Genomic DNA, 49142 nt, shown 5'->3' with positions numbered 1-49142 from the left:
CTGATGCAGGGTGCGGCTCTCTGCGTTCTCCCTGCCTGCGTATCTAGGATCGTGCTGTGGCTGAGAAGGTGCATAAGATCCATTCCCTCCCCGACGACTCCGCCTGGGACACGGGGATCCCTCCTGTGGGCTCGGCCGAGCACCCGACTGCCGTACGCGGCCTCGACCGGGTGCTCGCGATCCAGCGCCCGCTCGTGCTGGCGCACATCCGCAGCATCCGCCTGCGCAACCCGCAGGCCACACCCGACCAGCTCGTGCGCATCCTCGAACGTCGCTATCTCGCCGCGGTGACCACCGGTGGCGCTGCCGTCGGCGCGACCGCGGTCGTCCCGGGGATCGGCACCGGGATCACCCTGGCGCTGTCCGGCGTGGAGACCATCGGGTTCGTCGAGTCGACCGCGCTGTTCGCCCAGTCTCTCGCCGAGGTCCACGGCATCGCGATCGAGAATCCCGATCGGGCGCGGGCGCTGGTGATGACGCTGATGCTCGGCAAGGAAGGTGTCGACCTGGTAGGCCAGCTCGCCAAGCAGGTCACCGGCCGCGGGGCGAGTCGTTCGTCCTACTGGGGCGAACTCGTGACCAAGTCGCTCCCGCGCGCAGCGGTGGGACCGGTCGTCGATCGGCTCAAGACGATGTTCGTCAAGCACTTCGCGGCGGCAGGCGGCGCGTCGTTCCTCGGCAAGGCGCTGCCGTTCGGCGTCGGGGCCGCCGTCGGCGGTGCGGGCAACCATCTGCTCGGCAGGCGCGTGCTCACGACGTCGCGCCGTGCGTTCGGTGTTGCTCCGGCCGTGCTTCCTGCTGAGCTCGAACCGGTCACAGGCGCCGAGAAGATCGAGACCAGGGTGCTGCGAGGCGCCCGCTACGCCGGGTCCGCCGTCGCCGGTGCTGCAGGCACTGTCGCGCGCGGGGCTGGGTGGGTGGGACACCGGGTCGGGGAACTCACTCACCTGAAGCGCAAGGAACTCGACGCAGGCGACTCGCACTCCACAGATTCCGGTTCCTGACGCTTCTCCCCCGTTCTTCTGGTCCGCCCTCCCGGGGCGCCTCGCACGTCGGATGCCGCTCCTACCGTGACGGTCATGTTGAGACCCGTCGATCCGAACGAGCTGCCCCCTCCGCCTGCATACCGCGTGCCGTGGCGGGTGATACGTGCAGACGCGTCGCATCCCGTCGTCATCAACGACGGGCGCGATGCAGCCGACTTCGTGCGGGTGTTCCGCGACAGCGGTGACGCGCCCGAGCGCACGCAGCTGTGGGGCCAAGTGCTGCCGTCCGAGGAGATCGAGCTGTGCCTGTGCGCATCCGGCACCGACGACGACGCCGTGGTCACGGTCGCCTGGTTCCGTCCCGCGGACGGGCTCGAGTACGTCTGGCGGTTCGTGGTGTGACGCTCACCGACCGGTCACTCGAGTTGCGCCTGAATGGTTCGGATGGTCGTGCCGAGGACGCCGGACGACAGCAGCCCGGCGCCGAGCGGTCCGGCGGTGTCCTCGCCGAGACGAGGAAGTCGCCGCAACGCGATCCTCGCGCGCTCGGACAGGCTCGCGAGCTGCCAGCGGATCTCGTCACCGATCGCATCCTGCCCTGCCCCCGCCGCGCCCGCCGCCTTCGCGGCGTAGGCTGCGGCGCCGAGCGCATGAGCCCCCATGTGGGCCACCCCCGATGCCTGCGCGGCGGCACGGGCGGCGGCCACCGCCGCTTCTCCGGTGACGGCGTGCGCGGCACGGCCCGCCACGAAACGCCGGCGGATCTCTTCAGCGGCGCTGAGCTCGCCACGGGCGAAGGCACGTGTGCGGGCGATCGCATCCCTCGGACGGGCATCGTCGGGCGCCTCCACCTCGAACAATGCCAGCACATGCTCCGCGCAGTCCGCCGCCCACAGGGCGACTGTTCGTCGGTCCGATTCCGACAGCGACTGCGGTGAGAGCCGGTCAGCCGGCACGACGGTCAGCTCTGATGTGCGCGGCACGATGCGCGTCGTGCAGGAGTTCCACGACCGCATCCGCGGTGAGCGGCCCCGGATTCACCACCGACACCCATCCGGCTGCGCCATAGAGCGGATGCGGGAAGAACACGTCGGCATCCGCGGGCGTCGCGTCGCGCACGACCAGCGTCGACGCGCGATCGCGTCCCACGTTGATGTTGACGCGGAACCGCCGTGGCGCGTCGAGATGCGAGCCGCCGTCGTCGGGATAGTCCTTCGTGACCACTGTCGCGGAGGGCTGCGTGCGCTCTGGCATGACGCCGTCCGGTGCGTAGTAGAAGAACGCGTCGCCCCACGACAGCTCGGGCATCGCGCCTCCGGGGTCCGGCGTCACGACGAGTGCACCGTCGAAGCGTCGAACGGTCTCCACAATCTGCTTCATCTGCATATCTCAATCCTGAGGTTCAAGCGCTTATGTGGACCTGGCAGCGATATGCAAGGGTTGTCGGGTGCAGAACCCTCAAGGCACGATCCTCACCACCGTCGAGGTGGCGCGCGATGTCGGTTACTCGACGCAGCAAGTGCGCGACCTCGAGCGCATGGGCGTCATCCCTCCGGCCGCTCGAGGATCGAACGGCTACCGCCGCTACCACCACGCCCACATCATCGCCCTGCACGCGTACCGCGCCCTGGCATCAGCCATCGGACCGGTGCAGGCCCGCCGGCTGATGCCGATGCTGCTGAGCTGCCCGATCGACGAGGCCGCCGAACACGTGGACGAGCTCCACGCCGGCATCGCCCGGGATCGCGCACGCGTGCGGGAGGCGCTGCGCGGTCTGGACGCGGTCGTGGCGGACGGCGCCGGCGTGTTCGAGGAACGCGACGCCATGACGATCGGCGAGCTGGCCGAGGCGCTCGGCGTCCGCAGCTCGGCGTTGCGGCACTGGGAGTCCGAAGGCCTCATCGAGCCGGATCGTGCAGACCGTTCACGGGCGCGGACGTATCGTGCACGCGCGATCACCGAGGCGAGGGTCGTGGCGGCTCTCCGCGCCGGCGGGTACCCGCTTCCGCCGATCGCTCGCGTGCTGGAGCAGCTGCGCACGCACGGGCTGACATCTGATGCCCGGGGTCTGCTTCACCGACGCCTCTCCGACCTGACCCGTCGCAGCCTCGCCCTGTTGGACGGGTCCGGGCATCTTCACCGCCTTCTCGTGTCGCTGTCGCCCGAACGACGATCGGCCTGATCCTCGCCGACGCGCCACTGATCGCGTCGCGACCGGCGGGTCTTGCCAAAGGATCTGCCGACCCGTTGTGGCGAGCATCCAACGTCCGCCCGCCCGCCGCCGCTAGTGTGGAATCCGTGACGGACACCCCTGACCTCTCCACGACCGCCGGCAAGATCGCCGACCTCCGCGCGCGCTACAGCGAAGCAGTGGTCGACGCCGAGAAGACGGCGAAGGAGAAGCAGCACGCCAAGGGCAAGATGACCGCCCGCGAGCGCATCGAACTGCTCGTCGATCCGGGCAGCTTCGTCGAGTTCGACGAGTACGTGCGCCACCGCACCACGGCGTTCGGCATGGACCGCAACCGCCCGTACGGCGACTCCGTCGTCACCGGCATCGGCACCATCCATGGCCGCACGGTCGCGGTCTACTCCCAGGACTTCACCACGTTCGGCGGCTCGCTCGGCGAGGTGTCGGGCGACAAGATCATCAAGATCATGGAGTACGCCCTGCAGGGCGGCATCCCCGTCATCGGCATCCTCGACTCCGGTGGCGCCCGCATCCAGGAGGGTGTGCTCGCCCTCAGCAAGTACGGCGAGATCTTCCGCCTGAACACCCGCTCGTCCGGCGTCATCCCGCAGATCTCGATCATCATGGGCCCGGCCGCCGGCGGCGCCGTGTACGGCCCTGCCCTCACCGACTTCGTCATCATGGTCGACAAGACCAGCCAGATGTTCGTCACCGGACCCGACGTCATCAAGACCGTCACCGGCGAGGACGTGGGCATGGAGGAGCTCGGCGGTGCGCTCACGCACAACACACGCTCCGGCGTCGCGCACTACCTCGCGGAGGACGAGGACGATGCGATCGACTACGCCCGCACCCTGCTCGGCTTCCTGCCGGACAACAACATGGCCGAGATCCCCGGGTACGAGAGCGACTTCGAGTGGGAGACCACGGATGCCGATCGCACGCTGAACACGATCATCCCCGACTCCGCCAACCAGCCCTACGACATCCACACAGTCATCGACCACGTCATCGACGACGACTTCCTCGAGGTGCAGCCGCTGTTCGCCCCGAACATCGTCATCGGCTTCGGCCGCGTAGAAGGACGCTCGGTCGGCATCATCGCCAACCAGCCGTCGCAGATGGCGGGAACGCTGAACATCGAAGCCGGCGAGAAGGCCAGTCGCTTCGTGCGCTTCTGCGACGCGTTCTCGATCCCGATCGTCACCCTCGTCGACGTGCCAGGATACCTGCCCGGCACCGACCAGGAGTGGACGGGTGTGATCCGTCGTGGCGCGAAGCTCATCTACGCCTACGCCGAGGCCACCGTGCCGCTGGTCACGGTCATCCTGCGCAAGGCCTACGGCGGCGCGTACATCGTGATGGGGTCCAAGCAGCTCGGCGCCGACGTCAATCTCGCATGGCCCACCGCTGAGATCGCCGTCATGGGTGGCCAGGGCGCCGTGAACATCCTGTACCGCGGCGAGATCAAGAGGGCCGAGGAGGCCGGCGAAGACGTCTCCGCCGTGCGTACCCGCCTCGCCAACGAGTACACCTACAGCGTCACGTCTCCTTTCCTCGCGGCAGAGCGCGGTGAGATCGACGGCATCATCGAACCGGCGAACACGCGCGTCTCGATCGCGAAGGCGCTGCGCTCGCTGCGCGGCAAGCGCAGCGAGCTCCCGCCGAAGAAGCACGGGAACATCCCGCTGTGACCGCGCCGGAACAGCCATCGGCCGACGTGCGGATCGTCCGCGGCACCGCCGACGAGGAAGAGCTCGCCGCCCTCGTCGCGGTGGTCAGCGATGCGTACAGCACGGAGCTGGCGGATGCTGTCGCCGCGGAGCCGCGCATATCGGCATGGCGGCGCACGCAGCGTCCACTGCGCACGCCACTGCGTCGCGACATCCCCTGGGGACGCTTCTCGGGCTAGGTGTCACGGGTCGCGTGAGCGGGCCGGATCCGTGTCCCCCAAAATACCTACAGACAACCTTCGCGCGTCACAGCAGAATTAGATCAACGCTTCGCGTTCGGTCGGTCTCTTTGCCCCAGGGTAGGCAGACGGTGATCGACCATCTGCGGTCAGTTTTCGGGTAACTGCATCGCACCTGGCGAGGGGCGGGCGGCTTCGCCGCCCCTCGCCCATCTCAACTCATTCGCCGCCACTGGCGCGCGCGGCATCCGTCGCCGGTTCTCGCGGGATCTCGTGCCACAACCCGACAGAATCCTCGTCGGAGGAGTCGCCGGAACCCGATCGGCCCACCACGGTCACCGCGGTCTGCGGGTCACGCGCGGCACGGATGATCACGCGACCGGCCTTGGCGCTGCGGAGCACGCGGGCGAGCTCGTCACGGATCTCCGTACGGCGATCCTCGTCGAGCTCGTCGAGGCCGCCTTCGTCGAACACGGTGACCGCGGCTCCGCGCAACCGCGCCTGCTGGATCGCATCGCGCACCGCATCGTTCAGAAGACTCGCGCCCCGCAGCTCGTCGCGCAGGCGCCCCTCGGCGAGCCGCGCCTCCAGTCGTTCCTCGTCCGTCAGCATGCCGCGCGCGGCGACCGTCCTGGTCAGGACCGGCCCCGCGACCGCTAGTGCGTACTTCACGCGGACGCGGCGCTCGCGCTGGCGCACGAGCTGAGTCGCGTGCCATGCCGAGACCGCCTGCTGGATGTCGGCCAGATGCTCGGTGTCGTGCACGGCACGATCCCAGAACAGCACCAGCAGCTGCGCCACCACCGTCCACATGATCGATCCGACGAGTCCCAGCTCCAGCGCGACGAAAGGACCGATGCACACGGCGGACGAGACCGTGAGCGCGGCGATCACCAACCAGCCCGCGATCGATCGACGCCGGACGATGCACACCACAGCGAGCAGGCCGAGCGCGCCGATGTACCAGGTCGCGAACGGGGCGGTCCGGTGCAGATGACTCAGCGATTCGCTGGCCATCACCGGGATCACCGCGGCGACGATGACGGCGACCGCACCCCACCACCGAGGCAGCTGGGGTCCTGACGGCGCCTCGAGCAGCACCGTCGTCACCACGACGACGAGATACAGCAGGATCGCCGCGACCATCAGCAGCGGGGCGGTCGGCTGCACCGTCCACCACACGGCGCGCGCCGCGAAGTACACGGCGAACCCGATCGCGAGCGATGTGGCGACGCTGCGGACGGAGCGGTTCATTCGCGCCTCCATCCCAGCACCACAGTGGTGCCATCGCCGTCGGAATCGATCGTGGCCGTGCCGGCGACACCGGCCATCCGGGCGACGATCGACGCGCGGATGCCGAGCCTGTCCTCGCCGATGGCGTCCATGTCGAATCCGCCCCCTGTGTCCATGACCGTGACCGTGAGGCCGTCGTCGCCGTAGCCCTCCACGACGAGATGCAGTCCGCGTCCGTGCGCGTGCGTGACCGCGTTCCCTATCGCCTGACGGGCGGCGAGGACCAGGGCGCGCGCGACACGGCCGGGGATGAGACCCGATCCCCCGCGCTCCTCGACGATCGCGTCCGCACCGAGTTCGGAGAGCGCACGCCGCAGCTCGATCACGATCTGCGCGGTGCCGACCGGCTCGTCGCTGCCCTCCTGCGCCACGGCCGCCTCGGTGTTCGCAAGCCGCGTCAGCGCCTCGCGCGCCATCGCCACGGCCAGATCGCGCGCGCGCTCGGTGTCGGCGCGTTCGGCGGCGATCAGCGCCGCGAGCACGCTGTCGTGCATGAGCGCCGCCATCGCGACGCGCTCCTCCTCGGCGGCCGCCGCTGCCGCGGCACCCGCATAGGACGCCACTGCACGCCCTCGGGCGTCGTCGACCCCCGCGGCGACCGACCGGAACATCCACCCCAGAGACAGGATGACGACTCCCAGGATCAGAGTGAACGAGACATCGAACGCGGTCTGCGTCCAGAACGAGCCGGTGAACTCCCCCTCGACGAGACGCACGTACCCGTAGACGACCGGAACGCACACGGCCCAGACCATCTGGATCCGCACCGGGAAGGCGAGCATGGCCGCCGCGACGCCGACGTTGACGAGGAAGAAGATCCAGGGCTGGTTGACGGAGCGATGATCGCTCGCGCCCACGGTGAGAGGCCAGCTGGCGAGCGCGACGAGATAGACGACGGCGAACGATCCCGAAGCCAGACGCACCCCGCGACCGATCACGCACGCGACGAGCATCGCGATCAGCGGAACGTAGACGATCACGAGCAGTGTGACGTGGATGGCGGAGGTCCCTGAGGCCATGGCGCCGATCGCCGCGAACATCGCCTGCGTCCCCAGCACGGCCGAGCCGATCGCCACGACCGTGGCGAGGATGCGCTCCATCCGCTTGCCGGTGAAGCGCTCGAAGGCCGTCTCCGCGGCGCCCAGCGATGGGATCCGGCTCCAGGCGTCCTTGAGGACGGTGTCAGCCGGCATTGGAGGCCCCGTCGGCCGCCACGATTCCGTCCTCCATCGCGCGGCGGAGCAGGTCGACCTTGGTCGGCGCGGGCCGACCGACCTCGACGTACTTCACGCGCACGCGGGTGATGTTCTCCTTGGCTGTCGAATAGGCGACTCCGAGGCGCTCCGCGACGACCTTCAGAGGGAGTCCGGCGGCGTACAGGCGGAGGACCTCGCGCTCGCGCACCGACAGCTGCGCGTCTGCGAACTCGCGATCGCCCTCCACCGCACTGGCCCATTCGACGTTGTTGAGCGCGTCGCCGCGTGCGACGGTGCGGATCGCGTCGAGCACGTCGTCCAGCGCGGAGGACTTGCTCACCACGCCTGCGGCACCCGCGGCGAGCGCCTCGCGCACGGCGGCCGGCCGGTCGGCGACGCTGTGGATCACGACGCTGGCACCGTCGGAGACCAGAGCCCTCACGTTCTCGGTGACCGTCGTGCCGTCGCCGAGAGTCAGATCGAGCACCACGACGTCGGCAGGGGCGGAGACCGTGGAGGCACGCCATGCCAGATAAGACCCGACGGTGCTGCCGGAGAAGACGACCGTCTGCTCGCCGTCGCGCTCGCACGCGAGCTCGAGCCCGAGGCGGACGGACTCGTGATCATCGATGAGGGCGACCCTGCTCATGGCTCCACCCTATCGATCTGCTGAGAGCTCACCGGCTGAGCAGCGCGATGACCTCGAAATGGTGCGAGTTCGGGAACAGGTCGTACCCCTGCAGCGACTCCACATTCCAGCCGAGACCGCGGAACGTGCCGAGGTCGCGGGCCAGAGCCACCGGATCGCACGCGACGTAGACGACCGCATCGGGGCTCAGCGCATGCACGCCCTCGACGACAGCGCGTCCGGCGCCGGCGCGCGGCGGGTCGAGCACGACGGCTCCGGTCCTGGTGTCGGACGGGAGGCCCTCCAGATAGCGATCGACCCGGGAGGTGACGGCGGCGACGTCGAACGGGTCGAGGTTGTGCTTCGCGTGCTCGGTGGCACGACTGCTCGATTCCACCGTCACGAGGTCGGTGGCTCCGAGCTCCGCCAGTGAGGCGGCGAACAGACCGACCCCACCGTACAGGTCGAGGTGGGTCTTGGCCGGGTCGACGCGTCCTTCGAGGACGGAGCGCACGGCGGTGTCGAGCGTGTCGGCCGCGCGGGCGTGCACCTGCCAGAAGCCGTCCACATCCACTCGGAACGTGCGCTCCCCCACCTGCTCCCTGATGACCTCGGACGGCTGGCGCCTGCCCCTCTCCGGGCGACGGATGACATGCACCTTGCCGTCCGAATCCTGGACCAGATCGATGCGACCGGGCTTCGCGTTCTTCAGCGAGAGCGCCTCGGCCGCGACGCGGCGTCTGGCGAGCGGGTGCGACTGCACCGGGATCACGCGATGGCTTCGCGCGGCGAACGGGCCGACCACACCGTCCGCGTCCACGTGCAGCGAGACGCGCGTGCGCCAGCCGGTGCCGTCGCCGTCGTCGATCGCCGCGATCTCCGGGGCTTCCAGGCCGGATCCCGCGAACTTGTCGAGCGCCTCGGTGAGCACCTGACGCTTGAGGGTGCGCTGATGCGCGAGGTCGATGTGGCCGAGATCCGCGCCGCCCGCGCGATCGGCGGGATCGCGTGAGATGTCGGCTTCCTTCCACACGTGCGGCCGACGATGAGGCGACTCCTCGAGCACCTCGAGCGTCTCCGCCCGCCAGAACGACGACTTCGCGCCGTCGGTCACGCGGGCGCGCACGCGCTCACCGGGAACGGCGTCCGAGACGAACACCACGCGACCTTCGTGACGGGCGATGAAGGTGCCACCGTGCGCGATACCGGTGATGTCGAGGTCGAGCGTCTGGCCCGCTGAAGAAGTCATCCCTCCAGGATACGGTGATGGACATGCGCGTATGCCTGGCCTCCACCTCTCCCGCCCGCCTCATGCTGCTGCGTCAGGTCGGTATCGAACCGCTCACGCTCGCCCCGCAGACGGATGAGGAGGCCGTGGCCGCCGAGGCGGCGGCCGAGCGGGGTGCGCCGCTGCCGTCGGCGGAGCTCGTACTGCTGCTCGCACGCGCCAAAGCGGCAGACGTCGCGCATCGGATCGCGGTGGAGCAACCGGACTTCGACGGACTCGTGATCGGCGGCGATTCGATGTTCGAACTCGACGGTCGCGTGTACGGCAAGCCCTACACTGCGCAGGAGGCGACGCGCCGCTGGCACGAGATGCGCGGTGCGACCGGAGTGCTCCACTCGGGGCATTCGGTGTTCCGCGTCTCCCCCGGCGCCGTTGCGCGTGAGGCCACCGCGATCGCGGAGGCATCCGTCACCTTCGCCGACGACATATCCGACGAGGAGATCGCGGCCTACGTCGCGACCGGTGAACCGCTGCACGTGGCGGGTGCCTTCACCATCGACAGCCTCGGCGGTGCGTTCATCACGCGCGTCGACGGCGACCCGTCCACGGTCGTCGGCATGTCCCTGTCGACCATCCGCCGACTGGCCGGTGAGCTCGGCGTGACCTGGACGGATCTGTGGTCGTAGGGATCCCGCCACGTTCTTGCGTGTTTCTTGTGGAGAGTCGTCAAAAGTATCGACGTCGATCTCGCTAGGCTGACATTCATGCCTGATATCGCCAAGGTCCTCATCGCGAACCGCGGCGAGATCGCCGTACGCATCATCCGCGCCGCCCGTGACTCGGGAATCGGCTCCGTCGCCGTCTACGCCGACCAGGATCGGGATGCTCTGCACACCCGCCTCGCGGACGAGGCGTACTCCCTCGACGGCGACACCAGCGCCACCACCTACCTCCAGATCGACAAGATCCTCTCCGTCGCGCGCCGCGCCGGCGCCGACGCCGTCCACCCCGGCTACGGCTTCCTGGCCGAGAACGCCGAATTCGCCCGCGCCGTGATCGGTGCGGGCATGATCTGGATCGGACCGTCGCCCGAGGCGATCGAAGCGCTCGGAGACAAGGTCACCGCGCGCCACGTCGCCGAGAAGGTCGGCGCCCCCCTCGCCCCCGGCACGCCGGGCCCGGTCGAGAGCGCGGACGAGGTCGTCGCCTTCGCGAAGGAGCACGGCCTGCCGATCGCCATCAAGGCCGCCTACGGCGGCGGTGGACGAGGCCTCAAGGTCGCGCGTGAGCTCGACGAGGTCGCCGAGCTCTTCGAATCGGCGACCCGTGAAGCGGTGGCCGCGTTCGGACGCGGCGAGTGCTTCGTGGAGAAGTACCTCGATAAGCCCCGCCACGTCGAGACGCAGTGCCTGGCGGATGCCGAGGGCAACGTCGTCGTCATCTCCACCCGCGACTGCTCGCTGCAGCGCCGCCACCAGAAGCTCGTCGAAGAGGCACCGGCGCCGTTCCTCACCGCGGAGCAGAACCGCCAGCTGTACGAGTCCTCCAAGGCGATCCTGCGCGAGGTCGGCTACGTCGGCGCCGGCACGTGCGAGTTCCTCATCGGTGCCGACGGCACCGTCTCCTTCCTCGAGGTGAACACGCGACTGCAGGTCGAGCACCCGGTCTCCGAGGAGGTCACCGGGATCGATCTGGTGCGCGAACAGTTCCGCATCGCCGCCGGCGGGACCATCGACTACGACGACCCGACGCCGAACGGTCACTCGTTCGAATTCCGCATCAACGGTGAAGACCCCGGTCGCGGCTTCCTCCCGCAGCCCGGTCCGATCCACGTGTTCAAGACCTTCGGCGGGCCGGGCATCCGCCTGGATTCCGGTGTCACGGCCGGCGATGCCGTCTCCGGCGCCTTCGACTCGCTGCTGGCGAAGATCATCGTCACGGGCCGGGACCGCGCCGAGGCGCTCGAGCGCGCCCGCCGTGCTCTCGACGAGTTCGAGGTCGCAGGCCTGCCGACCGTGCTCCCGTTCCACCGCAAGGTCGTGCGCGATGCCGCCTTCACCGCGGAGAACGGCACGTTCGGCATCTTCACGCGCTGGATCGAGACCGAGTTCGACAATGACATCCCGGCATGGGACGGCGAGCTGGATGCTCCGGCACCCGCCGAGAGCCGCCACACGGTGGTCGTCGAGGTCGCAGGCAAGCGCCTCGAGGTCAGCCTGCCCGATCGCGTGGCCGTCGCCTCAGGCGTCTCCGGCCGTCCGGCCGCCGTACCGCCGTCCAGGCGCAGCCACGCCACGTCGGTGTCGGCAGGCGCTTCGGGAGACGCCGTGAAGTCGCCCATGCAGGCCACTGTGGTCAAGATCGCCGTCGAGGAGGGCCAGCACGTCGTCAAGGGCGACCTGGTCGTCGTGCTCGAGGCGATGAAGATGGAGCAGCCCCTGCAGGCCCACAAGGACGGCGTGATCGGCGGCATCAACGCGACCGCCGGTGCGACCGTCTCTTCAGGACATCAGCTGCTGCTGATCTCCTAGCCGGGCGGAGCCGGCGTCAGCTGATGTTCACCAGGTGCATCGCGCGGCTGGCATCCGTGATGCTCGACGACAGCGACGGGTACGCCGCGAACACACGCGAGACCTGGTCGACCGTGAGGCGGCGTTCGACGGCGACGGCGATCGGGTAGATCAGCTCCGACGCCTTCGGCGCCACGATCACGCCGCCGATGACGGTGCCGGACCCCTTGCGGGCGATGATCTTCACGAAGCCGTCCTTGATGCCCATCATCTTCGCGCGCGGGTTCGCCGCGAGTGGCAGCTTGTAGACGAGTCCGTCGGCGACGCCGTCCTCGACGTCCTTCTCGCCCCAGCCGACCGTGGCGATCTCGGGAGCCGTGAAGATGTTCGAGGTGACCTTGATCTTCTCGAGCGGGATGACGATGTCGCCGAGCGCGTGGAACACCGCGGTGCGACCCTGCATGGACGCGACGGATGCGAGCGGCATGAAGTTCGTGCAGTCGCCGACGGCGTAGACGTTGGGCACCGACGCCCTGGCGACGCGGTTCACGCGCACGTGGCCGGACTCGGTGAGCTCGACACCAGCCTCCTCGAGACCGATGCCAGCGGTGTTCGGAACCGAGCCGACCGCCATCAGGCAGTGGCTGCCCTCGACGGTGCGCCCGTCGGAGAGCGTCACGAGCACGCCGTTCTCCGTGCGCTCGACCTTGTCGGCTCGCGACTTGGACAGCACGGTCATGCCGCCGCGCTTGAAGACCTTCTCCAGCACGCGGGCCGCGTCCTGGTCCTCGCCCGGCAGCACCTGGTCGCGACTGGAGATGAGCGTCACCTTGGCGCCGAGGTTCATGTAAGCCGAAGCGAACTCGGCGCCGGTGACGCCGGAGCCGACGACGATGAGGTGCTCGGGCAGCGCCTTCATGTCGTACAGCTGCGTCCAGGTGAGGATGCGCGTGCCGTCGGGCTTCGCGCTGTCGAGCTCTCGCGGCGATGCACCGACCGACACGATGATCGTGTCGGCCTCCACGCGATCGAAATCTGTTCCACCGGGGCCGGTGGCCACCACGATCGCGTTCGGGCCCTCGAGTCGTCCGTGACCGGACAGGATGCGCACCCCCGCCTCGAGCAGGGTCTCGCGCATGTCCTCCGACTGCTGCCCTGCCAGGGCGAGCAGCCGCTTGTTGACCGCGGCGAGGTTGATCGCGATCTCGGGCTTGAGCGGCTTGCCGCTCGCACCCTTCGCGTAGAACTGCACACCGAGGTCGCTGGCCTCCGAGATCGCGACCGCGGCATCGGCCGTCGCGATCAGGCTCTTCGAGGGCACGACGTCGGTGAGCACGGCCGAGCCTCCCACGCCGACGCGTTCGACGAGCGTCACCTCAGCGCCGAGCTGGGCTGCGGCGAGCGCCGCTTCGTAACCGCCGGGACCGCCGCCGAGGACGGCGACCCGCTGAGTGCGCTCGAAAGGAGTGGAAGACATGACCCCCATTCTTCCGCAATCCTGAGTGCGTTGCCGTCACCACTCTTAGAGTGGATCCATGACCGACATTCACGACAACCCTCTCGACGACCCGAACGCCGATCCGTTCCAGGTCGCAGCCCTCGCCGCCGCGGACATCGCGCGGCTCAGCGGCGTCGAGAAGCACGACATCGCCCTCACGCTCGGAAGCGGATGGGGCAAGGCCGCCGACCTGCTCGGGGAGACCATCGCGACGATCCCGGCCACCGAGGTCACCGGCTTCTCCAAGCCGGCTCTCGAGGGCCACGTCGGTACGCTGCGCAGCATCCGCACGCCCGGAGGCAGGCACGTGCTCGTCATCGGCGCGCGCACCCACTACTACGAGGACCACGGCGTCCGCCGTGTCGTGCACAGCGTCCGCACCGCGGCCGCCACGGGTGCGGCGATCATGGTGCTGACCAACGGCGCCGGCGGAATCCGCGAGACGTGGAGACCCGGCCAGCCAGTGCTCATCAGCGACCACATCAACCTCACAGCGGACTCTCCGCTGGAGGGAGCGAACTTCGTCGACCTGACCGACCTCTACTCGGCGCGGCTGCGCGAGATCGCACGCACGATCGACCCGTCGCTGGACGAGGGCGTGTACACGCAGTTCCGCGGACCCCACTACGAGACCCCCGCCGAAGTGCAGATGGCGAAGACCATCGGTGGCCACATCGTGGGCATGTCGACCGCGCTGGAGGCGATCGCCGCCCGCGAGGCGGGCATGGAGGTGCTGGGCTTCTCGTTGATCACGAACCTCGCCGCAGGCATCCAGAAGACACCGCTCAGCCACACCGAGGTCATCGAGGCCGGTCGTGAGGCCGAGCCCGTGATCTCGGCGCTGCTGGCCAGAGTGGTGGAGGCGCTGTGAGCGAGCAGGCCGAGGGTCGACTGGCACAGGCGCGCGCGTGGCTGCGGCAGGATCCGGATCCCGCGACCCGCGACGAACTGGCCGGCATCGTCACCAGGGCGGCATCCGGTGACGCCGCGGCGATCGCCGACCTGGACGACCGCTTCGGCGCCCGCCTCGCCTTCGGCACCGCCGGACTGCGCGGCGCGCTCGGCGCGGGAAGCAACCGGATGAACCGGGTGCTGATCGCCCAGGCCGCCGCCGGCTTCGCCGAATACCTGCGTGAGCACGTGCCCGGCACCCCGACCGTCGTGGTCGGATACGACGGTCGCCGCAACTCCCGGCAGTTCGCCCTCGATTCGGCCGAGCTGTTCGCGGGCGCCGGCCTTCGCACGATCCTCCTGCCGCGCCTGCTGCCGACGCCGGTGCTCGCGTTCGCCGTGCGTCATCTCGACGCGGATGCCGGCGTGATGGTCACCGCGAGCCACAATCCGCCGGATGACAACGGCTACAAGGTCTATCTCGGTGGTGCGAACGCCGGGTCGCAGATCGTGGCCCCCGCGGACGCCGAGATCGCCGCGCACATCCAGCGCGTCGCCGACCGCGCTGACGTGACGGCTCTGCCGCGTTCGGCGTCGTACGAGACGGCCGCGGAGGATGTCGTGTCCGCCTACATCCGCGAGACGGCTGCTGTCGCTCCTGCTCCGGAATCCGCGAAGGGCCTCAACTGGGTCTACACCGCGATGCACGGCGTGGGCTGGGAGACCTTCTCGCGCATTCTCCGCACCGCCGGCTACCCCCAGCCGAAGACGGTCGGCGAACAACTGCACCCCGATCCGACCTTCCGCACCGTGTCGTTCCCGAACCCGGAGGAGCCCGGTGCGATGGATCTCTCCTTCGCGACGGCCGGGCGCACGCGCGCCGACTTCATCATCGCCAACGACCCGGACGCGGATCGCCTGGCCGTCCCGATCCCCGATGAATCGGCGGACGGCGGATGGCGCCGGCTGAGCGGCAACGAGGTGGGCCTGCTGCTGGGCGCTCGCGCGGCACGTGCGGCGGAGGGCACGCCCGGCGCATCACTCGCGTGCTCGCTGGTCTCGTCGCCCGGCCTCGGGGCGATCGCCGCGCATCACGGGCTCGACTTCCACGAGACCCTCACCGGCTTCAAGTGGATCTCGCGCGCCCCGGGCATGGTGTTCGGATTCGAGGAGGCGCTCGGGTACCTGGTCAATCCGGAGACCGTGCGCGACAAGGACGGGATCTCCGCGGCGATCGCCGTGCTCGGTCTCGCCGCAGAGGCTCGCGAGCGCGGAGAGACCCTTGCGACCCTCGTCGCGCAGCTCGGCGAGACGTACGGCCACTTCGCCAGTGGCCAGGTGTCGATCCGCGTCGACGATCTGTCGATCATCGACGGGATCATGCTCGCGCTGCGCACGCTGCCGCCGAGCCGTATCGGGAGCACGGCGATCGATTCCGCCGAGGATCTCCTGCAGGCGGCGGAGGGGCAGCCGTCGGGAGACGTGCTGCGGTACCGCCTCGCCGACGGCTCGCGGGTGATCGTGCGGCCGAGCGGCACCGAGCCGAAGCTCAAGGTGTACATCGACGCACGGGCCGACTCGGCGGAGGACTCCAGACGCGCCGTCGCCGATCTCGAGGCCGGCGTGCGCGCACTGCTGGAGGAGCGCTCCTGATCAACGTCGTGCGATGACTCTCGCCCTTCTGTGCGTCGCGGCCGTCGTCGCGGCGGTGATCCAGCGTGTCACCGGTCTGGCGTTCATCCTCGTGCTGATCGGCCCTGCCGTGGTGGTGTACGGGCCGATCCAGGGTGTGACCGTCGCCGTGCTGCTCGCGATCATCGCCTCGGCGATCGCGCTTCCCTCAGCCTGGAATCAGTTGGACTGGCGACGCATCCTGTGGCTGCTCGGCGCCGGACTCGTGGCCGCACCGTTCGGCGCGCTGCTGACTCGGCTCCTGCCGGAGCCGGCTCTGCTGCTCATGATCGCGGGCATGGCGGCGCTGGCGCTGCTCGCGCACCGGCTGGGCGGCGTCGTCGCCGCCTCTCTGCGCGGCAGACGGGGTGCGCTGCTCGCCGGCGGGGTGGCCGGCTTCATGCATGCCTCCAGCGGTCTCTCCGGCCCCGCCCTCGCCGCGTTCGCGGTCGGGGACCGCTGGGATCAGCGGCGCTTCGCCGCCAGCGCCCAGGTGATCCTCCTCGGATACGGGCTCGTCTCGGTGCTTCTGAGAGGAATGCCCTCGATTCCGGTGACCGACCTGGCCGTTATCGGGGTCTGCACGGCGGCGGGAATCATCGGCGGTGCGCTTCTGACACGGGTCATCCCGCTCGCGCTCGCCAGATGGGCGATGCTGTCGTGCGCCTGGGCAGGAACGGTCGTCGTGTTCATCCGTGGGCTCCTCGCCCTCGCGGCGTGAGCCCGGCTAGCATCGCTGTATGCCCACCCGACACGTGATCATCAGCGCGCACAACGGTGTGCACGCCCGACCAGTCGCCGAGCTCGTGCGCTTGGCGCATTCCCACCGGGATCCGATCACTCTTCGGACGAAGGGCGGTGCGGAGGTCGATCTCAGCAGCGTGCTCGCCGTGATGGATCTCGCGCTGGCGCAGGGTGATGAGGTCACGCTGTCCACGTCGGAGTCATCGGCGGCGGCGGGAGTGCTGGATGCCATGACCGAAGTGCTCGTGCGCCACGACCGCTGAATCGATCACCCGTCGATCACGGCGACCAGCTCATCCAGGAACGCCTCGAACGTCGTGCCACGGCGCACGATGCGCTGCACGCTCTCACGTTCACTGAAGACCTCGACCAGCTGTTCGAACACCGTCTGGAACGCGGTGCGGTCGCTCTCGCTGAACGCCGCGAGTGCCACCACCTGCACGCGTCCCTCACCCCACGACACGGATCCGTCGGCGACTCCGATCGCGATCGCCGTGCGCTGCGCCGTCATCTGCAGGGCGTGCGGCACCGCCAGGGCATCGGTGAAGGCGGTCGACGACATCCGCTCCCTGACGATCGTGTTCTCGACGTAGTCACCGCCGATGAGTCCGGCGTCCACGAGCAGACCGCCGAGTCGACGGATGACGGCTTCCTCGCCCTCGTCCGGCAACGGCCGCACGAACGCATCGGCGACGAAGTAACGCGACAGCTCCGCGCGCAGCCGGTTCAGCCGTCGCGCACGGCGCATGCGTGCGGCTGCCTGCGACACGCGCTCCACATCGGCGTCGGTGAGGAACGGCTGGATGCGCACGTAGCGGTCGCCGGTCGCACCTGGCTCGATCGTGCTCAGCACCAGGTCGGTGTCGATGGCATCCCAGTCCGGATCGACGCTCGTGACGACGCTGGTCACCTCGACCGACGAGCCGAGTGAGCGATCGACGCTCGAGCGCAGCAGCTCGTGCAGTTCGTAGTAGCCGGGGCAGACGATCGTCGCGGTGAGGATGGATTCGGCCTTGCGGCTGCGCTCCAGGCGCCCGCCGATGTGCATCGCGATGTAGGCGATCTCGTCGTCGTGGATCGGTGCGCCCAGCCGGTCGTGCAGACCGCTGGCGATCGACACGGCGACCTCGAAGATCATCGGGTAGGAGGACTTCAGCGACCGTGTGAGCGGATTGCGCGTCCACGCCTGCTCCTCGGCGCGCCGCAGGAGATTCTGCACGTGCAGCGCGAGTCGCAGGATGAACGCCTCATCGACGAGGTCGACCTGATAGTCCGCCGCAGCCTGGACGATCTCGGCGCGCACAGCCGCCTCGACGAGCTGATCCACACCGCTGCGCGCCGCATCGTGCCCGATGCTCTGACCCGGCGCGATCGCCCTCGTCAGCACGAGGGTCGCGAGGTGCGCACTGTCGCCCTCTCCGAGCGCCACGCCGAAGTGCTCCTCGGCGAGCTGCGTGATCACGCCGCCCAGCTTCGGGATCTCCTCCGAGGCACCCGCCTGCGGGGTGTCGAGCGCACGCCCCGCCGAGACGCGATCGGCGGCGATCGCGATGTGCAGCAGCACGTCGGAGATCGCGAGCTCGTTGACGTAGTAGCCGAGCGCACCCAGCTCGCGCACCAGCGCGGTCTTGAACGGCGCCACGGCATGCGCGGCGACCGCGCTGCCGGTGAGCGCGCGGCGGATGCTCTCGGGATGGAAAGATCCGGCATCCATCTCGTCGTGCGCGAGCCGGCTCAGCAGCCGGCGCTGCGCGATCTCGGTCCCCTGCAGGCGGACGATCTCACGATCGCGTCCGAGCCGGAGATCGGTGCCGTCGAGCAGGCCGCGTACACGGGCGAGATCGGATTCCAGGGTGGCCTCGCTGACGTGCAGCCGATCGGCCGTGGCGTACACATCGATGCCGTCGGACTCGTCGAGCAGCATCCGCACGACGGTGTGCAGGCGATCGCGCGGTGCGGACTCCCCCGTCGCCCGCGCGCGCAGGGTCGCATGCGCGCCCGCACCGGCGCGGTATCCGGCAGGTCCGGACTCGACCGCGTCGCCGCCTGCTGCGCGGGCGTTGAGGGCGGCCACGTAGGAGCGGATGCTGCGCGGCGTCACACCGAACAGATCGGCGAGGCTCGCCGCCGTCGCCCACTCGTCCTGCCGGAGAAGGGTCTGCAGGAGCTGATCCTGACGCTGGCGCGACATGCTCCCATGATGCCAGCACCATCGCACAGCCGGGGCGCGGCGGAAGGTTCCGCAGGGGCGGAAAGGAACCTGGTGGCGCCGCTCACAGCCTCTTCCCAGAATGGAGGACAGGAAGAGGTGGCATCGATGAGGATCCTGGTGGTCTGCGGCGCTGGTGCGTCCAGCACATTCGTCGCACAGCGACTGCGGCGCGCGGCATCCGCCGCCGGGCTCGACTGGGACACCTCCGCCGGCACCGAGCAGACGATCTCCACCGCGTTCGCGGATCTCGTGCTCGTCGGTCCGCACCTCGCCGACCGGCTGGACGCCATCCGCTCCGCGTCGTCCGCGCCGGTGGCCGTACTGCCCGACGACGTCTTCGCCGACCACGACGGCATCCGCACGCTCGCCGCCGCCCGTGCATCGCTCCCCTCCTCGACGAACGAACCACCGTCCACCGCGAAAGGAACATCATGACCGAGATCTCACGCACCGTCCGCATCGGCTCCTCCCACGGGTTGCACGCGCGCCCGGCGAAGCTGTTCGCGCAGGCTGCCAAGGACTCCGGCATCTCCGTGACGATCGCCAAGGACTCCGGCAAGCCGGCCAACGCGGCGAGCATCCTCGGAGTCATCGCCCTGGCGGTCGAGTACGGCGACTACGTGACACTCACGGCCGACGGCGAAGGCGCAGAGGGTGTGCTCGACTCGCTCACCGAGCTGCTGACGACCGATCACGACCAGGAGGCGGCCGGATGACCGAGCTGCGCGGCGTCGGCGTGGGCCGCGGTATCGCCCAGGGGCCCGTCGTACGCATGGCGGAGCCGCTGCCCGCCCCCGAGAACACGCCGAGCACGGTCGGCACGGATGCCGAGCGCACCCGTGCCAGGGAAGCCGTCGCCGCGGTCGCGACCGAGCTGCAGCAGCGTGCGGACACCGCGGGCGGCGCGGCGCAGGAGGTGCTCGAGGCGCAGGCGATGATCGCCGAGGATCCGACCCTGCAGGATGAGGTGGATTCCCGCATCGATGACGGCGGCACGGCCGAGTGGGCCGTGCACGACGCCTTCGCGGGGTTCCGAGCCACTCTGGAGGCCGTCGGCGGCTATCTCGGCGAGCGCGCTGCGGATCTGGATGACATCGCACAGCGCGTGCTCGCCCACCTGCGCGGCGTGGATGCGCCCGGCGTGCCCGATCCGGGGCATCCGTTCGTGCTCGTCGCTCGCGATCTCGCCCCCGCCGACACGGCGCTGCTCAACCTCGAGCAGGTGCTCGCGCTGGTCACGACGGACGGTGGCCCCACCTCTCACACGGCGATCCTCGCGAGGGAGAAGGGCATCGTCGCGATCGTCGGTGCGACGGAGGCCGCGGCGCTGACCACGGGGACGACAGTGATCGTCGATGCCGCGGCAGGCACCGTCACGACCGACCCCACGACCGAACAGCTCGAACGCGCATCGCAGCGAGCAGCGGCGCTGGACGCCGCAGGGAGCGCCCCCCTCACGGCGGGCGCCCTCGCCGACGGCACCGCCGTCGCGCTGCTCGCGAACCTCGGCAAGCCGGCGGATGCGGCGGATGCCGTGGCGCGAGGAGCGGAGGGCGTCGGGCTGTTCCGCACCGAGTTCCTGTTCCTCTCCTCTGCCCAGGCCCCGACAGTGGCGGACCAGCGGAAGTCGTACCGCGAACTGCTCTCGGCGTTCCCCGGCAAGAAGGTCGTCGTGCGGATGCTGGATGCCGGTGCCGACAAGCCGCTGGCGTTCCTCAACGACGCGCATGAGGAGAATCCCGCACTGGGCCTGCGGGGCCTGCGGTCGCTGCGCGCCAGCGAGGACATCCTGCGCGAGCAGCTCACCGCCCTCGCCGAGGCCGACGCCGAGACGGACGCGGATCTGTGGGTCATGGCGCCCATGGTGGCCACCGTCGAGGAGACGAAGTACTTCACGGCGCTCGCCCGCGAGTACGGGGTGAAGACCGCGGGCGTCATGGTGGAGATCCCGGCCGCCGCGCTGCTGGCGGACCGGGTGCTCGCGCACACCGACTTCGCCTCCATCGGCACGAACGACCTCACCCAGTACACGATGGCCGCCGACCGCATGCTCGGCTCGGTCGCCGGCTTCCAGGATCCGTGGCACCCCGCAGTGCTGCGGCTGGTCGGAGAGGTGGGCGCGGCAGGCGCCCGCCTCGGCAAACCGGTCGGCGTCTGCGGCGAGGCCGCAGCGGACCCGCTGCTGGCGGCGGTGCTGGTCGGCCTCGGCGCCACCAGCCTGTCGATGGCATCGGCGGCCCTCGCCGATGTACGACTCGCGCTCTCCGAGCGCACCCTCGACGAGGCGAAGCACCTCGCCGAGGTGGCACTGGCGGCAGATGATGCCGCGAGCGCCCGCAATGCCGTGGCTGAAGCCGCCGCGGCCCTCCCTTCACACCAGAAAGAGACGACATCATGACGACGACGTCAACAGCGGCCCCGAAGCAGAACGGGCTCAGGGTGGGCGTGCAGCGACTGGGCACGTTCCTCTCGGGCATGATCATGCCGAACATCGCAGCCTTCATCGCCTGGGGCTTCATCACGATGCTGTTCATCCCCGCCGGGTTCTTCGGCGCCGACAGCCCGTTCGGATGGCACTGGGCTCCTGTCGCCGAGATCATCGGTGGAGGCGGCGACTCCGCGCTCATCAACTGGCCGGGGGCGATGACCGCGCTGACCGAGGGTGAGAACGGCACCTTCCAGGGCTACGTCGGCCTGGTCGGTGCGATGGTGACCTATCTGCTGCCCCTGCTGATCGCGAACACCGCCGGCCGTCTGGTCTACGCCGAGCGCGGTGGCGTCGTCGCGACGATCGCGACCATGGGCGTCATCGTCGGCACCAACATCCCGATGTTCCTCGGCGCGATGATCATGGGCCCGCTCGCAGCATGGATCACCAAGCAGATGGACCGCCTCTGGGACGGCAAGATCCGCCCCGGCTTCGAGATGCTGGTGAATAACTTCTCCGCAGGCATCCTGGGAATGATCCTCGCGATCGCCGGCTTCTTCGCATTCGGTCCCGTGATGCTCGGCATCAGCACCGTGCTCGGCGCAGCCGTCGACTGGCTCGTCTCGTTGCAGCTGCTGCCACTGGTGTCGATCATCGTCGAGCCGGCGAAGGTGCTGTTCCTGAACAACGCCATCAACCACGGTGTGTTCACCCCGCTCGGCATCGAGCAGGCCAGCGAGACCGGCAAGTCGATCCTGTTCCTCATCGAGGCGAACCCCGGCCCCGGCCTCGGGCTCCTGCTCGCGTTCACCTTCTTCGGCGTCGGCGCCGCGAAGGCATCGGCACCCGGTGCCGCGATCATCCAGTTCTTCGGTGGAATCCACGAGATCTACTTCCCGTACGCACTCAGCAAGCCGACCACGATCCTCGCTCTGATCGCCGGAGGCGCAGCAGGCGTCACCACCAACATGCTCCTCGGCGGCGGACTGGGCTTCCCCGCCGCTCCCGGAAGCATCATCGCCGTGACCGCGGCAGCGATCGGCGGCGGCATCTGGAACCTGGTGGTCGTGTACCTGTCGGTCATCATCGCCGCTGTCGTGACGTTCCTGATCACCGCGGTCATCCTGCGGGCCTCACGCAAGCGTGATCTGGCCGCCGAGGGCGACACGTTCGGCGCGGCGATCGCGCAGACCGAGGCGAACAAGGGCAAGAAGTCCGAGCACCTGTCCAACCTCGCCGCCTCCGCGGCCGCGGGTGGTGCCGGTGCGGCGGCGACCACCGCCGTGGCCACGACGCCGATCCAGAACATCGTGTTCGCGTGCGACGCCGGCATGGGCTCGTCCGCGATGGGTGCGAGCGTGCTGCGCAACAAGCTGAAGAAGGCGGGCATCGAAGACGTGAAGGTCACCAACCAGGCCATCGCGAACCTCGACGGCACCGCCGATCTGGTGATCACCCAGCAGCAGTTGACCGATCGCGCGAAGGGCAAGTCCCCGAATTCACTGCACGTCTCGGTCGACAACTTCATGAATGCGCCGCAGTATGAAGAGGTCGTCGAGATGGTCAAGTCTCAGAAGGAGGAAGAAGCATGAGCGTGCTTTCCATCGGTCAGGTCCGCATCCACCCCGGCTCCGCCACCCAGGAGGAAGCGCTGCAGGAGGCGACCGACATCCTGGTCGCCGCCGGCGCCGTCACCCCTGCCTACGTCGACGCCATGCGTCAGCGCGAGGAGACGGTGTCGACGTTCATGGGCAACGGACTCGCGATCCCGCACGGCACGAACGAGACGAAGGACGCCATCCTCGACTCCGGCCTCTCGGTCGTGCGGTACGACGGCGGAGTGGACTGGGCGGGAGAGAACGCCACGTTCGTGATCGGCATCGCGGGGCGCGGTGACGAGCACCTCGAGATCCTCTCCCAGATCGCGATCCTGTTCTCCGACGAGGACGACGTCGCGAAGCTCAACGCCGCTGCGACGCCCGACGAGCTGTACGCACTGCTTTCGGCGGTGAACGAAGGATGAAAGCCGTCCACTTCGGCGCCGGCAACATCGGGCGCGGCTTCGTGGGGATGCTGCTGCACGAGGGCGGCTATGAACTCGTCTTCTCCGACGTCGCCGGCGCCCTGGTGGACGCCATCAACGCCACGCAGTCATACACGGTCCACGAGGCTGGTCCGGGAGGCGTCGACCGGGTGGTCACCGGGTACCGCGCCCTGAACAGCGGCACGGACCCTGAAGCCGTCGCCGAAGAGGTCGCGACCGCCGACGTCGTCACGTGCGCCGTCGGTCCGACGGTGCTGCGCTTCATCGCGCCCGCGATCGTCGCCGGCCTCGGCCGTCGCTCCCCCGAACTCCCTCCGCTGACGATCATGGCGTGCGAGAACGCGATCGGCGCCACCGATCAGCTGCGCGCCGAGATCGAGAAGCTCGACGCGTCGGTGAGCGAGCGCGCCGTCTTCGCGAACACCGCCGTCGATCGCATCGTGCCGGCGCAGCCCGCAGGCGGCGGCGTGGACGTGACCGTGGAGCCGTACTTCGAGTGGGCGATCGAGTCGCGCCCGTTCGGCGGCGAACTGCCGAACATCCCCGGCGCGCACTTCGTCGATGATCTCGGCCCGTACATCGAGCGCAAGCTCTTCACCGTGAACACGGGTCATGCGGCGACCGCGTACTTCGGGGCGCAGGCCGGCCACGAGCGCATCTCGGACGCCCTCAGCGATCCGTCGATCGCCGCACGTGTGGGCGCGGCGCTGGAGGAGACCTCCGCGGTGCTCAGCGCCGTGCACGGGCTCGACCCGGCAGAGCTCGCCGAGTACCGCGCCACGATCCTCGAGCGCTTCCGCAACCCGGAACTGGTCGACACGGTTCAGCGCGTCGGGCGCCAGCCGCTGCGCAAGCTCTCCCGCAACGAGCGCTTCATAGGTCCTGCGGTCCAGGCGGCGGAACACGGGCTGTCGACGTCGGCACTCGTCGCCGCCGTCGGCGCCGCCATCGCCTTCGACGATGAGACGGACGAGCAGTCGGTGGAACTGCAGCGGATGCTGCGCACGGAGGACGCCGACGTGCTCACCGCCACCGTCACCGGGCTGGAGCCGGAGCATCCGCTCTTCGACGCCGTGCACGCGGTCTTCGCCGCGCGGCAGGAGGAGCTGCACACACTCTGACGACTTCCCGCACGACGGTGCCGCTACGATCGAGCCTGGGGGGCGACAGATCGAGCACAGCGTCGTGCGGGGAGCACCATGAGCAGATACGCCGTCATCGGCGCAGGACCGTCCGGCCTGGCTGTCGCGCGTGCACTGCGGATGCAGGGCATCGAGGTCGACGGCTTCGAGGCGTCGCACGACGTCGGCGGACTGTGGGACATCACCAACCCGCGCAGCACGGTGTACGAATCGGCGCACCTCATCTCCTCCCGCACGACGACCGAGTTCGCCGAGTTCCCGATGGCTTCGGACGTGGACTATCCGAGCCACCGCGTGCTGCGGGATTACTTCCGCTCCTACGCGGAGCGCTTCGGGCTCACTGGGCTTTTCCGCTTCGACACCAGCGTCACCCGGCTCGAACCGCGTGACGGCGGATGGGACCTCACGTGCATGGGGCCCGACGGTGTCGGAACGCACCGGTACTCGGGCGTCATCATCGCGACCGGCACTCTCGCCGAGCCGAACACGCCCGCCTTCGAGGGAGAGTTCGCCGGTGAGCTCATGCACACCAGCGCGTACAAGGACGCATCGCAGCTCGACGGCAAGCGGGTCCTCATCGTGGGTGCGGGCAACTCGGGGTGCGACATCGCCGTGGATGCCGTGCACCACGCCGCATCCGTCGAGATGAGCGTGCGTCGCGGCTACTACTTCGTGCCGCGCTACCTGTTCGGTCGTCCGAGCGCCACGCTCAACCAGGGCAGGCCGTTGCCCGCGCGCATCAAACAGGCCGTCGACTCGCGCGTGCTGAAGGCGTTCACCGGCGATCCGGTCCGTTTCGGATTCCCCGAACCCGACTACCGCATCTACGAGTCGCACCCGATCGTGAACACGATGGTGCTGAACCACCTCGGGCAGGGCGATCTGCACGTGCGCGCCGACGTCGACAGGTTCGACGGGCACACCGTACGTTTCCGCGACGGATCGAGCGGCGACTACGACCTCGTGCTGCTCGCGACGGGCTACCGACTGGACTATCCGTTCGTCGATCGGGAGCACCTGCAGTGGCGCGGCTCCTCGCCGAGGCTTTTCCTGAACATGTTCCCTGCGAGTTTCAACGGCCTGTACATGATGGGCATGATCGAGGCTTCCGGGATCGGATGGCAGGGCCGCTTCGAACAGGCGGAGCTGCTGGCGAGCTACCTCGCCGCCGCTGAGCGCGCACCCGAGAGCGCCGAGCGGTTCCGCGAGCGGGTGACCGGCAGCCCGTGGCCGGACGTCACCGGGGGCTACCGCTACCTCGGCCTCCCCCGGATGTCGTACTACGTGAACAACCACGCCTATCGGGCTGCGGTACGCCACGAGCGCGACGCACTGGAGCGGTCACGATGAGCTGCTCAGAGAACGATGCCGTCCAGCAGCGGATGCAGGTGCCTGCTGCCGAGGGCTCTCGAGGCCGCTGCCGCGCCGGATTCCAGGGCCTGCGGCAGCGCCGCCCCGGCCAGCCGTGTGGCCAGCACTCCGGCGAAGAACGCGTCGCCGGCGCCGTTGGTGTCGAGGACCTCGACCTTCACGGCATCCACGCGGTGCGTCTCGCCGTCGGCATCCACGGCCACCGCGCCCTCGGCGCCGAGCGTGCAGACCGCGAACGACGCCCCGGCGTCGACGCGTGATCGCAGGAACGCGACGGGATCGCTCAGCCTGTCGGCGTTGCAGAAGACCGCATCGGCCGCTTCGAGGAACGGGCGATGGAAATCCGCCTCACCGTCGTAGTCGTGCACGTCGACCCACACGGGTCTGCCGCTCGCCGTCGCGAAGGGCAGCAGCCGCAGCGGCTCCGCCGCGAGATCGAGCACGACGACCTCGGCATCCGTCATCGCTGCGCGCACGTCGTCGGGTACCGGCCCTGTCTGCGCGGAGACTCCGGACAGGTAGAGCGACACGCGCTCGCCCGCCGGCGTCATCAGGTTGAGGTGCCGCTCGGTCGTGGCGCTCGATCCCCACAGCACGTCGAGTCCGGCGGCGCTCAGCGCGGCGTCGATCTTGCGTCCGTGCTCGTCGTCGCCGATGAGCGCGTACAGCACGGCCGGCGTCGCGAGCGACGCGAGGCTCAGCGCCTTGCCCGCACTCGTCCCACCGACCGTCTCCCAGCTCGCCTCCGCGAACTGCATGTGCGGCGACGGCTCCGGCAGCCGATCCAGGACGACGATCGAGTTCCAGGAAGCAGGGCCGGCGATGAACACGGCGGGCGCGGGCATGATTGCGCCCGTCAGTCGTTCTGGAAGCCCTCGGCGATCATCTCGACGAGTTCCTCGCGCTCCTCGACGGGGAGGAACGCCGCCGACGCCGCGTTGAACTGGAACGCCTCGAGATCATCGAGGTCGTACCCGAAGGCGTCGACGAGCAGCGCGAGCTCGCGGGTCAACGAGGTGCGGCTCATGGTGCGATTGTCGACGTTCACCGTGACGGAGAATCCGAGCTGATACAGCAGATCGAACGGATGATCGGCGAGCTCGGTGCCCCAGGCCTCGATCGCACCGGTGTGCACGTTCGACGACGGCGACAGCTCGAGGGGGATCTCGCGGTCGCGCACCCACCGGGCGAGATCGCCGAAGCGCACCTGGACCTCATCGCCGTCGCGTTCGATCACGTCGAGATCGCTGACGATGCGCACGCCATGACCGAGGCGGAGGGCACGGCCGTCGAGCAGCGCGCTGCGGATCGATGCGAGACCGGCCGCCTCTCCCGCGTGCACGGTGACCGGGAAGAAGTTCTCGGCGAGCAGTTCGAACGCCTCACGATGATCGGAGGCGGGGTATCCGTCCTCCGGACCCGCGATGTCGAAGCCGACGACGCCGGCCTCGCGGTTGTCGAGCGCGAGCTCGGCGATCTCGAGGGATCGGTCGCTCTGGCGCATCGCACTGAGGATCTGACCGACGCGGATGCTGCGCCCAGAGCGATCCACGGCATCCTCGCCGTCCTCGATGCCCTGCTGCACCGCCTCGACGGCCTCGTCGAGAGACAGTCCCCCTGCGAGGTGCTGTTCGGGCGCCCATCGCACCTCGCCGTAGATCACGCCGTCGTCGGCGAGGTCCTCCACGAACTCGCGGGCGATGCGCGTGAGGTTCTCGGCGGTCTGCATGACGCCGACGGTGAGCTCGAACGTCTTCAGGTAGTCCACGAGCGATCCGGAGTCGCTCTGCGCGGCGAACCAGTCTCCGAGCGAGCGCGCATCGGTCGCGGGCAGCTGCAGCCCCGCGTCGGTAGCGAGCTCGACGATCGTCGACGGGCGCACGGCACCGTCGAGGTGGTCGTGCAACGAGATCTTCGGCAGCGAGCGCAGCGAGACTCCCTGCACCTTCTTGTCACCGTCGGCGGCGATCGACATGGGATGGTGTCCTCTCGGAATCGGCGCCTCGACAGACTCGGCGAAGGCGCCTCCAGCCTACGCGGTGATGCGCTCGCGGACGAGTGGCCCGATCTCGGGCGCGGTGTCTCCGATCGACCATGCGTCCTCGAGCGCCTCGAGGGCACGGGGGAAGCGTGCCGCATCCTCCGCGGAGAGCGTGAACAGCGCCTGACCTGCGGTCACGCGCTGTCCTGGCTTGACGTGCAGATCGATGCCGGCCGCGTGCACCACCTGGTCTTCGGCGCGAGCCCGCCCCGCACCCAGGCGCCACGCCGAGATGCCGAACGGCAGGGCGTCCATGCGCGTGACGACGCCGTCGGCGGCGGCCGTGACGACATGGCTCTCACGAGCGATCGGCAGCGGGGCATCCGGGTCGCCGTCCTGTGCGCGGATCATCGCCTTCCAGCTGTCCATGGCGCGGCCGTCGTCCAGCGCCGCCTCGACGTCGGCGTCCGGCTGACCGGCGAGGGCGAGCATCTCGCGCGCCAGCGCGACCGTCAGCTCGCGCACGTCTGCAGGTCCTCCCCCTGCGAGGATCTCCACGGACTCCCGCACCTCGTTGGCGTTGCCGATCGCGAGGCCGAGAGGCACGTTCATGTCGGTGAGAAGCGCCGTGGTGGCGACACCGGAATCGGTGCCGAGCGCGACCATGGTCTGCGCGAGCTCGCGAGCGCGGTCGATGTCCTGCATGAACGCGCCAGAGCCGAACTTGACGTCGAGGACGAGCGCATCCGTGCCCTCCGCGATCTTCTTCGACATGATGCTCGACGCGATGAGCGGGATCGCCTCGACGGTCCCAGTGACGTCACGCAGCGCGTAGAGCTTCTTGTCCGCCGGCGCGAGACCCGAGCCCGCCGCGCAGATCACGGCGCCGACGTCGCCCTGCATCTGCGCGAACATCTCCTCGTTGCTGAGCGCCGCGCGCCAGCCGGGTATCGACTCGAGCTTGTCGAGCGTGCCTCCGGTGTGCCCGAGGCCACGGCCGCTGAGCTGCGGGACTGCGACGCCGAAGCACGCCACCAGGGGTGCGAGCGGCAGGGTGATCTTGTCACCGACGCCACCGGTGGAGTGCTTGTCGACCGTGTTCTTGCCCAGGGATGCGAAGCTCATCCGCTCGCCCGATGCGATCATGGCGTCGGTGAGCACGCGGATCTCATCGCGCTGCATGCCGCGCTGGAACACCGCCATCGCGAACGAGGCCATCTGCGCGTCCGAGACGTAGCCGCGCGTGTACGCGTCGACCATCCAGCGCAGTGCCGGCTCAGGGACCTCGCCGCCGTCGCGCTTGGCGCGGATGACGTCGATAGCGTCGTACGGCTCCGGTGCGCTCATCGGACATCCTCCAGGTCGCGCGGACCGAACGCGTCGGGCAGCACCTCGTCGATCGTGCGGATGCCGGAGACGGTCTCCAGCAGCATCTCAGGCATGGAGTGCTCGAACAGCAGCTGACGGCAGCGGCCGCACGGCATGATCGTCTGCCCGTCGTTGTTGACGCACACGAACGCCACGAGCCGCCCGCCGCCTGACATGTGCAGGTCGCCGACCAGGGCGCACTCCGCGCACAGTCCGACGCCGTACGAGGCGTTCTCCACGTTGCATCCGGCCACGATCCGGCCGTCGTCCACGAGGGCCGCGGCCCCCACCTTGTAGCGCGAGTACGGCGCGTAGGCCTTGCGCATGGCGTCGGTGGCGACCTGACGCAGCTCGTCCCAGTCGATGTCAGTCATTGTTCCTCAGGTCTCGATGCTTCAGCTCTTGATGTACGGTTCGCCGGATGCCGCAGGTGGACGCGATCGGCCGACGAGCCCCGCGACGGCGAAGATGGTCACGACGTACGGCAGCATCAGCATGAACTGGCTGGGCACCGGCGATCCGATGACCGACAGCACGCCCTGCAGGTTGGTCGCGAAGCCGAACAGCAGCGCAGCCAGCGTGGCGCGCACCGGGTCCCACTTGCCGAAGATCACGGCGGCCAGGGCGATGTATCCCGCACCCGCCGTCATCTCGCGGCCGAACTGAGGGTTGGTGACCAGCGTGTAGAACGCGCCGCCCATGCCGGCGATGGCGCCGGCGAGCATCATGTTCCAGTAGCGAGTGGGGGCGACCTTGATGCCCACGGTGTCCGCGGCCTGCGGGTGCTCGCCCACGGCGCGAAGGCGCAGTCCCCACCGAGTGCGGTACAGCCCGAACCAGACCAGGAACACCGTGATGTACATCAGGTACACGATGATCGTCTGGCGGAAAAGCACCGGACCCAGCACCGGGATCTCACTGAGCAGCGGGATCGGGATCACCGGGAACAACGGCGGGGAGTTCAGCCTGGCGGGGTCGGCGCCCAGCACCTGGCGGTAGAGGAAGGTCGTCAGGCCCGCCACGAGCACGTTCAGCACGACACCGACGATGACCTGGTTGACGTAGTAGGTGATCGCGAACACCGCGAGCACGAGCGAGACCAGCACGCCGGCGACCATCGCGGCGATGAGGCCCGCCCACGGGCTCCCCGTGGCCGAGCCGACGAGTGCGGCCATGAAGGCTCCGGCCAGCAGCTGCGCCTCGATCGCGATGTTGACGACGCCGACCCGCTCGCCGATCACGCCGCCCAGCGCACCGAAGATCAGAGGCGTCGCGAGCGCGAGTGCACCGCCGAGAAGACCGATCATCGGGAGAGTGCCGCCCGCGGATGCCCAGGCGAGGAATCCGATGAGCAGCACGATCACGTAGACGACCGTGAGCCACAGCGGCAGTCGGCGCTGCGCGCGCGTCCACACCGCGGACAGCGCAGTGATCGCGGCGAGCACGACGACCGCGACCCACGCCGTGGCGTTGGCCGGCAGCACGAGCTCCGGCAGCTGGATGGCCGCGTCGGCGGAGCGTACGAGCCGGAAGGTGCTGTCGCCCTCGCGCGGCACGATCAGAGGCAGCAGCGCGAACAGCACCGTGAACAGCCCGAAGATGATCGGGGTCTTCCAGGAGGTGATGGTGACGCGACGCTGTTCGTCGCTGACCACAGCTTCAGCCGTGACGGTCATGCGGACACCTCCTCGGTGATCTGCGCCGCGTTCTTCTTCGGCTTCCTGGGTTTCGTCGGCTTCTTCCTCGCGCCGGGCTGCGGCAGTCCGAAGATCGCGCGCACCAGAGGCGGAGCAGCGATGAACAGCACGATCAGCGACTGGACGACGAGCACGATCTCGATCGGCACGTTCTCGGATGCCTGCATCGCGAACCCGCCGGCCTTGAACGCGCCGAACAGGATGCCCGCAGCCAGGATGCCCAGCGGCGTCGAGCGCCCCAGCAGGGCGACGGTGATCGCATCGAACCCGATGCCCGCGTCGATGTCACCGCCGAACCCGCTCGTGACGGTGCCGAGCATCTGGCTGACGCCGGCGATGCCGACGAGTCCTCCGGCGATCAGCATGACGTAGAAGTACATCCTGCCGACGCTGATGCCTGCCACCTTCGCGGCGCTGGGGTTCTCCCCCACCGCGCGGAATCGGAAGCCGAGGCTCGAACGCTCCAGCAGCCACCAGGTGAAGGCGACGGCGATCAGGGCGAGGATGAAACCGGCGTGCAGCTTGTACTGAGGGCCGAGGATGCCGGGCAGCACGGCGGAGTCCGCCATCGCCGCCGTCTTCGGGTTGTTCGACCCTGGCGCCTGCAGGATCCCCTGCGTCGCCAGCATCCACGCCAGCAGGTACACCGCGATGTGGTTGAGCATGATCGTCACGATCACCTCGTGCGCACCGGTGCGCGCCTTCAGGATGCCGGCGATACCGGCCCACACGCCTCCGGCGACGACACCCGCGGCGATGGCGACCAGCATGTGCAGCGGCCACGGGAGGTCCATGCTCGTGCCGACCCAGCCTGCGGCGGCGGCGGCCATCAGCATCTGGCCCTGGCCGCCGATGTTGAACAGACCGGCGCGGAAGGCGAGGCCGACGCCGAGTCCTGCGGCGATCAACGGCGTGGCGAACTTCAGGGTCTCGGTGAGCGGGCGGATGCCTGCGGCGAAGCCGTCGACGCGGAAGTTGTAGATCGCCCCCTGGAACAGGGCGACATAGGCGCCGGAGATCGAGCTCCACACCGCGGCGAGCATGTCGCCCGGCCGCGCGAAGAAGTACCCTGCGGTGCTCTGCACCTCTGGATCGGTGAAGGCGATCATGATCGAGCCGGCGATGAGCGCCAGGATGACCGACAGCACAGAGATCAGACCGTTGCCGGTGACGATGCGGCGGAAGGCGCCGTGCCACCGGGAGGGCTCTGGGTCCGCGACCTTGGAGTCGCTGCCGAAGTCCGCGGGGGCCGAGGGGATCGGCTTCAGCTCTGGGCCGGTCATGCGCTCGTCTCCTCGGTGTCGGCTGACGTCGCGGCGGCCACGGCCGTCGTGTCGGTCTCGATCATGCCCGCCATCATCAGGCCGAGCTGCTCGCGCGTGGTGTCGCCGGGAACGATGCCGACGACCTTGCCGCGGTACATCACCATGATGCGGTCGGCGAGCGCGGCCGCCTCGTCGAGCTCGGTCGAGATGACGATCACGGGGATGCCGGAGTCGCGGGTCTCGATGATGCGCTTGTGGATGAACTCGATCGAGCCCACGTCGACGCCGCGCGTCGGCTGCGCCGCGACGAACAATGAGAGCTCGCGGCTGAGTTCGCGGGCCAGCACGACCTTCTGCTGGTTTCCGCCGGACAGGCGTCCCGCCTGCTGCGCCGGTCCCTGCGTACGGATGTCGAACTCGGAGATCTTCTCGCGTGCGAACTCGTCCAGCGCGCCGAGCTGCAGCGTCCCCGCCTTGACGAAAGGGGCGCCGACAGAGCGGTCGAGCATGAGGTTCTCGGCGATCGAGAACTCCTTCACGAGACCGTCGACGCTGCGATCCTCGGGCACGAAGCCGACACCGTCGTCGAGGATGTCGCGCACGGAACGCCCGACCAGCTCCTCGCCGTTGAGCCGCACACTGCCCTCGACGCGTGGCTGCAGTCCGACGATGGCCTCGGTGACCTCGGTCTGGCCGTTGCCCTGCACACCGGCGATCACCAGCACCTCGCCACCGCGCACCGAGAACGAGACGTCGTCGACGAGCACCGTCCCGAGGGGATCGGTGACAGTGAGCTCTTTCACGACGAGCGACTCCTCGCCGAGCTTCGGGGCGTCCTTGTGCACCTTCAGCTCGACGGCACGGCCGACCATGAGGGAGGCGAGCTCTTCGTTGCTCGCCGTGGGCGACGCCTCGCCGACGACCTTGCCGAGACGGATGACGGTGATGCGGTCCGCGACCTCGCGGACCTCGCGCAGCTTGTGGGTGATGAAGACGATCGAGGTGCCGCCGTCCTGGAGCTGACGCATCGTCGCCATCAGCTCATCGGTCTCCTGCGGCGTGAGCACGGCGGTCGGCTCGTCGAACACGAGCACCTTGGCGTCGCGAGAGAGGGCCTTGATGATCTCCACCCGCTGCTGCACACCGACGGGGAGGTCTTCGACCACGGCATCCGGGTCGACCTGGAAGCCGAAGCGGTCGGAGATCTCGCGCACCATCGCGCGAGCGGCGGCGAGGTCGAGGCGTCCTCCGAAGGTCGTCTTCTCGTGGCCGAGCATGACGTTCTCGGCGACGGTGAACACGGGGATCAGCATGAAGTGCTGGTGCACCATGCCGATGCCGGCCGCCATCGCGTCGCCGGGTCCGGCGAAGTGCTGCTCGACGTCGTCCAGCAGGATCTCGCCCTCGTCGGCCTGGTAGAGGCCGTAGAGCACGTTCATCAGCGTCGACTTCCCGGCGCCGTTCTCCCCGAGGAGGCAGTGGATCTCCCCCGGTTCGATGGTGAGATCGATGTGGTCGTTGGCCGTCAGCGCGCCGAACCTCTTCGTGATGCCGCGCAGTTCTAGCTTCATGTGTCAGATCCTAATCAGCAAAGGTGCTTCGTCCCAGGTTCCTGTGGGAGCCCGGGCAACGGCGAGGGGGGGCCGGCGGGTCGCCGACCTCCCCCTGTGTCTCGTTACTCGATCAGCCGAGGTACGAGGTGACGGTGACCTCACCGTCGATGATCTGCTGCTGCAGGTCCTGGACAGCGGTCCACAGCTCGGGGTCGACCTTGTCCTCGAAGTTGTGCAGCTCGGCGATGCCGACGCCCTTGTTCTCGAGCGTTCCGACGTACGCCTCGGCGTCGAACTCCTCGTTCGCGCTGCTCATGGTCGCCTCGTAGACCGAGAGCTTCATGTCCTTGAGGATCGAGGTGAGCACGAAGTCCTCGGTCGTCGGGTCGGTGACGAACAGGTCGGCGTCCGCGCCGATCAGTGCGATGTCACGGCCGGACTCCTTGATGGCCTGCAGACCCGACTGGTAGATCGGTCCGCCGACCGGCAGGAGCACGTCGACGCCCTGGTCGATGATGTTCTGCGCGACCGTCTTGGCCTCGGGGCCGGCTTCGAAGCCGCCCGTGAACGAACCGGCCTTGCCGTCCCATCCGACGACCTCGACGGCGGTGCCGTTCTGCTCGTTGTAGTAGTTGACGCCCTGGTAGAAGCCGTCCATGAAGATCGTGACGGTCGGGAACTCCATGCCGCCGTAGGTGCCGACCTTGCCGGTCTCCGAGTATCCGGCGGACAGGTAGCCGGCGAGGAACGCGGCCTGAGCCGTGTCGTACAGCAGGGGCTTGACGTTCTCGGCATCCTTCTCGCCGTCGAAGTCGTTGTCAGCGGCGTCGTCGACGAGGATGAAGTCGACGCCCTCGTTGGCGGTCGCGGCCTCGACGGTCGCCGCCGACAGCGCGAAGCCGACCGAGACGATGGCGTTGCAGCCCTGCGAGACGAGGCTCTCCAGGTTCGGTGCGAAGTCGGTCTCGCTGTTGGACTCGACGTTCTTGTACTCGACTCCGAGTTCGTCGGCGGCCTGCACGACGCCTTCGAACGAGAGCTGGTTGAACGACTTGTCGTCGAATCCGCCTGCGTCGGAGACGATGCAGGGCAGGAAGTCGATCGTCTCGCCGCCTGCGCCGGCGCCGTCGTCCTCCGGAGCAGCTCCGCAGCCTGCGAGTGCGACGGCGACGCCTGTCGCCACGAGCGCGGCGAGAGCGCGCTTCTTGGTGGAAATGGTCACGTAAGCCTCCACGACTACTGGCCTGCGCCAATCGCAATGCCCGTTGAGACAAGTTACCCAGTGTTACGGCATCCGACATCACGGTTGCGGTTAATGGTTACAAACTCGCAATAGACCCGTGGCCCGGGCCAGGTGCGGGCCCTGTGGGCCACTGACCCCGGGTCACTACGCGGTCTTCGAGACTCCGGCATCGACCACCCAGTTCGCGCCGTGCACGCTGACTGCCAGTGGCGAGGCGAGGTAGGCGATCGCGGTCGCGACCTCGCGGGGTTCGATCAGGCGGCCGGTGATCATCCCGGACTGCACCGGGAGGGCGGCCACGAGCTCTTGTTGCGTGAGATTCATCGCCTCCGCCAGGTCGGCGCCGAAGCTCTGCTCTCCCTCCCAGAGCGCCGTTCGCGTCGACGACGGGGTGATGGTGTTGAACCGCACGCCCCGCGGCCCGAACTCCTCCGACAGACCCTTCGTCACCGCGTTGAGCGCGGCCTTGGCTGCGCTGTAAGGAAGCGGAGCGGTATGCGGCCTCCGAGCGCTGTCGGAGGAGACGTTCACGACCGCGCCACCGGATGCCAGCAGCGCGGGAAGAGCTGCGCGCGTCGTACGCACGGCGGCTGCGACGTTGAGGGCGAGGGCTGCCGTCCACGCGTCGTCATCGAAGTCGAGAAAGCCTGCGCCAGGGGTGGCGGCGCCGCCTCCGACATTGTTGACGAGGATGTCGAGCGACCCGAGGGCCTTGAGCGCCTCCGCCACGACAGCGGCCGGAGCCTGCGGCTGCGACAGATCTCCCGTCACCGTGATCGCCCCTGTCGCCGCCAACTCCGCGGTGACTGTTCGTGAGACGGCTGCCACCGTGACGCCCTCCTCCTGGAGGACACGGACGGTCTCGAGCCCGATTCCCTTACTCGCCCCCGTGACGAGCGCCTTCTTTCCTGCAAGGTGAAGCTCCATGATTTCCTCTCGATCTCGATCAGTACGTTAACTGTTACAGCGATGACACAGTTAAGTCAATATCTGCGCCTTAGACTGTTCAGATGTCGAACCGAAGAACTCCCGCCGCACGCCCGTTGCGTGCCGATGCCGAGAGATCGATCGGCCTCATCCTGGAAGCGGCGGATGCGGTGTTCACACGAAATCCCGGCGCGAGCATCGAAGAGGTCGCCAAGGCGGCCGGAGTCGCCCGCGCGACCGTGCATCGGCGCTTCACCTCGCGCGACGCGCTGTACGACGCGCTCGCTCAACAGCTCGACGAGAAGCTTCGCCAGGCACTGAACGCGGCCGACGTGCGCACGGCACCGCCACTGGTGGCGCTGTATCAGCTGACGGTCACCACGCTCGACCTCAAGACCGACTGGCGAGCGTCCTGGCGACACGTCGACCAGAGTGGCCTCGCGCCGGAGGTCGTCGCCGACCTTGATCTCCTCTTCCATCGCGCCGGCGATGTCGGGCTGCTGCGCGAAGCAGTCGACCCGCTCTGGGCGCGCGGCGTGTACACGGCGTTGGTTCACGAGGCGGCACTCGCCCGACCCGAGGGCGCGCCGTCATCCGAGTGGGCTCAGCGGATCCTGCACACGCTCTTCACCGGGCTGGGTGACGTCGACCAGCCGCTGGGGATCCCCTCGCCGATCTGACCGGCACCCGGGCGCGGCGGATCGGGGCTGTGCCGTCGGCGTGCGATCACACCCGGGGAAGTGGGACTAGAGAACGTCGCCGCGGCCGGTGAGCTTGAGGGATTCCACGACGCCCTTGACGCGCTGCGCGTGCTCCGTGGTCGTGACGAGCAGGGCGTCCGGTGTGTCGACGACCACGATGTCCTTCACGCCCACGAGGCTGATCACCCGCGAGGTCTGGCTGACGAGGATCCCCGTGGCCGCATCCGAGAGCACCCTCGCCTTCGGGCCGAGGACGGCGAGATCGTTCTTGCGGCCGTTGCTGATGAGTTTCGTCAGCGAGGCGAAGTCTCCGACGTCGTCCCAGTCGAAATGGCCCGGGATCACCGCGAGGCGGCCCCGGTCGGCCGCCGGTTCGGCGACGGCGTAGTCGATCGCGATCTTCTTCAGCGATGGCCACACGCGGGCGACGACCGGGCCCCGACGGTCGCGGTCGTCCCACGCCTCGGCGAGTTCCATGAGACCGGCGTGCAGCTCGGGCTCGTTCGCGGCCAGCTCGTCGAGCAGCACACTCGCCTTCGAGATGAACATGCCGGCGTTCCAGAGGTAGGAGCGGTCGGCGTAGTACTGCTTGGCGGTCTCGAGATCCGGCTTCTCCACGAAGCTCTCCACCGTCGCCGCCTCGGGAGCGCCGTCGACGATGAGTTCGTCGCCCTTGCGGATGTATCCGAATCCGACGGAGGGCTCGGTGGGCTGGATGCCGATCGTGCAGATGTATCCGGCACGCGCGACCTGGACGGCCTGCTGGACGGCGAACTCGAACGTGCGCGTGCCGCGGATCACGTGGTCGGCGGCGAAGGAGCCGATGATCACGTCGGGATCCCTGCGGTGCAGGATCGCGGCGGCGAGCCCGATGGCGGCGGCCGAGTCGCGCGGCTCCGACTCGAGGAACACGTTCTTGTCGGCGATGCCCGGCAGCTCCCCCTCGACCGCGGCGCGGTGCGCCCGGCCCGTCACGACCGAGATCCGGTCCGTGCCGGTGAGGGGCTCCAGACGGTCCCACGTGTCGCGCAGCAGCGAGTTGCCTGACCCGGTGAGGTCGTGCAGGAACTTAGGGGCGTCAGCGCGCGAGAGCGGCCAGAGCCGGCTTCCGATCCCTCCGGCGGGGATCACGGCGTAGAAGTCATCGATCGGCTCGCTCATCGTTCCAGCGTAGCCGTCCGAAACAATCTCGACGTCGAGAGAGTTAGGCGACCCTTCGTCGCTCTGGATGATCGAACGGGAATAGGATGGAGCACGATCGGGCACGTCTGCGGTCAGCTCAGACCCAGTACGCGCTGCCGACCTCGTATCGATCAGGGAGGACGACCGTGTCCGCAGGCACTCGCTTGGCACCGTCGATTTCGGAGACCACTTCCAAGACGCCACGCGGAACCCTCTACCGGGGTCGCGAAGGCATGTGGTCATGGGTGCTTCATCGCATCACCGGAGTCGCCATCTTCTTCTTCCTGTTGGTGCATGTGCTCGACACAGCACTCATCCGGGTCTCCCCCGAGGCGTACAACGCCGTGATCGGCACGTATAAGAACGAGATCATGGCCCTCGGCGAGGTCGTCCTCGTCGCGGCGATCATCTTCCACGCGATGAACGGCCTCCGCATCATCCTCATCGACTTCTGGTCGAAGGGCGCACGTTTCCAGCGACAGCTGTTCTGGGGTGTGATCGCCGTATGGGTGATCCTGATCGGCGGCTTCGCAGGTCGTCATCTCTCACTCGCGTTCGCCGGCTTCGGAGGAGGTCACTGATGTCTGCCCAGACCGTCGCCGCACCGGCGCGCCGCCGCCGCGGGATCAACCTCGAGAAGTGGGGCTGGCTGTTCATGCGCGGCTCCGGCGTCGTGCTGATCGTCCTGATCTTCGGCCACCTGTTCGTCAACCTCATGGTCGGCGAAGGCATCCACGCCCTCGACTTCGCCTTCATCGCCGGCAAGTTCGCCACCCCTTTCTGGCAGTGGTGGGATGTGCTGATGCTCTGGCTCGCACTCATCCACGGCGGCAATGGCATGCGCACGATCATCAACGACTACGTCACGCACGAGAAGGTCCGCAAGACCCTGGTCTGGGCAGTCGGCCTCGCAGCCGGGCTCCTGATCGTGCTGGGCACGCTGGTCGTCTTCACCTTCGACCCCTGCCTCGGCGTGACCGAATCCAGCACGCTGTGGGACACCTGCGTGGCCGCAGGCGTCGTCGGGAACTGAGAAGAGAGCAACGAGAAGTGACTACTGAGACCCAGGATTCCGTCGTCCGCGCCGGCGTGCACTACCACCAGTTCGACGTCGTGATCGTGGGTGCCGGCGGTGCCGGCATGCGTGCGGCGATCGAGGCGGGGCCCGGCGCCAAGACAGCAGTGATCTCCAAGCTCTATCCGACCCGCTCGCACACCGGCGCAGCGCAGGGCGGCATGGCTGCGGCCCTCGCGAACGTCGAGGAGGACAGCTGGGAGTGGCACACGTTCGACACGGTCAAGGGCGGCGACTACCTCGTCGACCAGGATGCCGCCGAGATCCTCGCCAAGGAGGCCATCGACGCGGTCATCGACCTCGAGAACATGGGCCTGCCGTTCAACCGCACGCCGGAGGGCAAGATCGACCAGCGCCGTTTCGGCGGTCACACGTCCGAGCACGGCAAGGCCCCCGTTCGCCGTGCGTGCTACGCCGCTGACCGCACCGGTCACATGATCCTGCAGACGCTGTTCCAGAACTGCGTCAAGCTCGGCATCAACTTCTTCAACGAGTTCTACGTGCTCGACCTGATCACGGTCAAGGGCGATGACGGCGGCACTCAGGTCGCAGGCGTCGTCGCATACGATCTCTCGACCGGCGAACTGCACGTGTTCCAGGCGAAGGCGGTGGTCTTCGCGACCGGCGGCTTCGGCAAGATCTACAAGACCACCTCCAACGCGCACACCCTCACCGGTGACGGCGTCGGCATCGTGTGGCGCAAGAACCTGCCGTTGGAGGACATGGAGTTCTTCCAGTTCCACCCCACAGGCCTCGCCGGTCTCGGCATCCTCCTCACCGAGGGCGCGCGCGGTGAGGGAGCGATCCTCCGCAACGAGTCCGGTGAGCGCTTCATGGAGCGCTACGCCCCCACCATCAAGGATCTCGCGCCGCGCGACATCGTGGCGCGGTCGATGGTGCAGGAGGTCCTCGACGGCCGCGGCGCCGGCCCTCACAAGGACTACGTCTACCTCGACTGCACCCACCTGGGCGCCGAGGTGCTCGAGACGAAGCTTCCGGACATCACCGAGTTCGCCCGCACGTACCTCGGCGTCGACCCGGTGACCGACCCCGTGCCCGTGATGCCGACCGCGCACTACGCGATGGGCGGCATCCCCACCAACAACAACGCCGAGGTGCTCGCCGACAACGACACCGTCGTCCCCGGGCTGTACGCCGCCGGCGAGTGCGCCTGCGTCTCCGTGCACGGCTCGAACCGCCTCGGCACCAACTCGCTCCTCGACATCAACGTGTTCGGCAAGCGCGCGGGCAACAACGCCGTCGCATACGCCAAGACCGCGGAGTTCGTCCCGCTGCCGGAGAATCCTGCCGGCTTCGTCTCCGGCCTTCTCGAGCAGCTGCGCGACAGCAAGGGCACCGAGCGCGTCGCGGTCCTGCGCAAGAAGCTGCAGGAGGAGATGGACCTCAACGCTCAGGTGTTCCGCACCCATGATTCGCTCGAGCACATGCTCGGCGTCATCGCCGAGCTGCGCGAGCGGTACAGGAACGTCTACGTCGACGACAAGGGCCATCGCTTCAACACCGACCTGCTCGAGGCGGTCGAGCTGGGCTTCCTGCTCGACATCGCCGAGGTCGTCGTCTACGCGGCGCAGAACCGCGAGGAGAGCCGTGGCGGTCACATGCGCGACGACTTCCCCAAGCGCGACGACGAGAACTACATGAAGCACACGATGGCCTACCTCACCGGCGACCCGCACTCGTCGACGCCGGCCGACCACATCAAGCTCGATTGGAAACCCGTCGTCATGACCCGTTACCAGCCGATGGAGAGGAAGTACTGAAATGTCGAACGCTGTCGCAGAGGCGCCCGCCGCGGCTGACCCCGCCATCCAGTCCTTCCTGGTCACCTTCACCATCCGTCGGTTCGACCCGGAGAAGGACGCCGAGCCGCGCTGGGTCGACTACGACGTGGAGCTGTTCTCCACCGACCGCGTGCTGGACGCGCTGCACAAGATCAAGTGGGAGGTCGACGGCTCGCTGTCGTTCCGACGCTCGTGCGCGCACGGCATCTGCGGCTCGGACGCCATGCGCATCAACGGCCGCAACCGCCTCGCCTGCAAGACGCTGATCAAGGACCTCGACATCTCGAAGCCGATCTACGTCGAGGCGATCAAGGGCCTGCCGCTCGAGAAGGACCTCATCGTCGACATGGAGCCGTTCTTCGCCTCCTACCGCGAGGTGCAGCCCTTCCTGGTCGCGAACTCCACCCCTGAGAAGGGCAAGGAGCGCGTCCAGACGATCGCCGACCGTGCGATCTTCGACGACACCACCAAGTGCATCCTGTGCGCCGCCTGCACCTCGTCGTGCCCGGTGTTCTGGACCGACGGTCAGTACTTCGGACCGGCCGCGATCGTCAACGCGCACCGCTTCATCTTCGATTCGCGCGACGACAACGCCGACGTGCGTCTGGACATCCTCAACGACAAGGAAGGCGTGTGGCGCTGCCGCACGACCTTCAACTGCTCGGAGGCCTGCCCTCGCGGCATCGAGGTCACCAAGGCCATCGCAGAGGTCAAGCAGGCCGTTCTTCGCGGACGCCGCTGATCGCCCTCGCGTCCCGGACACGCCCTCGCCCTTGGATAGGGTGAGGGCGTGTCTGATTCTGAGGCGGATGCGCCTGCGCGGCGCCTTGATGCCGCCGTCGAGCGCGCGACGAGGTTGAGCAGACGCACGCTCGCGCTGTTCCCGGTCAGGGTGTGGCGCCACTTCCTCCAGAACAACGGGTTCCTGCTCGCAGCCGGGGTGAGCTACCAAGCGCTCTTCGCGATCTTCGCGGCCATCTACCTCGCCTTCGCGATCTCCGGGCTGTGGCTCGGAGGGAGCGCCGAGGCCGTCGACGCGCTGATCGGCGTCGTCAACAGCTACGTACCCGATCTGATCAGCGACGACAGCGACCTGCTCACCCCGAGCCAGGCGCACGAGATCGCCGCGAACATGACCGGCGTCCTCAGCATCACCGGTCTGATCGCTCTGATCGCCGTCGTCTGGACCGCCATCGGCTGGGTGACGTTCTCACGGCGCGCCGTGCGCGACATGTTCGGCCTCCCGCCCGACAGGCGCAGCTACGTGCTGCTGAAGGCTCGCGACTTCTTCGCCGCGCTCGTCTTCGGAGTGGCGCTGATAGCGGGATCGGCGCTCAGCTACATCAGCGCCGCCGTACTGACCTGGCTTCTCGAACTGCTGGGGTGGGATGCGGTCTCCGGATCGGTGAACCTGCTGATCCGTCTCGGGACGGTGCTGGTGTCCTTCGCCCTGCTCTCGGCCGCGTTGGCCGCGATGGTCCGCTTCCTCACCGGCACTTCGCTGCGGTGGCGCACGATCTGGCCAGGCGCACTGCTCGGCGGCGGCGCCATGACGGTGCTGCAGTTCGGCGCCGGGTTCCTGCTGAGCTACACGCCGAGCAATCCGCTGCTCGCCACGTTCGCGATCTTCGTGGGCCTTCTGCTGTGGTTCCGCATCAACGGAGTCGTCATGCTGGTGGCCGCGGCGTGGATAGCCGTCTCGGCCAAGGATCGCGACCTTCCGCTGCTTCAGCAGTCGGAGGAGGATCGCATCATCGCGGAGTATCAGGCACTGCTCATCGCCGCGCGGATACGCCTGCGCGACGCCCGCGATGCCCGGCAGCGCGCTCCTTGGTACCGTGCCTGGAGTGCGAGGCGAGCCGTGCACGCCGCGGAGAGCGAACTGGACGAGCTGCTGGCGGATCCGCCGACACCCGCGACGCCGGAGGCCCCGGCAGCTCATCGCCTGCTCGCCGAACTGTCGGGCGCGCGACGCGATGTCGGACGCGCTGGCTAGGCTTGATCCCATGCCTCATCTGCGTATCGCCTCGGTCAATGTCAACGGGATCAGGGCCGCGGCCCGCAACGGGATGAGCAGTTGGCTCGACACCGCAGACGTCGACATCCTGACCCTGCAGGAGGTGCGCGGTCAGGACGAGCATCTGGAGGCCGCACTCCCCGGTTGGTCGTTCATCCACGACGAGGCGACCGCGAAGGGCCGCGCAGGCGTGGCCATCGCGAGCCGTACTCCCGCGCTGGCCAGTCGCACCGCGTTCGGCGCCGACGACTTCGACTCGAAGGGCCGCTGGATCGAAGGCGACTTCCTGATCGGCGATCGCACGCTCACCGTGGTGAGCGCGTACGTGCACTCCGGCGAGGCCGACACACCGAAGCAGGAGGAGAAGTGGAAGTTCCTCGACGCCTTCGGTACTCGGCTCACGGATCTGGGCCAGGATGACGCGCTCGCACTCGTCACGGGCGACCTGAACGTCGGCCACCGAGAACTCGACATCAAGAACTGGCGGGGCAACCGCAAGAAGGCCGGCTTCCTCCCGCGCGAGCGCGCCTACTTCGATCGATTCCTGGGCGACAGGGACGCAGAGGTCACGGGTGTCGACGGAACCGTCGGTCCTGGACTCGGATGGGTCGACGTGGGCCGCCGCTTCCATGGCGAGGTGGAGGGGCCGTACACCTGGTGGTCGATGCGAGGGCAGGCCTTCGACAACGACAGCGGCTGGCGCATCGACTATCACCTGGCGACTCCCGCGCTCGCGGAACGCGTCACGGCGTACAGCGTGGCACGCGCCGCCACCTATGCCGAACGGTGGAGCGATCACGCCCCCGTGATCGTCGACTACACCTACTGAGCGCGGCGGAGCGTTCGCCGGCATCCCCGTAGGATTGACAACGTGACCGACAAGCCTCGCCTTTACTCAGGAATGCAGCCCTCCGCCGACTCCCTCCAGATCGGCAACTACATCGGGGCCCTCCTGCAGTGGCGAGACCTGCAGAATTCCTACGACGCGTACTTCTCGGTGGTCGACCTGCACGCTCTGACGGTCGCTCAGGATCCGAAGGAGCTGCGGGAGAAGACGCGCCGCACGGCTGCGCAGTACATCGCGGCCGGTATCGAGCCCTCTCAGTCGACGCTGTACGTGCAGTCGCACGTGCGCGCGCACGCCGAGCTCGCGTGGATCCTCAGCACGATCACCGGGTTCGGCGAAGCCGGACGCATGACGCAGTTCAAGGACAAGTCGTCGCGCTACGGTGCGGATGCCACCTCGGTCGGCCTGTTCACCTATCCGGTGCTGATGGCCGCCGACATCCTGCTGTACCAGACCGATGTGGTGCCGGTCGGTGACGACCAGAAGCAGCACGTCGAGCTCACCCGCGATCTGGCAGAGCGCTTCAACTCCCGCTTCGGCGAGACCTTCACGGTCCCCATGCCGGTGATCCAGAAGGACACCGCGCGCATCTACGACCTGCAGAATCCGACGGCCAAGATGTCGAAGTCCGCCGAGAGCGACGCCGGCGTGCTCTGGATGCTGGACGACCCGGCCAAGTCCGCGAAGAAGGTCATGCGCGCTGTGACCGACAACGAGGGCAGCGTCCGTTTCGACCGCCAGGAGAAGCCCGGTGTGTCGAACCTGCTGACGATCTATGCGGCGCTCTCCGGCCGTCAGGTCGCCGCGATCGAGGACGAGTACGCCGGTCGTGGCTACGGCGACTTCAAGAAGGGCCTCGCCGAGGTCGTCGTCGCGGAGTTCGAACCGGTGCGCGCACGCGCGCTCGAACTCCTCGACGATCCCGCCGAACTCGACCGCATCCTCGCCGCGAACGCCGCCCGTGCCGACGCCGTGGCCGATGCGACGCTCGCCGATGTCTACGACAAAGTCGGACTGCTGCGTCGAGTCTGACCGGCAGTCCCCGCCTGCACTCTAGGATGGTGTGCGTGACCGACCCGCAGTTCCCGCCGCCCTCGCCTGACGGCGTCCCCTCCGGCACTCCCGTGCCGCCGGTTCCTGTGGCGCCGGGTTATCAGCCGCCTGCCGGTCCGGCGTACCCGAATCAGGGACCTCCTGCCCCGCAGTATCAGGCACCCCCCGGCGCATATCCAGCACCGGTGGGCGGATACGCGGCGCCGGCGGGAGGCTACCAGCCGTCGGAGGCACCGAGCTCACCCAGGTCCTCTGCGCTGGGCATCATCGCGTTCGCGCTGTCGGTCGTCGCGGCCGTCGCGGCCACGATCATCGCTGGTGCGGCCGGCTACCAGATCGGCTTCGAACTGCCGACCGTGGCGCAGCAGATCGACGGGACCACGAGCGACCTCTCGTTCCTCGCACCGGTGCGCGAGCAGGTGCTGATGGGCGAGATCTCGTTCTGGGTGGGCACCCTCGCCGGCATAACGGCGATCGTCCTCGGGATCATGGCGATCGTGAAGCGCGCGGGACGCGCATGGGGTATCACCGCTCTGATTCTCGGCGTGCTCGGGCCCGTGATCTTCTTCACGGTCCTGGTCGTGACGCTCGGACTCGGTGCCGGTGCAGGCTCCGCCTCCTACCTCGGCTCGTGAAGCCCCTGTTCAGCGCGGGGCGTGATGCTTCTGCTGAGCGGCCAGAAGCCCCTCGCTGACGAGCAGCTCGACGGCATCCGCTGAATCGGCGACGAGGATCGCGAGCGTCTCGCGCTCCGCTTTGCCGAACGGCGACAGCACCCAGTCCGCGGGATCCTGGCGGCCGGGCGGCCGGCCGATGCCGACCCGTACCCGCGGGAAGTCGGCCGAACCGATCGCACGCGCGACGGCCGCGCACGCCGTTGTGTCCACCGTGTCCGCCGCCGATCTTCAGCTTGAGCGTGTCGAAGGGGATGTCCAGCTCATCGTGGATCACCACCGTGCGCTCGGGCGGCACGGAGTAGAACCGCGCCAGGGCCGCGACCGGGGTGCCGGAGACGTTCATGAACGAGTTCGGTTTCGCGAGCACGAGCTTGTCCCCGCCCGGTCGCACCCAGGTCTCGACGACGCGCGCTCCGCCCTTGTGCTCACGGAAGCTCTCGCCGCGACGGGCGGCGAGCTCATCGACGATCATCTGACCGACGTTGTGCCGGGTCGCCTCGTAGCGGGGTCCTGGGTTTCCCAGTCCCACGATCAGCCAGGTGTCGGCCATGACTCTCATGCCTTTCGAACGTCGTCAGGATACGACAGAGGGGACGCGATGCGCTCGCGTCCCCTCTGCGTAGGAATCACCTGTGCACGAAGTGCGGGTGGATCACTCCGAGGCGGCCTCTTCGGTCTGAGCCTCTGCGGCCTCGCCCTCGGCGGAGACCTCTTCGGTCTCGTCCTCGGCAGCCTCGGCGGTCGGGACGTAGATGGCGACGATGAGCGTCTCGGGGTCGGCGAGCAGAGTCGCGCCCTTGGGAAGCTTCACATCGGCGGCCGTGATGTGCTGGCCCTCTTCCAGGCCCTCGATCGAGACCTCGAAGTTCTGCGGGATGTGGGTGGCCTCGACCTCGACGGCGATGGAGGTCGCATCGAGGTTGGCGACGGTACCGGCGAAGGACTCGCCGACGACGACGATCGGGACGTCGACCTGGATCTTCTCGCCCTTCTTCACGACGAGGAGGTCGATGTGCTCGATGATCTGACGCACCGGGTCACGCTGCACGTCCTTCACGAGGGCGAGCGATGCCTTGCCCTCGATGTCGAGTTCGAGCAGCGCGTTCGCACGGCGGATGATGAGCGCGACCTGGTGGCCCGGCAGTGCGACGTGCACCGGCTCGGTGCCGTGGCCGTAGATGACGGCGGGGATCTTGCCGGCTGCGCGCAGGCGACGGGCGAAGCCCTTGCCGAACTGGTCGCGGACCTCGGCGTGGACCTTGGTGTCCTCAGACATGGATTCTCCTTCGGGGCACACGACGAACTGCTCGCCGCGTGGTGGTCTATTGGTCGGCTTCCCGGACGCAGACGTGCGAAAAAGCCACGAGGCTTGGTTCGCCGCGTCGATAACGGATGCCGCGCACGCGAAGCATCCCTCGCCGAGGAACTCCTCTATCGTACCGGATGACCGAGTAGGCTGAAACTCAGCTCATTTCCCCTCGCAGAACATGGAGTCCGGCATGCTCGACGGCGCCTTCCTCTCACACGTCATCCTCTGGCTCATCGGTGCCATGGCGGTGTGCGCGACGGTGTTCACCATCGGCGCCCTGTTCTCGATGGGCCGCACCGGCTACCGCAAGGACTGAGGCGCGAGCCCCGCAGCCGCCATGATCGCCGCCACCGCCGTGGCCACGTCGCCCGCCGCGATGACCCTGACGCCGCGTTCGTCGGCGCCCAGAGGCTCCAGCGTGCGCAGTTGCGATTCGAGCAGCGCCGGCGGCATGAAGTGGTCCGGACGCCTGCGCATCCGCTGCTCGAGCACTGCGCGATCCGTCACGAGTTCGGCGAAGTAGGCCTCCGGCTCCTCCCCGCGGATGACGTCGCGGTACTCGCGCTTGAGCGCGGAGCACGCGATGACGATGCGCGGTTGCGCGTGAAGCGCCTGCCCGACGAGGCGCAGCCACGGCATCCGATCCTCGTCGTCCAGAGGCGTGCCCGCCGCCATCTTCACGACATTCGCCTCCGGGTGCAGGTCGTCGCCATCGATGAAGCGCGCACCGACGGCCTCTGCCAGCTCGACGCCGACGGTGGACTTGCCTGAACCGCTCGGGCCCATCACGACGATGCGCACGCCGTCCTCCTCGGGGGTCTCTGCGACGACGTTCTCCACCTGCGGTCCTTAGCGTTGAGTCAGCGGCGTCAGATCGCCGATCCTGATAAACCCAGTCTGCCCTGCTTTCCATGACGGCCGTGCGAGGTTTCGCGGCCTCTCGTTCCGCCGACGCGTAATCAGCCCGCTGAGCGCGATAATCTGAGAGCATCCCTAACTTCACGACCGAGGAGCAGTCTGTGCCCGAAGCATCAGCGAACATCGGAGTCGTCGGACTCGCCGTCATGGGTTCGAATCTCGCCCGCAACCTCGCCTCGCGTGAGGGGAACACGGTGGCGATCTTCAACCGCAGCTATGAGAAGACGCAGGGCGTGCTCGATGCGCACCCCGAGGCGGGGTTCATCCCGGCATCCACGTACGAAGAGTTCGCCGCGTCGCTGCAGAAGCCGCGCACCGCGATCATCATGGTCAAGGCCGGTGCGGGCACGGATGCCGTGATCCAGGCGCTCACCGAGGTGTTCGAGCCGGGCGACATCATCGTCGACGGCGGCAATGCGTACTTCCCCGACACGATCCGCCGCGAGAAGGCCGTCCGTGAGACGGGCATCAACTTCGTCGGCGCCGGGATCTCCGGCGGCGAGGAGGGCGCGCTCCTGGGCCCGTCGATCATGCCGGGCGGCTCGGACGAGTCCTGGGTCACGCTGGGCCCGATCCTGAAATCGATCGCCGCGGTCGCCGAGGGCGAGCCGTGCGTCACCCACATCGGACACGACGGTGCCGGCCACTTCGTGAAGATGGTGCACAACGGCATCGAATACGCCGACATGCAGCTCATCGCCGAGGCGTACGACCTCATCCGTCGCGGCACCGGCAAGACCCCGGCCGAGATCGCCGAGATCTTCGCCGAATGGAACACGGGCGAACTCGAGTCGTACCTGATCGAGATCACCGCGGAGGTGCTGCGCCAGGTCGACGCCGCCACCGGCACGCCGCTGGTCGATGTGATCCTCGACCAGGCCGGAGCCAAGGGCACCGGTGCATGGACCGTGCAGACCGCCCTCTCGCTGGGTGTGCCGGTCTCCGGCATCGCCGAGGCCACCTTCGCCCGTTCGCTGTCCTCGCACCCCGAGCAGCGCGCCGTCGCGGGTTCTCTCCCCGGCCCCGACGACGCGTTCACCGTCCCGGCAGAGCAGCACGACGCGTTCATCGAAGACGTGCGCCTGGCCCTCTACGCGTCCAAGATCGTCGCGTACAGCCAGGGCTTCGACGAGATCCGTGCCGGTGCCGCAGAATACGGCTGGAACATCGACCTCGGCGCGGTGTCGAAGATCTGGCGCGGTGGCTGCATCATCCGCGCGCAGTTCCTCAACCGCATCGCCGACGCGTACGCCCACAACCCCGACCTGCCCGTGCTGATGACCGCGCCGTACTTCGCGGAAGCACTCACCCGCGGCCAGGCCTCATGGCGACGCGTCGTCGTCGCGGCCGCGCAGTCCGGCATCCCCGCCCCGGCGTTCTCGTCGTCGCTGTCGTACTACGACGGCATCCGCGCCGACCGCCTCCCCGCCGCGCTCGTCCAGGGACAGCGCGACTTCTTCGGCGCGCACACCTACAAGCGCATCGACAAGGAAGGCACCTTCCACACCCTCTGGTCCGGAGACCGCACCGAGATCGAAGCCGAAGACACCCACTGAGAGACTGCTCCGCTGAGAAGGGGGGG

The 49142-nt window shown here is 68.5% G+C and carries 49 protein-coding genes and 1 pseudogene; 29 read left to right on the top strand and 21 right to left on the bottom strand.

Translation table 11 applies throughout. The features are described 5' to 3' along the window. The first annotated feature begins 56 nt into the window (after positions 1–56). Together ACNPNP_RS19490 and ACNPNP_RS19485 are read left to right on the top strand one after the other, a co-directional pair. Positions 57–1004, top strand: coding sequence for a hypothetical protein (locus tag ACNPNP_RS19490; protein ID WP_448967685.1), 948 nt, complete (start codon positions 57–59; stop codon positions 1002–1004). Between the two features lie 75 nt (positions 1005–1079). Then, on the top strand, positions 1080–1388 hold the full coding sequence (locus tag ACNPNP_RS19485; protein ID WP_448967684.1) for a hypothetical protein: 309 nt from the start codon (positions 1080–1082) through the stop codon (positions 1386–1388). A 14-nt stretch (positions 1389–1402) separates the two neighbouring features. Here the strand turns inward: ACNPNP_RS19485 and ACNPNP_RS19480 are convergent, their stop codons facing one another. Together ACNPNP_RS19480 and ACNPNP_RS19475 are read right to left on the bottom strand one after the other, a co-directional pair. Beyond that, a complete protein-coding gene (locus ACNPNP_RS19480) occupies positions 1403–1969 on the bottom strand; it encodes a putative immunity protein (protein ID WP_448967683.1) in 567 nt (188 codons plus the stop codon). After that, entirely contained in the window at positions 1932–2372 is a 441-nt protein-coding gene (locus tag ACNPNP_RS19475) for a DUF6194 family protein (RefSeq protein ID WP_448967682.1), read from the bottom strand. The genes ACNPNP_RS19480 and ACNPNP_RS19475 overlap by 38 nt, the downstream gene beginning before the upstream one ends. 61 nt (positions 2373–2433) lie before the next feature. Between ACNPNP_RS19475 and ACNPNP_RS19470 the strand changes: the two genes are divergently transcribed. The 3 genes from ACNPNP_RS19470 to ACNPNP_RS19460 all read left to right on the top strand — a co-directional run bounded on the left by ACNPNP_RS19470 (position 2434) and on the right by ACNPNP_RS19460 (position 5089). Further along, on the top strand, positions 2434–3168 hold the full coding sequence (locus ACNPNP_RS19470; protein WP_448967681.1) for a MerR family transcriptional regulator: 735 nt from the start codon (positions 2434–2436) through the stop codon (positions 3166–3168). A 107-nt stretch (positions 3169–3275) separates the two neighbouring features. Beyond that, positions 3276–4871, top strand: a complete 1596-nt coding sequence (locus ACNPNP_RS19465; protein ID WP_448967807.1) for an acyl-CoA carboxylase subunit beta — start codon at positions 3276–3278, stop codon at positions 4869–4871. Beyond that, positions 4868–5089 (top strand): acyl-CoA carboxylase subunit epsilon, encoded by a 222-nt coding sequence (locus ACNPNP_RS19460; protein WP_448967680.1) that lies wholly within the window; start codon positions 4868–4870, stop codon positions 5087–5089. The genes ACNPNP_RS19465 and ACNPNP_RS19460 overlap by 4 nt, the downstream gene beginning before the upstream one ends. Positions 5090–5308: 219 nt before the next feature. On the opposite strand, the gene ACNPNP_RS19455 is transcribed toward ACNPNP_RS19460, so the two are convergent. From ACNPNP_RS19455 to ACNPNP_RS19440, 4 genes are read right to left on the bottom strand one after another with little or no spacing between them, the layout of a single operon-like run. Then, positions 5309–6343, bottom strand: a complete 1035-nt coding sequence (locus tag ACNPNP_RS19455) for a hypothetical protein (protein WP_448967679.1) — start codon at positions 6341–6343, stop codon at positions 5309–5311. Beyond that, complete coding sequence (locus ACNPNP_RS19450; RefSeq protein WP_448967678.1) at positions 6340–7575, bottom strand: sensor histidine kinase; 1236 nt, start codon at positions 7573–7575, stop codon at positions 6340–6342. The genes ACNPNP_RS19455 and ACNPNP_RS19450 overlap by 4 nt, the downstream gene beginning before the upstream one ends. Next, entirely contained in the window at positions 7565–8227 is a 663-nt protein-coding gene (locus ACNPNP_RS19445) for a response regulator (protein ID WP_448967677.1), read from the bottom strand. The genes ACNPNP_RS19450 and ACNPNP_RS19445 overlap by 11 nt, the downstream gene beginning before the upstream one ends. Before the next feature lie 28 nt (positions 8228–8255). After that, complete coding sequence (locus tag ACNPNP_RS19440; RefSeq protein ID WP_448967676.1) at positions 8256–9455, bottom strand: class I SAM-dependent RNA methyltransferase; 1200 nt, start codon at positions 9453–9455, stop codon at positions 8256–8258. A 23-nt stretch (positions 9456–9478) separates the two neighbouring features. Here ACNPNP_RS19440 and ACNPNP_RS19435 point away from each other — a divergent pair, with 23 nt between their 5' ends. Together ACNPNP_RS19435 and ACNPNP_RS19430 are read left to right on the top strand one after the other, a co-directional pair. Beyond that, on the top strand, positions 9479–10120 hold the full coding sequence (locus ACNPNP_RS19435) for a Maf family protein (RefSeq protein WP_448967806.1): 642 nt from the start codon (positions 9479–9481) through the stop codon (positions 10118–10120). A 78-nt stretch (positions 10121–10198) separates the two neighbouring features. Beyond that, a complete protein-coding gene (locus ACNPNP_RS19430; protein WP_448967675.1) occupies positions 10199–11965 on the top strand; it encodes an acetyl/propionyl/methylcrotonyl-CoA carboxylase subunit alpha in 1767 nt (588 codons plus the stop codon). Between the two features lie 16 nt (positions 11966–11981). Here ACNPNP_RS19430 and ACNPNP_RS19425 read toward each other — a convergent pair whose 3' ends face one another. Next, positions 11982–13430, bottom strand: coding sequence for an NAD(P)H-quinone dehydrogenase (locus tag ACNPNP_RS19425; protein WP_448967674.1), 1449 nt, complete (start codon positions 13428–13430; stop codon positions 11982–11984). Positions 13431–13479: 49 nt separating this feature from the next. On the opposite strand from ACNPNP_RS19425, the gene ACNPNP_RS19420 reads away from it, so the two are divergent. The 4 genes from ACNPNP_RS19420 to ACNPNP_RS19405 are packed head-to-tail and all read left to right on the top strand — an operon-like array spanning position 13480 to position 17011. After that, positions 13480–14313: a purine-nucleoside phosphorylase gene (locus ACNPNP_RS19420; RefSeq protein WP_448967673.1), complete on the top strand. Its 834-nt coding sequence runs from the start codon at positions 13480–13482 to the stop codon at positions 14311–14313. After that, entirely contained in the window at positions 14310–15986 is a 1677-nt protein-coding gene (locus tag ACNPNP_RS19415) for a phospho-sugar mutase (protein WP_448967672.1), read from the top strand. The genes ACNPNP_RS19420 and ACNPNP_RS19415 overlap by 4 nt, the downstream gene beginning before the upstream one ends. 13 nt (positions 15987–15999) lie before the next feature. Beyond that, entirely contained in the window at positions 16000–16725 is a 726-nt protein-coding gene (locus ACNPNP_RS19410) for a TSUP family transporter (protein ID WP_448967671.1), read from the top strand. Positions 16726–16744: 19 nt separating this feature from the next. After that, positions 16745–17011, top strand: coding sequence for an HPr family phosphocarrier protein (locus ACNPNP_RS19405; protein ID WP_448967670.1), 267 nt, complete (start codon positions 16745–16747; stop codon positions 17009–17011). Between the two features lie 5 nt (positions 17012–17016). Here ACNPNP_RS19405 and ACNPNP_RS19400 read toward each other — a convergent pair whose 3' ends face one another. Then, positions 17017–18939 carry a BglG family transcription antiterminator gene (locus tag ACNPNP_RS19400; protein WP_448967669.1) on the bottom strand — a complete coding sequence of 641 codons (1923 nt, stop codon included), beginning with the start codon at positions 18937–18939 and terminating at the stop codon, positions 17017–17019. A 126-nt stretch (positions 18940–19065) separates the two neighbouring features. Between ACNPNP_RS19400 and ACNPNP_RS19395 the strand changes: the two genes are divergently transcribed. The 7 genes from ACNPNP_RS19395 to ACNPNP_RS19365 all read left to right on the top strand — a co-directional run bounded on the left by ACNPNP_RS19395 (position 19066) and on the right by ACNPNP_RS19365 (position 25924). Then, positions 19066–19395: a PTS sugar transporter subunit IIB gene (locus ACNPNP_RS19395; RefSeq protein WP_448967668.1), complete on the top strand. Its 330-nt coding sequence runs from the start codon at positions 19066–19068 to the stop codon at positions 19393–19395. Then, positions 19392–19676: an HPr family phosphocarrier protein gene (locus tag ACNPNP_RS19390; RefSeq protein ID WP_448967667.1), complete on the top strand. Its 285-nt coding sequence runs from the start codon at positions 19392–19394 to the stop codon at positions 19674–19676. Before ACNPNP_RS19395 ends, ACNPNP_RS19390 begins: the two co-directional genes overlap by 4 nt. Then, positions 19673–21358: a phosphoenolpyruvate--protein phosphotransferase gene (ptsP, locus tag ACNPNP_RS19385; RefSeq protein WP_448967666.1), complete on the top strand. Its 1686-nt coding sequence runs from the start codon at positions 19673–19675 to the stop codon at positions 21356–21358. Before ACNPNP_RS19390 ends, ptsP begins: the two co-directional genes overlap by 4 nt. Continuing rightward, the gene (locus ACNPNP_RS19380) at positions 21355–22980 is read left to right on the top strand and encodes a PTS mannitol transporter subunit IIBC (protein WP_448967665.1); all 1626 of its coding nucleotides are present in this window, start codon (positions 21355–21357) and stop codon (positions 22978–22980) included. Before ptsP ends, ACNPNP_RS19380 begins: the two co-directional genes overlap by 4 nt. Further along, positions 22977–23411, top strand: a complete 435-nt coding sequence (locus tag ACNPNP_RS19375) for a PTS mannitol transporter subunit IIA (RefSeq protein ID WP_448967664.1) — start codon at positions 22977–22979, stop codon at positions 23409–23411. The genes ACNPNP_RS19380 and ACNPNP_RS19375 overlap by 4 nt, the downstream gene beginning before the upstream one ends. After that, the gene (locus tag ACNPNP_RS19370; RefSeq protein ID WP_448967663.1) at positions 23408–24553 is read left to right on the top strand and encodes a mannitol-1-phosphate 5-dehydrogenase; all 1146 of its coding nucleotides are present in this window, start codon (positions 23408–23410) and stop codon (positions 24551–24553) included. The genes ACNPNP_RS19375 and ACNPNP_RS19370 overlap by 4 nt, the downstream gene beginning before the upstream one ends. Before the next feature lie 78 nt (positions 24554–24631). After that, a complete protein-coding gene (locus tag ACNPNP_RS19365; protein WP_448967662.1) occupies positions 24632–25924 on the top strand; it encodes a flavin-containing monooxygenase in 1293 nt (430 codons plus the stop codon). 5 nt (positions 25925–25929) lie between these two features. Here the strand turns inward: ACNPNP_RS19365 and ACNPNP_RS19360 are convergent, their stop codons facing one another. The 9 genes from ACNPNP_RS19360 to ACNPNP_RS19320 form a co-directional block, all read right to left on the bottom strand. Continuing rightward, the gene (locus tag ACNPNP_RS19360; RefSeq protein WP_448967661.1) at positions 25930–26790 is read right to left on the bottom strand and encodes a carbohydrate kinase family protein; all 861 of its coding nucleotides are present in this window, start codon (positions 26788–26790) and stop codon (positions 25930–25932) included. Positions 26791–26801: 11 nt separating this feature from the next. Continuing rightward, complete coding sequence (locus tag ACNPNP_RS19355) at positions 26802–27920, bottom strand: adenosine deaminase (protein WP_448967660.1); 1119 nt, start codon at positions 27918–27920, stop codon at positions 26802–26804. 57 nt (positions 27921–27977) lie between these two features. Continuing rightward, positions 27978–29273 (bottom strand): thymidine phosphorylase, encoded by a 1296-nt coding sequence (locus tag ACNPNP_RS19350; RefSeq protein ID WP_448967659.1) that lies wholly within the window; start codon positions 29271–29273, stop codon positions 27978–27980. Next, the gene (locus tag ACNPNP_RS19345; protein ID WP_448967658.1) at positions 29270–29668 is read right to left on the bottom strand and encodes a cytidine deaminase; all 399 of its coding nucleotides are present in this window, start codon (positions 29666–29668) and stop codon (positions 29270–29272) included. The genes ACNPNP_RS19350 and ACNPNP_RS19345 overlap by 4 nt, the downstream gene beginning before the upstream one ends. 21 nt (positions 29669–29689) lie before the next feature. Beyond that, a complete protein-coding gene (locus ACNPNP_RS19340) occupies positions 29690–30970 on the bottom strand; it encodes an ABC transporter permease (protein WP_448967657.1) in 1281 nt (426 codons plus the stop codon). Continuing rightward, positions 30967–32274, bottom strand: coding sequence for an ABC transporter permease (locus ACNPNP_RS19335; RefSeq protein ID WP_448967656.1), 1308 nt, complete (start codon positions 32272–32274; stop codon positions 30967–30969). Before ACNPNP_RS19335 ends, ACNPNP_RS19340 begins: the two co-directional genes overlap by 4 nt. Beyond that, positions 32271–33827, bottom strand: a complete 1557-nt coding sequence (locus ACNPNP_RS19330; protein WP_448967655.1) for an ABC transporter ATP-binding protein — start codon at positions 33825–33827, stop codon at positions 32271–32273. The genes ACNPNP_RS19335 and ACNPNP_RS19330 overlap by 4 nt, the downstream gene beginning before the upstream one ends. Positions 33828–33939: 112 nt before the next feature. Then, the gene (locus ACNPNP_RS19325; protein WP_448967654.1) at positions 33940–35031 is read right to left on the bottom strand and encodes a BMP family lipoprotein; all 1092 of its coding nucleotides are present in this window, start codon (positions 35029–35031) and stop codon (positions 33940–33942) included. 165 nt (positions 35032–35196) lie between these two features. Continuing rightward, positions 35197–35979 carry an SDR family NAD(P)-dependent oxidoreductase gene (locus tag ACNPNP_RS19320; protein ID WP_448967653.1) on the bottom strand — a complete coding sequence of 261 codons (783 nt, stop codon included), beginning with the start codon at positions 35977–35979 and terminating at the stop codon, positions 35197–35199. A gap of 83 nt (positions 35980–36062) precedes the next feature. Here ACNPNP_RS19320 and ACNPNP_RS19315 point away from each other — a divergent pair, with 83 nt between their 5' ends. Further along, the gene (locus ACNPNP_RS19315; protein ID WP_448967652.1) at positions 36063–36659 is read left to right on the top strand and encodes a TetR/AcrR family transcriptional regulator; all 597 of its coding nucleotides are present in this window, start codon (positions 36063–36065) and stop codon (positions 36657–36659) included. Between the two features lie 66 nt (positions 36660–36725). On the opposite strand, the gene ACNPNP_RS19310 is transcribed toward ACNPNP_RS19315, so the two are convergent. Beyond that, complete coding sequence (locus ACNPNP_RS19310; RefSeq protein WP_448967651.1) at positions 36726–37841, bottom strand: mannose-1-phosphate guanylyltransferase; 1116 nt, start codon at positions 37839–37841, stop codon at positions 36726–36728. A gap of 167 nt (positions 37842–38008) precedes the next feature. On the opposite strand from ACNPNP_RS19310, the gene sdhC reads away from it, so the two are divergent. Genes sdhC through ACNPNP_RS19270 form a run of 8 tightly spaced genes read left to right on the top strand, consistent with a single transcriptional unit; the run spans position 38009 to position 45291 of the window. Then, positions 38009–38443 carry a succinate dehydrogenase, cytochrome b556 subunit gene (gene sdhC / locus ACNPNP_RS19305; RefSeq protein WP_448967650.1) on the top strand — a complete coding sequence of 145 codons (435 nt, stop codon included), beginning with the start codon at positions 38009–38011 and terminating at the stop codon, positions 38441–38443. Continuing rightward, on the top strand, positions 38443–38895 hold the full coding sequence (locus ACNPNP_RS19300; protein WP_448967649.1) for a succinate dehydrogenase hydrophobic membrane anchor subunit: 453 nt from the start codon (positions 38443–38445) through the stop codon (positions 38893–38895). Before sdhC ends, ACNPNP_RS19300 begins: the two co-directional genes overlap by 1 nt. 17 nt (positions 38896–38912) lie before the next feature. After that, positions 38913–40718, top strand: a complete 1806-nt coding sequence (gene sdhA / locus ACNPNP_RS19295) for a succinate dehydrogenase flavoprotein subunit (protein WP_448967648.1) — start codon at positions 38913–38915, stop codon at positions 40716–40718. Between the two features lies 1 nt (position 40719). Beyond that, positions 40720–41481 carry a succinate dehydrogenase iron-sulfur subunit gene (locus ACNPNP_RS19290; protein ID WP_448967647.1) on the top strand — a complete coding sequence of 254 codons (762 nt, stop codon included), beginning with the start codon at positions 40720–40722 and terminating at the stop codon, positions 41479–41481. Positions 41482–41529: 48 nt separating this feature from the next. Next, positions 41530–42735: a YihY/virulence factor BrkB family protein gene (locus tag ACNPNP_RS19285; RefSeq protein WP_448967646.1), complete on the top strand. Its 1206-nt coding sequence runs from the start codon at positions 41530–41532 to the stop codon at positions 42733–42735. Positions 42736–42745: 10 nt separating this feature from the next. After that, positions 42746–43585: an exodeoxyribonuclease III gene (locus ACNPNP_RS19280; RefSeq protein WP_448967645.1), complete on the top strand. Its 840-nt coding sequence runs from the start codon at positions 42746–42748 to the stop codon at positions 43583–43585. A gap of 42 nt (positions 43586–43627) precedes the next feature. After that, positions 43628–44635: a tryptophan--tRNA ligase gene (gene trpS / locus ACNPNP_RS19275; protein ID WP_448967644.1), complete on the top strand. Its 1008-nt coding sequence runs from the start codon at positions 43628–43630 to the stop codon at positions 44633–44635. 35 nt (positions 44636–44670) lie between these two features. Continuing rightward, entirely contained in the window at positions 44671–45291 is a 621-nt protein-coding gene (locus ACNPNP_RS19270) for a hypothetical protein (protein WP_448967643.1), read from the top strand. Positions 45292–45300: 9 nt separating this feature from the next. On the opposite strand, the pseudogene pth reads toward ACNPNP_RS19270, so the two are convergent. Together pth and ACNPNP_RS19260 are read right to left on the bottom strand one after the other, a co-directional pair. Continuing rightward, a pseudogene (gene pth, locus ACNPNP_RS19265) lies at positions 45301–45883 on the bottom strand (aminoacyl-tRNA hydrolase). A gap of 102 nt (positions 45884–45985) precedes the next feature. Further along, on the bottom strand, positions 45986–46609 hold the full coding sequence (locus ACNPNP_RS19260; protein WP_448967642.1) for a 50S ribosomal protein L25/general stress protein Ctc: 624 nt from the start codon (positions 46607–46609) through the stop codon (positions 45986–45988). Between the two features lie 223 nt (positions 46610–46832). Between ACNPNP_RS19260 and ACNPNP_RS19255 the strand changes: the two genes are divergently transcribed. Beyond that, positions 46833–46958, top strand: coding sequence for a hypothetical protein (locus ACNPNP_RS19255; RefSeq protein WP_448967641.1), 126 nt, complete (start codon positions 46833–46835; stop codon positions 46956–46958). On the opposite strand, the gene ACNPNP_RS19250 is transcribed toward ACNPNP_RS19255, so the two are convergent. Then, the gene (locus ACNPNP_RS19250; RefSeq protein WP_448967805.1) at positions 46943–47428 is read right to left on the bottom strand and encodes a gluconokinase; all 486 of its coding nucleotides are present in this window, start codon (positions 47426–47428) and stop codon (positions 46943–46945) included. The two genes, ACNPNP_RS19255 and ACNPNP_RS19250, sit on opposite strands and share 16 nt — an antisense overlap. Before the next feature lie 233 nt (positions 47429–47661). On the opposite strand from ACNPNP_RS19250, the gene gndA reads away from it, so the two are divergent. Further along, positions 47662–49116, top strand: coding sequence for an NADP-dependent phosphogluconate dehydrogenase (gndA, locus tag ACNPNP_RS19245; RefSeq protein WP_448967640.1), 1455 nt, complete (start codon positions 47662–47664; stop codon positions 49114–49116). Positions 49117–49142 lie beyond the last annotated feature (26 nt).

The sequence above is a fragment of the Microbacterium xerophyticum genome (genome assembly GCF_053543555.1).
Note: the sequence above shows the minus strand (reverse complement) of the source record. Positions and strands in the feature narration are given on the sequence as shown.

Bases quoted from the DNA above. Each gene is read 5' to 3' on its own strand.
- ACNPNP_RS19330 (WP_448967655.1), bottom strand. From the start codon at position 33,827: ATGAAGCTAGAACTGCGCGGCATCACGAAGAGGTTCGGCGCGCTGACG.
- ACNPNP_RS19450 (WP_448967678.1), bottom strand. From the start codon at position 7,575: ATGCCGGCTGACACCGTCCTCAAGGACGCCTGGAGCCGGATCCCATCG.
- ACNPNP_RS19400 (WP_448967669.1), bottom strand. From the start codon at position 18,939: ATGTCGCGCCAGCGTCAGGATCAGCTCCTGCAGACCCTTCTCCGGCAG.
- ACNPNP_RS19260 (WP_448967642.1), bottom strand. From the start codon at position 46,609: ATGTCTGAGGACACCAAGGTCCACGCCGAGGTCCGCGACCAGTTCGGC.
- ACNPNP_RS19395 (WP_448967668.1), top strand. From the start codon at position 19,066: ATGAGGATCCTGGTGGTCTGCGGCGCTGGTGCGTCCAGCACATTCGTC.
- ACNPNP_RS19310 (WP_448967651.1), bottom strand. From the start codon at position 37,841: ATGAGCGAGCCGATCGATGACTTCTACGCCGTGATCCCCGCCGGAGGG.
- ACNPNP_RS19340 (WP_448967657.1), bottom strand. From the start codon at position 30,970: ATGACCGTCACGGCTGAAGCTGTGGTCAGCGACGAACAGCGTCGCGTC.
- ACNPNP_RS19410 (WP_448967671.1), top strand. From the start codon at position 16,000: ATGACTCTCGCCCTTCTGTGCGTCGCGGCCGTCGTCGCGGCGGTGATC.
- ACNPNP_RS19370 (WP_448967663.1), top strand. From the start codon at position 23,408: ATGAAAGCCGTCCACTTCGGCGCCGGCAACATCGGGCGCGGCTTCGTG.
- ACNPNP_RS19345 (WP_448967658.1), bottom strand. From the start codon at position 29,668: ATGACTGACATCGACTGGGACGAGCTGCGTCAGGTCGCCACCGACGCC.
- ACNPNP_RS19350 (WP_448967659.1), bottom strand. From the start codon at position 29,273: ATGAGCGCACCGGAGCCGTACGACGCTATCGACGTCATCCGCGCCAAG.
- ACNPNP_RS19435 (WP_448967806.1), top strand. From the start codon at position 9,479: ATGCGCGTATGCCTGGCCTCCACCTCTCCCGCCCGCCTCATGCTGCTG.
- ACNPNP_RS19485 (WP_448967684.1), top strand. From the start codon at position 1,080: ATGTTGAGACCCGTCGATCCGAACGAGCTGCCCCCTCCGCCTGCATAC.
- ACNPNP_RS19365 (WP_448967662.1), top strand. From the start codon at position 24,632: ATGAGCAGATACGCCGTCATCGGCGCAGGACCGTCCGGCCTGGCTGTC.
- ACNPNP_RS19280 (WP_448967645.1), top strand. From the start codon at position 42,746: ATGCCTCATCTGCGTATCGCCTCGGTCAATGTCAACGGGATCAGGGCC.
- ACNPNP_RS19430 (WP_448967675.1), top strand. From the start codon at position 10,199: ATGCCTGATATCGCCAAGGTCCTCATCGCGAACCGCGGCGAGATCGCC.
- ACNPNP_RS19250 (WP_448967805.1), bottom strand. From the start codon at position 47,428: ATGGGCCCGAGCGGTTCAGGCAAGTCCACCGTCGGCGTCGAGCTGGCA.
- ptsP (WP_448967666.1), top strand. From the start codon at position 19,673: ATGACCGAGCTGCGCGGCGTCGGCGTGGGCCGCGGTATCGCCCAGGGG.
- ACNPNP_RS19455 (WP_448967679.1), bottom strand. From the start codon at position 6,343: ATGAACCGCTCCGTCCGCAGCGTCGCCACATCGCTCGCGATCGGGTTC.
- ACNPNP_RS19335 (WP_448967656.1), bottom strand. From the start codon at position 32,274: ATGACCGGCCCAGAGCTGAAGCCGATCCCCTCGGCCCCCGCGGACTTC.
- ACNPNP_RS19405 (WP_448967670.1), top strand. From the start codon at position 16,745: ATGCCCACCCGACACGTGATCATCAGCGCGCACAACGGTGTGCACGCC.
- ACNPNP_RS19390 (WP_448967667.1), top strand. From the start codon at position 19,392: ATGACCGAGATCTCACGCACCGTCCGCATCGGCTCCTCCCACGGGTTG.
- ACNPNP_RS19300 (WP_448967649.1), top strand. From the start codon at position 38,443: ATGTCTGCCCAGACCGTCGCCGCACCGGCGCGCCGCCGCCGCGGGATC.
- ACNPNP_RS19360 (WP_448967661.1), bottom strand. From the start codon at position 26,790: ATGCCCGCGCCCGCCGTGTTCATCGCCGGCCCTGCTTCCTGGAACTCG.
- ACNPNP_RS19375 (WP_448967664.1), top strand. From the start codon at position 22,977: ATGAGCGTGCTTTCCATCGGTCAGGTCCGCATCCACCCCGGCTCCGCC.
- ACNPNP_RS19420 (WP_448967673.1), top strand. From the start codon at position 13,480: ATGACCGACATTCACGACAACCCTCTCGACGACCCGAACGCCGATCCG.
- ACNPNP_RS19320 (WP_448967653.1), bottom strand. From the start codon at position 35,979: ATGGAGCTTCACCTTGCAGGAAAGAAGGCGCTCGTCACGGGGGCGAGT.
- ACNPNP_RS19380 (WP_448967665.1), top strand. From the start codon at position 21,355: ATGACGACGACGTCAACAGCGGCCCCGAAGCAGAACGGGCTCAGGGTG.
- ACNPNP_RS19315 (WP_448967652.1), top strand. From the start codon at position 36,063: ATGTCGAACCGAAGAACTCCCGCCGCACGCCCGTTGCGTGCCGATGCC.
- ACNPNP_RS19290 (WP_448967647.1), top strand. From the start codon at position 40,720: ATGTCGAACGCTGTCGCAGAGGCGCCCGCCGCGGCTGACCCCGCCATC.
- ACNPNP_RS19445 (WP_448967677.1), bottom strand. From the start codon at position 8,227: ATGAGCAGGGTCGCCCTCATCGATGATCACGAGTCCGTCCGCCTCGGG.
- ACNPNP_RS19475 (WP_448967682.1), bottom strand. From the start codon at position 2,372: ATGCAGATGAAGCAGATTGTGGAGACCGTTCGACGCTTCGACGGTGCA.
- ACNPNP_RS19255 (WP_448967641.1), top strand. From the start codon at position 46,833: ATGCTCGACGGCGCCTTCCTCTCACACGTCATCCTCTGGCTCATCGGT.
- ACNPNP_RS19440 (WP_448967676.1), bottom strand. From the start codon at position 9,455: ATGACTTCTTCAGCGGGCCAGACGCTCGACCTCGACATCACCGGTATC.
- ACNPNP_RS19425 (WP_448967674.1), bottom strand. From the start codon at position 13,430: ATGGGGGTCATGTCTTCCACTCCTTTCGAGCGCACTCAGCGGGTCGCC.
- ACNPNP_RS19355 (WP_448967660.1), bottom strand. From the start codon at position 27,920: ATGTCGATCGCCGCCGACGGTGACAAGAAGGTGCAGGGAGTCTCGCTG.